Here is a 56,804-nt window from a genome sequence, read left to right on the forward strand (position 1 = left end):
GATTATTTTCAGAAGTTTTTGAAGATTTCTTCAACAACTTCAACCACTTGCGCTTCCGATCTCTCGTTAGCGGGAGGCGAATTCTACAGCGTTACACGCCGCTGTCAACACCTCTTTTTCTTCGCTTTCGACCGAGAAGATCGAATCGCTGAAAGCGCCCAACAAACCGGCATTTCCAACGCCTTCCAGGCTTCGACGAACTGAAGCGGCCCGCCTTCGAAACTTACTTAACTCATTGAATATCAAGGAGTTTTCCGTTTCGACTGCGCCGGAAGTGGGGCGAATTATAGAGACTCAGAATCTGCCGTCAACACTTAATTTCGCTTTTCCTGAAAAACCTGCTTTTTACCCATCAAACGAGGGATCCGGCGAGTCAAAGGAGGAATACGCAGTGCCAAAAGGAAAACACCTATCAGGGCATAGATTGCCCACTCCTTAAGGTCAGCACGCACAATCCACAGCATATGCAGCAATCCCAATCCGAGAATCACGTACACCAACCGGTGCAACTTCTTCCAGCGGACACCTAAGCGGCGCTGACTATATCGATTGGAGGTAACAGCCAATACGAGCAACCCCAGAAACCCCAGAGCACCCACAATGATGTAGGGACGCTTACGCAGCTCGACACCCAGTTGCGACCAGTCGAAACCGAGAATGAACGCCATATAGCTGAAGAGATGCAGAACCACATAGGCAAAACACCAGAGCCCCAACTGCCGACGCACAGCAATCCATCCGGCCCACCCCGTCAGTTTCTGCAGCGGCGTCATACTCAGCGCGATCAACAGCAATATCAATGTCCCAAGCCCCAATCGATCAACCAGGACTTTTCCCGGATCCGGCCCAAGCAGATCCGCAAAAGCCTGATAGAACCAGAACAGCGGCCAGATCGCCGCAGCCAGGAAAACGCCTACGCGCCAGATCGGATATCGCATCAGTAGTTCTTCCGCAGATCGAGCCCTGTATATAAAGAAGCGACCTCATCCGCGTAGCCGTTAAACATCTGCGTATCACGCACATTCGGCTTGAACAGGCTGTTGGGCAGTCGCCGCTCCCGGGCCTGAGTCCAACGTGGATGGTCGACTGTAGGGTTCACATTCGCATAGAACCCGTACTCATCAGACGCAATGCTCTGCCAGGTTGTCTTCGGCTGCTCACTGACCAGACTGATCCGCACGATGGATTTGACGCTCTTGAAGCCGTACTTCCATGGCACTACCAGACGCAGCGGTGCACCGTTCTGATTCGGCAATTCACGGCCATACATACCCACCGCCAGAATCGCCAAGGGATTCATCGCCTCATCCAGACGCAAGCCTTCCACATAAGGCCAGTCGATCAGGGCAAATCCCGAACGCTGTCCGGGCATGGACTTGGGATCCTGCAGGGTTTCGAAGCGAATGTACTTGGCATTGGAGGTAGGCTCTACCTGCTTCAACAGTGCCGAAACAGGGAAACCGATCCAGGGAATCACCATCGACCATGCCTCGACACAACGAAGGCGATAGATGCGCTCCTCCAGCTGGTAAGGCTTCATGAAATCTTCCAGAGCATAACGCCCCGGCTTACCCACCTCCCCGTCCACCACAACACTCCAGGGTTCGGTTTTCAACGAACCGGCATTGGCCGCAGGATCCCCCTTGTCGGTGCCGAACTCATAGAAGTTGTTGTAATGGGTCGCGTCTTTGAAAGGCGTAATCGCCTCATCCTTGACGTTCACCGCCCCCCATTTGACAGAGGGCAGCTTCTCGGCAAACCAGGCGGGCGCCTTTCCGGCTTCGACATCGGCATAGCGGGCAGCCTCTTCGGCACTGGCCCAGCGCGGCAAAGTGCTCATGGCCAAGCCGGCCGCAGTCGCTCCGAGCAATTGTCGACGAGAGAGATAAATGGATTCAGGCGTGACGTCCGACTCATGGCAATCGGACGCTTTAGGGACTTTGATCAGCATGGCAACTCCGCAGCTTTGGAGGACAGATGCACCATAGACTGCGGAGTATGAGGGAAATTACATCACTCGGCGTGTTTGTGACGACGAAGATGCAACAAGTACTGCACCGGGCCCGAAGCGGCGTAGGCGAGGAACACCAGCAGCAGAATGCGAGGCGGATCGCTGAACACCACGGCAAACACCAGCACCACTGCAAGGATAGCCACGAAAGGCACACGCCCCTTCAGATCCAGCTCCTTGAAGCTGTTGTATTTGATATTGCTGACCATCAGCATGCCGGCGGCCGCTACCATCAACGCGACCAGGAATGACATCTTCGAACCCTGGATCCCGTAATCGCTGAACGCCCAGACAATCCCGGCAACCACACCGGCAGCAGCCGGGCTGGCCAGACCGATGAAGTAGCGTTTGTCGGCGGTCCCCACCTGAGTGTTGAAGCGCGCCAGACGCAATGCCGCACCCGCCACGTAAATGAAGGCAACCATCCAGCCGACCTTGCCCATGTCACCCAGCGCCCAGCCAAAAGCCAGCAAGGCCGGGGCGACGCCGAAGGCAACCATGTCCGACAACGAGTCGTACTCGGCACCAAACGCACTTTGGGTATTGGTCATGCGCGCCACGCGACCATCGAGACCATCGAGCACCATGGCGACGAAAATCGCGATGGCGGCAAAGGCAAAGTATTTGCTCGCATTCGCGGCATCCCCGGCGCTCAATGCAGCCTGGGCACTCATCGAGTTGATGATGGAATAGAACCCTGCGAACAAGTTCGCAGTGGTGAACAGATTCGGCAGAAGATAGATACCACGATGCCGGACTTTACGGCCTTCTGCGTCATGCCCTTCTTCGATGTGCTCATCGATGGGCAGCAGGCTTTCGGCGTCGGAAGCCTGGTTCGGCTCTTCGGGACGTTCGCTCATGGACAGTACCTTGCAACAGATTGGACATTTTCGACAGGCGCCTGGGACGACGGTTCGGCCACAAACGATGCAGCTTTATACCAGAACCGCTCGCCCATACGAAAAAACGCGGCCTAGGCCGCGTTTTTTCATGCAAGGATCTACGACTTAGTTTTTGGCTTTGTCGACGATCTTGTTGGCACCGATCCACGGCATCATGGAGCGCAGTTGCTCGCCGATGATCTCGATACCGTGAGCGGCGTTGTTACGACGCTTGGCGGTCATCGAAGGGTAGCCGGTTGCGCCTTCGCTGATGAACATTTTGGCGTATTCGCCGTCCTGAATACGTTTCAGGGCGTTGCGCATGGCCTGACGGGATTCGGCGTTGATCACTTCCGGACCTGTCACGTACTCGCCGTATTCAGCGTTGTTGGAGATCGAGTAGTTCATGTTGGCGATACCGCCTTCATACATGAGGTCAACGATCAGTTTCAGTTCGTGCAGGCACTCGAAATAGGCCATTTCCGGCGCGTAGCCAGCTTCAACCAGGGTTTCGAAACCGGCTTTTACCAGCTCAACGGTGCCGCCGCACAGAACGGCTTGTTCGCCGAACAGGTCGGTTTCGGTCTCGTCCTTGAAAGTAGTTTCGATGATGCCGGTACGACCGCCACCAACACCGGCGGCGTAGGACAGTGCAACGTTCTTGGCGTTGCCGGAGGCGTCTTGGTAGATCGCGATCAGGTCAGGGATACCGCCGCCTTTCACGAACTCGGAACGTACGGTGTGGCCCGGGGCTTTCGGCGCGATCATGATCACGTCGAGGTCGGCACGCGGAACAACCTGGTTGTAGTGGATCGCGAAGCCGTGGGAGAAGGCCAGGGTGGCGCCTTTCTTGATGTTCGGCTCGATTTCGTTCTTGTAAAGCTGGGACTGGAACTCGTCCGGGGTCAGGATCATGACCAGGTCGGCACCGGCAACAGCGGCCGCCACGTCGGTCACTTTCAGGCCGTGGGCTTCAGCCTTGGCAACGGTAGCCGAACCTTTACGCAGACCAACAGTAACGTCGACACCGGAGTCTTTCAGGTTGCACGCTTGAGCGTGACCCTGCGAACCGTAACCGATGATGGCAACTTTCTTGCCCTGGATGATCGACAGGTCGCAGTCTTTATCGTAGAAAACTTTCATGAATTTCCCCTTTATATCCAGGCCGCTCAGGCCATTCGCTAATTTGGTTTAGATGCTGAGTACTTTGTCGCCGCGGGCAATACCGGTGACGCCACTGCGGACAGTCTCCAGAATCGATGCGGTGCCGATGGACTGAATGAAGCTGTCGAGCTTGTCGCTGGTACCGGTCAGTTGAACGGTATAAACGCTGGCGCTGACGTCGACGATCTGTCCACGGTAAATATCGGTGGTGCGTTTGATCTCGGCGCGCTGGGCGCCAGTGGCCTTGACCTTGACCAGCATCAGTTCGCGTTCGATGTGAGCGCTTTCCGACAGGTCCACCAGCTTGACCACTTCGATCAGCTTGTTCAGGTTTTTGGTGATCTGCTCGATGATTTCATCGTGGCCGACGGTGGTCAGTGTCAGACGCGACAGGGTCGGGTCTTCGGTTGGCGCCACGGTCAGGCTTTCAATGTTGTAGTTGCGCTGCGAGAACAGGCCGACTACGCGAGACAAAGCACCAGGTTCGTTTTCCAGAAGCAAGGAAATAATGTGCCGCATGATTAGGTACGCTCCGTCTTGCTCAGCCACATATCGCGCATGGAGCCGTCTTTGATCTGCATCGGATAGACGTGCTCGCTGGTGTCGACCGAAATGTCGATCACCACCAGGCGATCTTTCATGGCGAACGCCTCTTCCATCTTCGACTTCAAATCTTTCGATTCGGTGATGCGCACGCCGACGTGGCCATAGGCTTCAGCCAGCTTGACGAAGTCAGGCAAGGATTCCATGTAGGAGTGTGAGTGACGGCTGCCGTAACTCATGTCCTGCCACTGACGAACCATGCCCAGAACACCGTTGTTCAGGATCACGATTTTGACCGGCAAACCGTATTGCAGGCAGGTCGACAGTTCCTGGATGTTCATCTGGATACTGCCTTCACCGGTGACGCACGCAACATCGGTGTCAGGAAAGCTCAGAGCGATACCCATCGCCGCCGGCAGGCCGAAGCCCATCGTGCCCAGGCCACCGGAGTTGATCCAGCGGTTCGGCTTGTTGAACTTGTAGTACTGCGCAGCAAACATCTGGTGCTGGCCCACGTCGGAGGTCACAAAAGCGTCGCCCTTGGTCACTTCGCACAGGGTTTCAATCACGGTCTGTGGCTTGATCTTGCTGCCGTCGCCCTTGTCGTAAGGGAACAGGCCACGATCACCACGCCACTCGTCAACCTGTTTCCACCAGCTGGCGACCGCTTCCTTGTTCGGGGTTTCGCCGATTTCCTTGAGGATCGAGACCATTTCGGTCAGGACACTCTCCACCGGACCAACGATCGGCACGTCGGCCTTGATGGTCTTGGAAATCGAAGCCGGGTCGATGTCGATGTGAATGATCTTGGCGTTCGGGCAGAACTTCGGCGCGCCGTTGATCACGCGATCATCGAAACGCGCACCGACCGCCAGGATCACGTCGGCATGGTGCATCGCCAGGTTGGCGGTGTAGCTACCGTGCATGCCGAGCATGCCGATGAACTGACGATCAGTGCCAGGGTAGGCACCCAGCCCCATCAAGGTGTTGGTAACCGGCAGGTTAAGCATTTTTGCCAGTTCGGTCAGCGGCGCGGAGCCGTTGCCGAGGATCACGCCACCGCCGGAGTACAGCACGGGACGTTTGGCCGCCAGGAGCATTTCTGCCGCCTTGCGGATTTGCCCGGAATGACCGCGAACGGCCGGACTGTAGGAGCGCAGTTTGGCTTTCTTCGGGAAGACGTATTCGAACTTCTCGGCCGGGTTGGTCATGTCTTTCGGAATATCGACCACGACCGGGCCCGGACGACCGGATTGCGCCAGATAGAAGGCTTTCTTCATGACTTCCGGGATTTCCGAAGCGTGCTTGATCATGAAGCTGTGCTTCACGATCGGCCGGGAGATACCGATCATGTCGGTTTCCTGGAACGCATCGGTGCCGACCATGGTGCTTGGCACCTGACCGGAAATGATCACCATTGGAATCGAGTCCATATAGGCGGTGGCGATACCGGTGATGGCGTTCGTGGCGCCTGGACCGGAAGTCACCAATACCACGCCGGCTTTACCGGTGGCACGGGCGTAACCGTCAGCCATATGGGTAGCCGCTTGTTCGTGACGAACCAGGATGTGGGTCACTTCCGGTTCTTTGAACAGGGCATCGTAAACATGAAGAAGAGCACCACCCGGGTACCCGTAGATATATTTGACGCCTTCGTCACGCAAAAAGCGGACGAGCATCTCACCGCCAGATAAAAGCTCCACGTTGTTCACCTCTAAAACGCCAGAATACCGTCCACAAAAAAGCGAACGGGTCTTAATAGGTTTACTTCTCGGCAGAGCATGAGCGACGGTGGTCGCCGACTACGTCAGCACTGACTGAGCAAGTATTGGGATCGTCCCAAGTGTTGCGGGCCTTTCCCACCCAGCGCGAGGTAACGCGTTGCGGGTGTAACAGGTCGACGCGGATATGCGCCTCATGATCTGCCGAGAGGGTCTGCTTCTGGCAGTCCCTGTACAGCGGACTTTGGATTCTTCTGTTTCGCCCTCTCCAAGTCAAGTCGTGAATGTGCTTAATTGTGGGTAAGCACATGAGAACGCAAGAAAAAACCTGGAAACAGCTACTCTGTTAGCTTCAATTGCGCAGTTTTGCCAAGGAATCAGCATGCGAACGCTTCTCCTGACTCTACTAATCAGCGCCAGCCCGTGGTGCATGGCCGCTCAAATCTACAAATGGGTCGACGCCCAAGGCATTACCCATTTCGATCAGCAGCCACCACAGGGGCAACCATCCACGGCCCTGGAGACACCCTCCTCACCTCCACCAAAACCGGCGGCGTTATCCGGCAGCGGCGCGGTGGGCGATCAGAAAGCCATCGATGACAAGGTCAAGCAGCAAGTGGCCGAGCAACAAAACCAACTCAGGGCATTTTGCGAACAGGCGCGCACGAACCTCGCGCAACTGCAGAACAATCCGCGCTTGAGGGAGGAAGTGGAGGGGGAATTGCGGCGACTGAGCGACGACCAGCGCCAGCAACGTATTGCGGAGGCACAAAAACAGATTGCGGAAAACTGCCAGTAACCACTGGCAGCTCCCGGTTCAGCGCGAAGCAGTAATCAACAGGTCGAACTCTTTGAGCAACACCTGAAGCTGCCGATCCTTGCCTTGCACGCTGCGCTGAGCAAAAACCATCTCGGCCATTTCCTGAATTCCCGAGGCATTGGGCAATGGCAGATTCTGCTCGAGGATCATCTTCATCCGCGGCAGGAAGATCCATTGCAGCCACTGCTCGAACTCGAGAGTATCGACCGAAAACGGCTCGATGCTGCTCAGGGCTTCGACCGAGGGCTGGACGTCATCCCACCAGCCCTGGGCGCGCAGTTCACGTTCGATCAACAGCAATTGATCGGCGACCTTGGAGAAGCGACTGTCCATCACAGCGACACCTTGGCCTTCTGACGGGCCAGAGTGGCGCCGGCGGAATCACCTTGCTTCTCACGGGCCTGAGCGATCAATTCCCACAGGCTGGCCTGCAAGTCCGGACGACCATTGGCCATGGTCAGTGCACGACGTGCGGTCTGCTCGGCTTGCGGTGCATCGCCCTGGGCCATGCGCACCTGCGCCAGACGGTACAGCACTTGCGGCTCGCGCGGCGCTACACGCTGGGCGCGCTCCAGGCTGGAGGACGCTCCGTTGAGGTCGCCACCGGCCTGCTGCTGTTGCGCAGTGGTCAAAAGTGCGAGTACCGGGCCGTCCAGCTGTTCATCGGCAGACAGACCGCCGCCGCTGCTGGCTGAAGGAATGCCGCTCGGCGTCGAAGGCATGCTGTAGCTGCCGGAGTTGATCGGCGCCGACTCGACCGGTGAAGGGTTATATGGCCCCGGCGTGATACCGCCAGACGCCGGGCCCGGAACGATCGGCGAGGTGCTGATCGGTGTCGACGTCGCTGCGCCGCCCGGCACCATTACCACCACACCGGTATCGCCTTGCGGAATTGCCTGGGTCTGGGCCTGTGCAGGACGTTTCACCGTCGTTTGACGGAAACCGCCATTGGCCGAAATGCGCTCGCTGTTGGACACGGCGGTACCGGCATCCACGACCGGAATCGAACCACGCTGTACGGTGGAACAGCCGCTGAGCAAAGCCACGGCGGTCACCGCTGGAATCAACCACTTGTTCACTTGAAACCCTCTTCGCTTAATTCATCCAGCCCTTGACCCAATCCATCACCGACTCGCCCGATGCCGGGCTTTCGCTCGCGCAGGAGGCGCCGGGTGGCGGTTCGCTGCCGCGAATATACGGCATCTGCACGGCGCCCGGACAGTTGGCATCGGAGCCTTGACCGGTGCGCGAATCAACCCAGGCCTGCACCACGTTATCCGGCTGCGGCATGTCCAACGGCAGCGGATCGGCCTTGCGCATGAAGCTGGTCCAGACCTGCAACGCACCGGTGGCTCCGGTGAACGGGGTCTTGCCGTTGTCGTCGCGGCCGAGCCAGACCACCGCCAGCAGATCCTGGCTGAAACCGGCGAACCAGCTGTCGCGCGAATCGTTACTGGTGCCGGTCTTGCCCGCCAGTGTCAGGGTTCTTGGCAACACGTTATAAACCGAACTGCCGGTACCTTCACGCATGACCCGCTGCATGGCGTTCTGGATCAGGTAGATCGAGGCCGGATCGAAACGCTGCTCGATCTGGAACGGATAACGCTTGAGCGGCTCGCCCTCGGCAGTCAGCACGCTGCGGATCCCGCGCATCGGCGTATTGAAGCCACCGTTGGCCAGGGTCTGGTACATCGTCGCCACTTCGATCGGGGTCATGCCCCCAGCGCCAAGCAGCATCGACGGGAACGCCGGAAACTCGCGGGTCACGCCCAGTCGCGCGAGCGTTTTGAGGACATTCGGAACGCCGACCGCCAGACCCAGACGCGAGGTCGACAGGTTGTAGGAATGCGCCAGCCCCTGGTACAGGAATACCGTACCGTGGGAGCGACGGTCATAGTTCTGCGGTTTCCAGACCTGACCGTCCGCACCTTTGATTGAAAGCGGGTCGTCCGACAGCCAACTGGTGAGCGTGTACTGGCTCGGTTTCTCCAGCGCCGTCAGATAAACCGCCGGCTTGATCAGCGAGCCGATCGGCCGCACCGCATCCAGTGCCCGGTTGAACCCGGCAAAACTCGCCTGACGGCTGCCGATCATGGCCTGGACTTCACCGGTTTCCGGATTGGTCACGACCATCGCCGCTTCCACGTCGTCGGAACCCTTGCGACCGGACAGACGCTTGAAGGTGTCGTTGACCGACGCTTCAGCTTTCATCTGCAGGATCGGATCGAAACTGGTGAAGATCCGCAGGCCTTCTTCGGTCAAGTCTTCGTCGCGATAGTCTTCACGCAACTGGCGCTTGACCAGATCGATGAAGCCCGGGAAAGAACTGTCCGCCAGTTTGCCGCGCGTGGTCACGCCAAGCGGCATTTTCTTCGCAGCGGCGACCTGTTCGGCGGAAGCGACGCCCTGTTGCTCAAGCACGTCGAGCACCAGATTGCGTCGTTCCAGCGCCCGTTCCGGGTTGCGACGCGGGTTGTAATAGGACGGGCCTTTGACCATGCCAACCAACAGCGCGACCTGGTGCAGCTTCAACTCGGACAAGGGCTGGGCGAAGAAAAACTGGCTGGCCAGACCGAAACCGTGCACCGCACGCTGACCGTCCTGACCGACAAAGACTTCGTTGAGGTAAGCCTCAAGGATTTCCTTTTTGTCGTAATGCAGCTCGAGCAGCATCGCCATCATCGCTTCGGTGAGCTTGCGGGTGAGGCTGCGTTCATTGGTGAGGTAGAAGTTCTTGACCAGTTGCTGGGTCAGCGTACTGCCGCCCTGAGTCATCTTGCCGCCCGAGGTGTTGACCCAAACGGCGCGGGCAATCGATTTCGGCGACACGCCCCAGTGGCTGTAGAAATCCCGGTCTTCGACGGCGACCAGGGTTTCCAGCAGATACGGCGGCACCTGATCGAGCTTGATCAGAATCCGGTCTTCCAGGTTTTTCGGGTAGATGCCGCCGATCATCAGCGGCTCCAGGCGCACCACGGAGAGCTTCGAACCGTTGGTCGCCGAGAGTTCGGCCACGTAATCGCCGGAGAAACGCACGCGCACCGACTGCGGTTTCTCGAGGCCTTCATAGAACTGGAAGCCGCGGGTATTCAGATCAACCGTGTTGCCATTGACCGATGCCGCGCCAGGACCGTTGCTGACGGCTTCGCGGCGATAGCCCAAGGCATCGAGCTCGGTCAGGAAATCGTCCTTGCTCAGCTTCTGTCCGACGAACAGCTCGAGCGGACGCGCGTACACCTTGGCCGGGATGGTCCAGCGCTTGCCGGAGAACTTCTCCTGCACCACGGCATCGAGGTAAACGGCGAAGCCAGCCAGCACAACAAGGCCGACCAGACTGAGTTTAAGGGCCCAGCCCAACCATGGGCGCAGGCCCCGGGAAGCTGGTTTTTTTGGGGTACGGGAGGATCGAGTACGAGTCATGGCGGCGGATTATACGCACTTTATTCATACTCAACAGGAGCGCGCCGAGGTTTGCGTCGGGCTGGCGAGCGGCCATAATGAGCGCCTTGAATTTCCCCCAGTCTCTGAAGGATCGTCCGTGAGCCAGTCCCTGATCGCTGCCCTGCAAAACCCGGCCCTCTACCCGCATCCCGTCGAAGGGTTCCAGGTCATCGAAACCCATATCTCGTGGGTGCTGCTCACCGGTCCCTACGCTTATAAAGTGAAGAAACCGGTGAATTTCGGTTTCCTCGACTTCACCAGCCTCGACTCCCGTGAGCACTTCTGCAGCGAAGAGCTGCGCCTGAACCAGCGCCTGACCGACGACTTGTATCTGGAAGTGATTCCAGTGACCGGCAGCGCCGATGCCCCGCAACTGGGCGGCGAAGGTCCGGCCATCGAATACGTGCTGAAAATGCGCCAGTTCCCGCAAACCGGCCTGCTCAGCACCCTGCAAGCCAACGGCGAGTTGACCACCGCGCACATCGACGCGATGGCCGAGCAGATCGCCCGCTTCCACCTCAACGCGCCGAAAGTCCCGGCCGAGCACGATGCCGGCACGCCTGACAGCGTGATGGCGCCAGTGCGCCAGAACTTCGAACAGATCCTGCCGTTCCTCAGCGACAAGAACGATCTGCTGCAACTCGACGCCCTGCAAGCGTGGGCTGAAAGCAGTTTCGATCGTCTGAAACCGCTGTTCGCCCAACGCAAGGCCGACGGTTTCACTCGCGAGTGCCACGGTGACATTCACTTGGGCAACGCCACGCTGATCGACGGCAAGGTCGTGATCTTCGACTGCATCGAATTCAACGAACCGTTCCGCTTCACCGACGTGTGGGCCGACACCGGCTTCCTGGCGATGGATCTGGAAGACCGTGGCCTGAAATCCTTGGCCCGTCGCTTCGTCAGCCAGTACCTGGAACTGACCGGCGACTACCAAGGCCTGGAAGTGCTGAACTTCTACAAGGCTTACCGCGCCCTGGTGCGAGCGAAAGTCGCACTGTTCAGCATGCCGGCCGATGCGACTCCGGTGCAGCGCGCCACAACCCTTCGCCAATACCGCAACTATGCCAACCTGGCGGAAAGCTACAGCACCATTCCTTCGCGCTTCATGGCAATCACCCATGGCGTTTCCGCTGTCGGCAAAAGCCATGTGGCCATGCGTCTGGTCGAAGCGCTGGGCGCGATCCGTCTGCGTTCCGATGTCGAGCGCAAACGTCTGTTCGGCGAGCAAACGGTTGCAAATGATGTTCAGGCCGGGATCTACAGCGCCGATGCCAGCGCTGCGACTTATGCTCGGCTGCATGAAATCGCCGAAGTGATCCTGCACGCCGGTTTCCCGGTGGTGATCGACGCCACTTACCTCAAGCGCGAACAACGCGACAACGCCGCCAAGGTCGCTGAAGCCACTGGCGCGCCGTTCCTGATCCTCGACTGCAACGCTCCACAGGCAGTGATCGAGAGCTGGTTGGCGATTCGCCAGGCGGACAAGAAAGATCCGTCCGACGCCACCCTCGCCGTGATCGAAGCACAACAGGCGAACCGCGAAGCCCTGACACCGGAAGAAATCCTGCGCAGCAAACGCGTGCAGACCAATGAATCCGGCACTCTGGACACCGTCGTGGCGCAAATCCGCCAGCGCCTGCCAGGTCTGTAAGAAACTATTTCGGCCGTGAAGCCCTCGCTCGCTTCACGGCCGTCAAATAGTGGCACTATACTGGCGTCATAAAACCAACAGGTGATTTGACATGAGCCAGCCGAAACTTCTCGACACCCCGCTTTATGCCTTGCTGCACAAAGACGACATCACAGGTTTCAACAATGAACGCCCGAAAGACGGCCCGATCGACATGGTTGGCGGTGATTTTCGTGGCCTCGACCTGCGTGAACTGAACGCCGATGGCGTGGATTTCCGGGACGCCTACTTCCGTTCCGCCGACCTGCGCGGCATCGACTTTCGCAATGCTTCGCTGGAAGGTGCGAGCCTGGCTCATGCGCAGATCTCCGGTGCTTACTTCCCGCCGGAGCTGAGTGCCGACGAAATCCTGATGTCGATGAATTTCGGTACGCGCCTGCGTTATCGCACTCGCTGAGTCTCGGAACTTCCAAACTCGTCCAGCGCCCCCGCCTTGCGCTGGACTGCGTGCTATTCGTAACTCTCGCTCGTCCTCCCCATCCTGACTCATCAGCAGAAACTGACGTTTCTTAGAAGCGTTTGCGTTGAATCCGACCAAACAACCACGCTTTTCCTACTGATGGCTACACTCCTGAGAAGCTCGCCCACGCACCATTCGGCCGTCGCAAGGAGGCTTGATGAATGATGAACTGCAACACCTGAAGAATCTTGGCAAGACGTCGGCGCAATGGCTGCATGCCGTGGGCATCCACAGCGCCTCGGATCTGCGCCGCCTCGGCGCGGTAGATGCCTACCGGGCCGTGCGCACTCGCGGGTTTCGGGCGTCGAAGGTGTTGTTGTACGCGATCGAAGGGGCGTTGATGGATGTGCACTGGAATGACATCCCCGCCGAACGCAAGGATGCGCTGAACCGGCAGCTGGAAGCCATTTCCTCTCGCCACAAGAACTAACCGGTATCGACCGTCATGTACTTGCTCGGGGAACAATCGGCACAGACCGACGCATTGATCAACCGCTTGCAGAGCCTGCCTGCGCAATTGCTGGAAGGCCTTGCATCGTGTGGGCCGGCCCTGGAAGTGGAAGCCACGGATGACCTATTGGCGCGCTTGCCGGACGACCAGTTGTTTTTGCTGACGGAGGGTGTCATCACCGGCCGACTCAGTGGTCGCGGCTTGTTCTACTGGCACGAAGGAGATTTGATCGGCCTGCAACAGGGGCCGGAATGGGCGGATTGCAGCTTGTGCGCGGAAAACCCGCTGACATTAATGCCTTTTCGCCGAGGCGATTTGTTTCAGCATGTGTACAGCGACTCGTCGCGCTCGGAGCAGTTTCTGCATTACCTGCTCGGGCAAATGGCACTGTTGGCTCACGCCGTTGCCGAGTTCAAGCCACGTGAGTTTCGCAGCACCAATGGTTTCAAGCGAGTCGAGGCCGGGGACGTCCTGATTCGCCAGGGCGACACCGCCGATCATGTGTTCGTAATCATCGAAGGACACGCCGAAGCGTTTGTGAACGGGCACAAGGTAGGTGACGTGCTCAAGGATGAAATATTCGGCGCAATGGCGGTGTTCACTGGCGAGCCGCGCAACGCGACGGTCATTGCCCGGGAGGCGAGCACTGTAATGCTGATTCCCGGCGATCAGTTTCTGAGCATGACCCGCACCAATCCGAAAATTGCCCACAGCCTGATCGAAAGCATGGCGCGGCGTATCGACCAGCTCAACAAACAGCTCACAGCCCAGACCTGCCCCCCATATTCAGAGAGCGTCAACGCCATTGCCGGGACAAAACGACAGAAATGAAAAAACAGCAGTTGACTTGGTAATGAGAATCGCTATGATTATCACAACTGGTCGCGAGATCAGTCGATATTCTGAAAAGCCCTTGGTTCGGACTCTCAGATTATCTCCTCATCAGGCTAATCACGGTTATTTGACCCGGTTTTTACCGGGTCTTTTTTTGCCTGTGGAAAAGTCACTGCTTACTGAACTGCTTACGCATTTCGGCGCAATAATCCGGTTTCGGTCTGGCCGGTGTGTACCAGACATAATCAGCCATCGCCGCCGTAACCTGACTGCCCTGCTCCGCCAGCATCAACACCGTGGGCGCTTCGGGCGCGCCCAGATCCAGCACATGCAGCGGCACGCCCACATCCTTGCGCGCGTGAAACGCACCCGCCAATAACAAGGCAGGCGCGGGCGCCGCCAACAAACGCGAGGCCATGCGCCGATCCCGTTGTTGCTGAACGGCCAGCATCGCCGGCATTTGTGATGACGGCAGCAAGCCGCAGTGAGAATCGCCAATCTGCTCCAATAGCGCCTCTTTCACCGACTCGGCGTTGCTGCGTTCACCGCTCAAAACCGGAGGATCACGATAGAGCGCGCGAATTTCGATGTTATCGAGATTGGCCGCCAGCAACGGCCAGGATTGCGTCAGGGCGAATCGCACAATCGGTCCGTAGAGATTCCAGTCCCAACCGTCCTGCCAGGCCAATGCAGCAGGAAGATCGGCCGGCGGCGTTGCGGCATGCCGCACTTCATCAACCCGCGACTGTTGATCGGGCGTCAACATTTCCAGCAGGAGACTGCCTTGGGGGCGCGTTTCTTGAAGATTGCGCAGCAACCACAATTGAAGGGCATGGTGATCGGCGCTGTCATGCTGTTCGCCGATAATCATCCGCGCCGGCCTGCTGAGTTGCTTAAGTAATTGCTGCGCCGTGAGACTCTCGCCACTGCGCAAATCACGGATCTCGCCCACGACCGGCGGCGCCGCAACATGCTGGCAACCCGCAAGCCACAACACCGCCAATAGCAAAATCCCGCGCATACCCTCACCTCGATGACGAAATCAACGGGCGATGATCAGCGGATGCCCGCGCTCCGGGTGCGGCTGCACCAATACTTCCAGACCGAAAACCGCCTTCAGCGATTCCGGACGCAACACCTGTTGCGGCGTATCCAGCGCCACCGGGCGCCCGCCCTCCAGCAGCAGGATGCGATCACAATAGCGCGCCGCCAGATTCAGATCATGCAGGATCACCAGCACCGCTGCGCTACGATCGGCAAATTCGCGCACCGCCTGCAGCGTCGTGTGTTGATGTAACGGATCAAGCATCGACGTCGGCTCGTCGAGCAGCAACGTCTGCCCCGTCTGCCCCGGCCACAGTTGCGCCAGCACCCGCGCCAGATGCACCCGCTGACGCTCGCCGCCAGACAGCGCCAGATAACTGCGGCCGCTCAGATGCCCCGCATCGGCCGCCCGCAAAGCGTCAGCGACGATCTCCGCATCGCGCAAACGTCCGCTCTGATAAGGCAGCCGCCCCATGCCGACCACTTCTTCGACACGAAAAGCGAAATCCAGGGTCGATACCTGCGGCAACACGGCCAGCCGCTGGGCGCGCTGAGTGCCGCTCCAATGGCTCAATGCCTCACCGTCCAGCAGCACTTCCCCGTCGTGTGCACTCAGCTCACCGCATAACGCGCCGAGCAAGGTACTTTTGCCGGCGCCATTGGGGCCCAGCACACCAAGCACCTCGCCCGGTTCGAGTTGCAGGCTGACGTCGACCAGAACGGTCTTGCGGCCACGGCGGATGTGCAGATTGTGCGCACGCAGCATCAGGCACGCCCTCGCAGCAACAAATAAAGGAAGAACGGCGCACCGATGAACGCGGTGACAATGCCGATCGGCAGCTCCGCCGGCGCCAGCGCCAGCCGCGCCACCAGATCCGCCAGCAGCAACAGGCTCGCCCCGGCCAGCACCGATGCCGGCAGCAACACCCGATGATCCGGCCCCGCGAGCAAGCGCACCAGATGCGGCACCACCAATCCGACAAAACCGATCATGCCCGCCGCCGCCACGGCTGCACCGACGCCCAGCGCCGTGCAGAACACCAGTTCGCGCTTGAGCCGCTCGACATCGATCCCCAGATGCCCGGCTTCCGATTCGCCGAGCAGCAACGCATTGAGCGCCTTCGCCCGACGTGGAAGCCAAAGTGCAACACCGGCAGTGATGATCAGCAGCGGCCACAACCGCGCATAGCTCGCGCCGTTAAGGCTGCCCAGGTTCCAGAACGTCAACGTGCGCAATGTCGCGTCGTCGGCCAGATAGGTAAACAGCCCCACCGCCGAACTGGCCAAAGCCGTCAGGGCAATCCCCGCCAGCAACATGGCTGCGACATTGGTCTGCCCGTTGCGGCGGCCGAGTCTATAAACCAGCGCCGTTACCCCGAGCCCGCCAAGAAACGCGCAAACCGACAGCAGATAAGGCCCGAACCATTCGGGCAACCCACCAAAAAACGATCCACCGACAATTGCCACCGCAGCGCCTAGAGCAGCACCACTGGACACGCCAACCAAGCCGGGATCAGCCAGCGGATTGCGAAACAGCCCCTGCATCGCCACCCCGGACAGCGCCAGGACTCCACCAACGGCCAATCCGAGCAATGTACGCGGCAGACGAATCTGCCCGAGAATCAGTTCAGCCTGTTCCAGACCGTCCGGCGCCAGCGGCACCCCGATCAGGCGCAGTGCAGCGCGCAAGGTATCGAACAACGGCAGACTGACCGGCCCCAACGCCAGCGACAGCCAGATCGCCAACAGACACAACAGGATCAGGCCAATGAACAAACCACGGGGTTTGACCAGCGTGGTCATTGGCCGCTCTGGGTCGGGTAGAAACCGTCAGACAGGGTCTTCAGTGCAGCCGGCAAACGCGGCCCGAGCCCGCCTACCAGTAGCGTCGGGTCCAGCTCCAGCACCCGTCCGGTCCTGGCCGCACGGCTGGAATCGAGGATCGGGTTTTCCTTGAACAGCGCCGCTTTTGCCGCCTCGCCGGTCAGCGCACGGTCGGCGAACACCAGCACTTCAGGATCGAGACTGGCAAGGGACTCGACGGAAAACGGCTTGTAACCGGTGTGGGTCGCAAGGTTATGCCCGCCCGCCTGTTGCAGCAGCCAGTCGGCGGCGGTGTCCTTGCCGGCGATCAGCGGTTTGCCGCCGGCATGGCCGAGCACCAACAGCACGCCCGGCGCTTTCTGCTTGGTCTGGGCTTCAGCTACACGAGTCTTTTGCGCATCGAGTTGCTGTTGATAACCTTGCAACAACTGGGCGGCCTGGCTTTCGGCGCCCAACAACTGCCCCAGATGGGTAACGTTTTTCTCCAGCGTCGGCAGATCCGGCTGAGCCGAGAACAACTCCACCTGCACCTTGGCACTGCGAACCTGCGAGATCACTGGCGGCGGGCCCATTTCCTCGGTGCCGATCAGGATGTCCGGGCGCAGGCTGAGAATGCCTTCGGCCGACAGACTGCGCTGGTAACCAATACTCGGCAGCGACTTGAGAGATTGCGGATGCTGGCTGGTGGTGTCGACGCCCACTAACCTGGACTCACCACCCAGCGCACTCACCCACTCCGACAACGCGCCGCCGGCGCTGACCCAACGTTGCGGCAACTCGGCCGCTGCAGCCTGGTGGCTGACCAAAAGTCCGACACACAGCACGGCAACGCGGGTAGTCAGGCGCATAAACAGCTTCCTTGAAAGGTTTTCCCGGGCATCGTAACGGCAGGCCAAGTATCCTCGGCAGCGGCCACCTCGCGACGGGCGAAGGCGGCCATTTGATAATTGTTTGCATTTGAACGTCAAGCTTGGACATATCCGGACACGAGCCGACACTTGAGGATAGTCATGAAGTTTCTCTGCGCGGGCGCCGATCTGGTTGAGGGCGGCAGCCGCGGTTTCGACATCGACGGGAAAAAACTGTTTGCCGTGCGCCGCGCGGGGCAGGCGTATGTCTACCTCAATCGGTGCCCGCATCGGGGCGTTGGCCTGGAATGGCACCCCGACCAGTTTCTGGATCCGAGCAACAGCCTGATCCAGTGCGCCACCCACGGCGCACTGTTTCTGATCGAGGACGGAGAATGTGTCGCCGGACCGTGCGCCGGGCAATCGCTGACGGCCATCTCCTGCCGTGAAGACGCACAAGGGCTGTGGATCGATGTTTAACCGCCAAGCAGCACGTCCAGGCGCCGGTCGACCACCATTTCTTCATGGCTCAAACGCACGCCGTACGCCAGGACTTCGACCCCGCACGCCACAGCCTCGCGCAGCGCAGCGGCGTAGGCCGAGTCGATTTCCTCGGCCGGTCGCACTGCTTCGATACCGGTGAGATTGACGCAGTACAACTGCACCGCACGAATCCCGTCCCGGGCCAGATGCGCCAGTTCACGCAAATGCTTGGCGCCGCGCTCTGTCACCGCATCGGGAAACGCCGCTACTGCCGTACCGTCGAACCCGAGGGTGACGCTTTTCACTTCCACATACGCCGGGCCCGTCGGGTAGTCGAGGCGAAAGTCGATCCGGCTCTTTTCCTGTCCGTACGCCACTTCGCGCTTGAGCCCGGTGAACCCGTTCAATTCACTGATGACGCCGGCCTGCAAGGCCTCTTCGATCAGTGCATTGGCGCGTCCGGTATTCACGCAAAACAGCCGGCCTTGCGGGGTTTCACCGACTTCCCAGGTGCCGGGCAGCTTGCGCTTCGGATCACTGGAACGGCTGAACCAGACCTGCCCGCCCTCAACCTGACAATTGAGCATCGAGCCGGTGTTCGGGCAATGAATGGTCAGCAACTCGCCGCCAACGGTTTCGATATCGGCGAGAAAACGCTTGTAACGACGGATCAACCGGCCTTCTTCGAGAGGAGGATGAAAACGCATCAGCCTTGCCAGCTCTTCAAGCCACGGGCGATGCGTTCCACCGCTTCCTGTAAGCGAGGGAGGTTTTGCGTGTAGGCAAAGCGCACATGATGACCGGCCTGATAGCGACCGAAGTCCAGCCCCGGCGTAAACGCTACATGTTCGGTTTCAAGAAAATGTCGGCAGAAAGCGAAGGCATCGCCGCCGAACTGGCTGATATCGGCATACAAATAGAACGCGCCTTCCGGCTCTACGGCAATGTTGAAACCCAGTTCACGCAATGCCGGCAGCAGGAAGTCGCGACGACGGCCGAATTCGGCGCGGCGCTCTTCAAGAATCGCGATGGTGTCCGGCTCGAAACAGGCCAGCGCCGCATGCTGGGCCATGCTTGGCGCGCTGATGTAGAGGTTCTGCGCGAGCTTTTCCAGCTCACTGACCGCCGCATCCGGCGCCACCAGCCAGCCAAGACGCCATCCGGTCATGCCGAAATACTTGGAGAAACTGTTGAGGACAAATGCACTGTCGTCCACTTCCAGCACACTGGCTGCGTCGGTGCCATAAGTCAGGCCGTGGTAGATCTCGTCCACCACCAGATGCCCGTGACGCGCCTTGATGGCTGTGGATAACCCGGCCAGTTCATCGCGGGTCAGAATCGTACCGGTCGGGTTGGCTGGCGAGGCGACCAGCGCACCGACGCTGTCGTGATCCCAGTGGCGCGCTACCAGATCCGGCGTCAGTTGATAGCGAACGTCCGGGCCCACCGGTACAAGCTGCGCCGCGCCCTCGACCAGTCGCAGAAAGTGCCGGTTGCAAGGATAGCCTGGGTCGGCCAACAGCCAGTGTTTGCCCGGATCCACCAGCAACGCGCTGGCCAGCAGCAGCGCGCCGGAACCGCCGGGCGTGATGAGAATCCGGCGAGGATCGATGCTCAGGCCGTAGCGCGTTTGATAGAAGCCGGAAATCGCCTCGCGCAGCTCGGGAATGCCACGGGCCGCGGTGTAGCGGGTTTTGCCCGCCGTCAGGGCTTGTTGCCCGGCGCGGATGATCGGCTCGGCGGTGGTGAAGTCCGGTTCGCCGATTTCCAGGTGGATCACGTCGTGGCCGGCGGCCTGCAATTCATTGGCCCGCGCCAGCAGCGCCATCACATGGAACGGTTCGATCGCACGACTGCGCGCACTGTAGGGCTGAGCCATTGGCCTTCCTTCAACGAGGGAAAAGAAACGATTCTACCCATCTGCCGGAACGAGCGAGAACCCGCAGCGGTCACAGCCTCAAGAACACTGGACTGTAACGACCCGAGCGTACATTCCAGGATTGACTAAAATCAGTGATTGAGCAGGTCTGCAACATTGCCCGACATGGCTTGGCAAACATTTGCAAGCCCCACCGGCCGCGCGCTCGACATCCGGGAGTAGCGCGGGCCGAATTGATCTGGTAAGTTCGCCCGCTTGCAGCCGCAGGGCCGGCAGGTGTCGGTGATGGAGCAATCCTGCGCAATGGATTACAAGAGTAGAGGCGGTCCATTTCATGCCCACCCAAGCAAAGCAACAGGCAAGTCAGACACTCAGCGGTTTCGAACCCTACGTCCCGGAAGCGGGCGAAGAGTACATGGGCGCTCCAATGCGCGCGCACTTCACCAAGATCCTGACCAAGTGGAAACTGGACTTGATGCAGGAAGTCGACCGCACTGTTGATCACATGAAAGACGAAGCGGCCAACTTTCCTGATCCGGCCGACCGTGCCAGCCAGGAAGAAGAGTTCGCCCTCGAGCTGCGCGCCCGTGATCGCGAGCGCAAACTGATCAAGAAGATCGACAAGACCCTGCAACTGATCGAAGACGAAGAGTACGGCTGGTGCGACTCTTGCGGCATCGAGATCGGGGTCAAGCGCCTTGAGGCCCGTCCGACTGCCGACATGTGCGTCGACTGCAAGAATCTGGCGGAAATCAAGGAAAAGCAGGTCGGCAAATAATCCCGGCCTGAACGAAAAACGGAGCGTGCGAACGCTCCGTTTTTGTTTCTGCTGTTTTTGGACTCTCAAGTAACATCGCCCTCATGACTGCCAACACCTCCCCCGCCTACATTGGCCGCTTTGCCCCGACCCCCAGCGGGCACCTGCATTTCGGTTCGCTGGTTGCCGCCCTGGCCTCTTATCTGGACGCACGCTCGGTGGGCGGCCGCTGGCTGGTGCGCATGGAAGACCTCGATCCGCCCCGCGAAGAGCCGGGCGCGCAAGCGGCGATTCTCAAGGCACTGGAAAGCTATGGCTTCGAATGGGACGGCGAAATGGTCCGCCAGAGCGATCGGCACGAGGCCTACGCTCAAGTGCTCGACAGCCTGTTCAATCACGGCCTGGCCTACGCCTGCACCTGTTCGCGCAAGCAACTGGAGCCGTACCACGGCATTTACCCGGGACTGTGCCGCAACGCCGGCCATGGTCAGGAAGACGCGGCGATTCGCCTGCGCGTGCCGGAGCTGGAATATCACTTCATCGACCGGGTGCAGGGCGAATACCGTCAGCATCTGGGCCGCGACGTGGGGGATTTCGTGATCCGCCGCCGCGACGGTCTTTACGCCTATCAACTGGCGGTGGTACTGGACGACGCCTGGCAGGGCATCACCGACATCGTGCGCGGTGCCGATCTGCTCGACTCCACACCGCGCCAGCTCTATCTGCAGGAATTGCTGGGCCTGCGCCAACCGCGCTATCTGCATCTGCCACTGATTACTCAGCCGGACGGCCACAAGCTCGGCAAGTCCTATCGCTCGCCACCGCTGGAAGCCGATCAGGCCACACCGCTGTTGCTGCGGGCCCTGCGTGCACTGGGGCAAAACCCTGGGCCCGAACTGGCCCACGCCTCGCCGCAGGAACTGTTGAACTGGGGCAGCGCCCACTGGGATGCCTTGAAAATCCCGCGCACACTGACCCTGCCCGAAGCGCAACTGCTGTGACGACACTTGCAGTGGCGCGCCCATCCGTTACCATCGCCGCACGTTTTCGGGCACGCGCATAAAAAAGAGAGGCCGGGATGTACATCTATCGCTTGGTCCTGCTTCTGGTCGTGGGGATCTACCTGTTTTCTCCCGCCATCATGGACTGGTGGATCGACGCTACGGGCGCCTGGTATCGCCCTTATCTGCTCTGGCTGATCCTGATTGTCGTGACCTTCATCCTGCAGAGCCAAAAAGATGCCGATGAGCTTTAGCCTGACCCAGATGCTGCTGATCAGCGCCGCCTACCTGGCCGCACTGTTCGGCGTGGCGTGGATCAGTGAACGAGGCATGATCCCGCGGGCGATCATTCGCCATCCGTTGACCTACACCCTGTCGCTGGGGGTCTACGCCAGTGCGTGGGCGTTTTATGGCACGGTGGGGCTGGCCTATCAGTACGGCTACGGCTTCCTGTCCAGTTATCTCGGGGTATCCGGCGCGTTTTTGCTGGCGCCGGTGCTGCTGTATCCGATCCTCAAGATCACCCGCACTTATCAACTGTCGTCGCTGGCGGACCTGTTCGCCTTCCGTTTCCGCAGCACCTGGGCCGGTGCGCTGACCACGATTTTCATGCTGATCGGTGTTTTGCCGTTGCTGGCGTTGCAGATCCAGGCCGTGGCCGACTCGATCGGCATCCTCACCGGCGAGCCGGTGCAGAATCGCGTGGCCCTGGCGTTTTGTGCGCTGATCATTCTGTTCACGATTTTCTTCGGCTCCCGGCACATCGCCACCCGTGAAAAGCACGAAGGACTCGTGTTCGCGATTGCTTTCGAATCGGTGATCAAACTGGTGGCCCTTGGCGGCGTCGGCCTCTACGCGCTGTACGGCGTATTCGACGGCCCGCAACAGCTTGAACTGTGGCTGTTGCAGAACCAGACCGCACTCGCCGCCCTGCACACGCCATTGCAGGAAGGCCCGTGGCGCACGTTGCTGTTGGTGTTTTTCGCCTCGGCGATCGTGATGCCGCACATGTATCACATGACCTTCACCGAAAACCTCAACCCGCGCTCGCTGGTCAGCGCGAGCTGGGGCCTGCCGCTGTTCCTGCTGTTGATGAGCCTGGCGGTGCCGCTGATTCTCTGGGCCGGCCTGAAACTCGGCGCCACCACCAATCCGGAATACTTCACCCTCGGCATCGGCATCGCCGCCAACAGCAAATCGCTGGCATTGCTGGCGTATGTCGGCGGCCTGTCGGCGGCCAGCGGCCTGATCATCGTCACCACGCTGGCCCTGTCGGGCATGGCCCTGAACCATCTGGTGCTGCCGCTCTACCAGCCGCCGGCCGAAGGCAATATCTATCGCTGGCTGAAATGGACCCGCCGGGCGCTGATCGTCGCGATCATCATGGCCGGCTTCTGCTTCTACCTGATGCTCGGCGCCGAGCAGGACCTGGCCAACCTCGGCATCGTCGCCTTCGTAGCGACCCTGCAATTCCTGCCGGGTGTACTGTCGGTGCTGTACTGGCCGACCGCCAATCGCCGCGGCTTTATCGCCGGTCTCCTGGCGGGAATTGTGGTGTGGGTCGTGACCATGCTGTTGCCGCTGGTCGGTAATCTGCAGGGTTTCTATATTCCGCTGCTGAACATGATCTACGTGCTGGACGATACGAGCTGGCACATGGCGGCCATCGCCTCGCTGGCGGCCAACGTCCTGATGTTCACGCTGATTTCGCTGTTCACCAATGCCAGCCCGGAAGAGGCCAGCGCTGCCGAAGCCTGTGCTGTGGATAACGTGCGCCGTCCGCAGCGCCGCGAATTGCACGCCGCCTCTCCGCAGGAATTCGCCACGCAACTGGCCAAGCCGCTGGGCGCCAAGGCTGCGCAGAAAGAAGTCGAACAGGCCCTGCGCGACCTTTATCTGCCGTTCGACGAGCGCCGCCCTTACGCCCTGCGCCGCCTGCGCGACCGGATCGAAGCCAACCTCTCCGGCCTGATGGGACCGAGCGTCGCCCAGGACATGGTGGAAACCTTCCTGCCGTACAAGGCCGGCGGAGAAAACTACGTCACCGAAGACATCCACTTCATTGAAAGCCGCCTGGAGGACTACCACTCGCGCCTGACCGGTCTGGCCGCCGAACTCGATGCACTGCGCCGCTACCACCGCCAGACCCTGCAGGAATTGCCAATGGGCGTCTGCTCGCTGGCCAAGGATCAGGAGATCCTGATGTGGAACAAGGCCATGGAAGAATTGACCGGGATTGCTGCGCAACGGGTGGTCGGCTCGCGCCTGAGCACCATCGCCAATCCGTGGAAAGACCTGCTGCAAGGCTTCATCCACCTGCCCGACGAGCACTTGCACAAACAGCATCTGGCCCTCGACGGCCAGACCCGTTGGCTGAACCTGCACAAAGCCGCGATCGACGAACCGCTGGCACCGGGCAACAGCGGCCTGGTGCTGCTGGTGGAAGACCTGACCGAAACCCAGATGCTCGAAGACAAGCTGGTGCACTCCGAGCGTCTGGCCAGCATTGGCCGGCTCGCGGCCGGTGTGGCCCACGAAATCGGCAACCCGATCACCGGCATCGCCTGCCTCGCACAAAACCTGCGGGAAGAGCGCGAAGAAGATGGTGAGCTGACGGAAATCAGCGGTCAGATCCTCGAACAGACCAAACGCGTGTCACGCATCGTCCAGTCGCTGATGAGTTTTGCCCATGCCGGCAGTCATCAGCACAGTGACGAGCCCGTCTGTCTGGCGGAAGTGGCTCAGGACGCCATCGGCCTGCTGGCCCTGAACCGGCGCAATTTCGAAGTCCAGTTCTACAACCTGTGCGATCCCGATCACTGGGTCGAAGGCGACCCCCAGCGGCTCGCCCAGGTGCTGATCAATCTGCTCTCCAACGCCCGTGACGCCTCGCCTGCCGGCAGTGCAGTGCGGGTCAAGAGCGAAGCCGGCGAACACACGGTCGATCTGATCGTCGAAGACGAAGGCAGCGGTATTCCGTCGAGCATCATGGACCGATTGTTCGAACCCTTCTTCACCACCAAGGATCCTGGCGAAGGCACCGGTCTGGGCCTTGCACTGGTCTATTCCATCGTTGAAGAGCATTATGGACAAATCACCATCGACAGCCCGGCTGATGTTCAGAGCCAGCGCGGCACCCGTATCCGGGTGACATTGCCGCGCCATGTCGAAGCGACGTCCGCTGTGAACTGAGACCGTCGAGAGTATCGAATCAATGCCGCACATTTTGATCGTCGAAGACGAAACCATTATCCGCTCCGCCTTGCGCCGCCTGCTGGAACGTAACCAGTACCAGGTCAGCGAAGCCGGTTCAGTGCAGGAAGCACAAGAACGCTTCAGTATTCCCACGTTCGATCTGATCGTCAGCGACCTGCGACTGCCGGGCGCCCCGGGCACCGAGCTGATCAAGCTCGGCGAGGGCACGCCGGTGTTGATCATGACCAGCTACGCCAGCCTGCGCTCGGCGGTCGACTCGATGAAAATGGGCGCGGTGGATTACATCGCCAAGCCTTTCGACCACGACGAAATGCTTCAGGCTGTCGCGCGCATCCTGCGTGATCGCCAGTCGGCGCCTGCCGCCGGCGAAGCAGCTCCCGCCAAATCGGCCAATGGCAGCGGTAAATCCGCCATTGACAACAGCAACGGCGAGATCGGCATCATCGGCTCATGTCCGCCGATGCAGGACCTTTACGGCAAGATCCGTAAAGTCGCGCCAACCGATTCCAACGTGCTGATCCAGGGCGAGTCCGGTACCGGTAAAGAACTGGTGGCCCGCGCTCTGCACAACCTGTCGAAACGCGCCAAAGCACCGATGATCTCGGTGAACTGCGCAGCCATTCCGGAAAGCCTGATCGAGTCCGAACTGTTCGGTCACGAAAAAGGCGCGTTCACCGGCGCCAGCGCGGGTCGCGCCGGTCTGGTGGAAGCGGCGGACGGCGGCACGCTGTTCCTCGACGAGATCGGCGAATTGCCACTGGAAGCCCAGGCCCGGTTGCTGCGCGTACTGCAGGAAGGCGAGATTCGCCGGGTGGGCTCGGTTCAGTCGCAGAAAGTCGATGTCCGGTTGATCGCCGCGACCCACCGGGATCTCAAGAGTCTGGCGAAAATCGGCCAGTTCCGCGAAGACTTGTACTACCGCCTCCACGTGATCGCGCTGAAACTGCCCGCCCTGCGCGAGCGCGGCGCCGACGTCAACGAAATCGCCAATGCGTTCCTCGCTCGTCAAAGCGCCCGCATCAACCGCACCGACCTGAAATTTGCCGCCGATGCCGAACAGGCAATCCGGCACTATTCCTGGCCGGGTAACGTGCGGGAGCTGGAAAACGCCGTTGAGCGCGCGGTGATTCTGAGCGAAAGCCCGGAAATCTCTGCCGACCTGCTGGGCATCGACATCGAACTGGGCGATCTGGAGGACGACGAATTCATCGGCCTGCCGGCGCAAACGCCCGGTAACGCCAGCAGCAGCCACGAGCCGACCGAAGACCTGTCGCTGGAAGACTACTTCCAGCACTTCGTGCTCGAACATCAGGACCACATGACCGAGACCGAACTGGCGCGCAAACTGGGCGTCAGCCGCAAATGCCTGTGGGAACGCCGTCAGCGTCTGGGCATTCCACGGCGCAAGACCGGGGTCGCCAGCGAGAGCTGAACGTGACCTGTCGAGTGTGCGGGTTACCGTTGAAGATGTGAAAAAACTGTTACCTCAGTCTTTTCACGTAACAGAAGCCGGGGTTATCGGTAACGAAACCCCGGCTTTTTTTCGCCCTGCGAAAACGGTTATATCGACCTAACCCCTTGTTTTATTGGGGTTCACAAAAGTTGGCACGGCACCTGCTATATGTTTGGTACAAGAACAATAACAAGCAATGCACAAGACAATAAAAATAAGACGAATCGACTCACGCACAATAAAAACAAGACGGCGAGAGGCGCAGCTAACTGATTCTTTTGGAGAGGCGTTGTATTTGGGGCCAGCCCCACGACCAGGCCGAGAACAACAAAAACTGTCTTAAGACAGAGCCTGTACTGGTTGGATCGCAAGATCACTGCAACACAGCGACCAAAGCAATCCGTTTGCTCTTGGCTCCCGATTGGGAGGGTCATGAAGAAAAAGCTTCATGGCGAGGGCACTCAACAAAAACAAAAAGCCCGAATCAATAATAAAAAGAGCACGCAACTACTTCTTGGGGAGCTTCGGCTCCCCTTGTAGTTTCTCCTTCACGGAAAATCTTCCTTCCGATACATCTTCCCCCCCTCTAGCCTGAGGCTTGCAGCGCAAATCGGCAGCGTCCTACACCATCCCTCGACTAAATGCTAGAATCCCGGCCCATCATGCGGTCATTCTCTGGTATGGCCGAACATTCCTTCAAACAGTGCATCCCATGCTGAAGAAGCTGTTCCAGTCATTCCGAACTCCCCTGCGTCGTACGCAACACATCCGTAGCACGCCTGAAGTCCTCAACAGCGGCCAACATTCGCTGCAGAAGGCGCAATTCAGCCGTTATGCGGTCAACATCGTCGAACGTCTGCAGGGCGCCGGCTACCAGGCCTACCTGGTTGGCGGTTGCGTGCGAGACATGCTGCTGGGCATCACGCCCAAAGACTTCGACGTCGCCACCAGCGCCACCCCCGAGCAGGTGCGTGCCGAATTCCGCAATGCGCGAATCATCGGTCGCCGCTTCAAGTTGGTACACATCCATTTCGGTCGCGAAATCATTGAAGTCGCGACCTTCCGCGCCAATCACCCGCAAAACGAAGACGACGAAGACAGCAACCAGTCTTCGCGCAACGAGAGCGGGCGCATTCTGCGTGACAACGTTTACGGCACCCTGGAAGAGGACGCGCAACGCCGCGACTTCACCATCAATGCCCTGTATTACGATCCGGTCAGCGAGCGCATCCTCGACTACGCCAACGGCGTGCACGACATCCGTAACCAGTTGATCCGTCTGATCGGCGATCCGACGCAGCGTTATCAGGAAGACCCGGTGCGGATGCTGCGGGCCGTGCGTTTCGCCGCCAAGCTCAATTTCGGCATCGAGAAGCACACCGTCCAGCCGATCCGCGAACTGGCGCCGATGCTGCGCGAGATCCCGTCGGCCCGCCTGTTCGAGGAAGTACTCAAGCTGTTCCTCTCCGGTCATGGCGCCATCACCTTCGAGATGTTGGTCGACCTGCAACTGTTCGCGCCGCTGTTCCCGGCCAGTGCCGATGCGCTGGAACACAACCCGGAATACACCCACACGCTGATCAGCGAAGCGCTGACCAACACCGACCTGCGGATCAAGCAGAACAAACCGGTGACCCCGGCGTTCCTGTTCGCCGCCCTGTTGTGGCCAGCCCTTCCCGCTCGCGTGTTGCGTCTGCAGGAACGTGGCATGCCGCCGATTCCGGCCATGCAGGAAGCCGCTCACGAACTGATCGCCGAACAGTGCCAGCGCATCGCGATTCCAAAACGTTTCACCATGCCGATCCGCGAGATCTGGGACATGCAGGAACGCCTGCCACGCCGCAGCGGCAAACGCGCCGACCTGCTGCTGGACAATCCGCGCTTTCGCGCCGGCTACGATTTCCTGCTGCTGCGTGAGAGCGCCGGTGAACAGACTGATGGCCTGGGCGACTGGTGGACCGATTATCAGGACGCCAACGACAGCGAACGCCGCGACATGATCCGTGACCTCAGCGGTAAGGGTGATGACGCCAGTGGTGCACCGCGCAAGCGTCGCCGCAGCAGCGGTTCCAAGCGCAAACGCGCCGGCGCACCGAGTGCTACGGGCGAATAAGCGATGGAACGCATCTACATCGGCATGGGCAGCAACCTGGCTGACCCGGCCGAACAACTGCGCAACGCGGTCGACGCGCTGGGGCAATTGCCCGACACCAAACTGGTCGGCGTGTCTGCCTTCTACCAAAGCGACTCGTTGCTGCCGGGCCAACCGCGTTACACCAACGCGGTCGCCGCACTCGACAGCGCGCTCGCCCCGCTGGATCTGCTCGATGCCTTGCAGGCGATCGAAAACGATCAAGGCCGCGAACGCCTGGAACGCTGGGGCCCGCGCACACTGGATCTGGACATTCTGCTGTTCGGTGATCGACTGATCGACGAGCCGCGCCTGAAAGTCCCGCATTACCACATGCAGGAGCGCGCGTTCGTTCTCTATCCCTTGGCCGAACTGGCTGCCGAGGATCTGCGCCTGGCCGATGGCCGCACCCTTGCCGATCTTCTCGCATCATGCCCGTTCGTCGGCCTGGAACGCATTACCTCAAACTGATACCACACCCTGTGGGAGCGAGCTTGCTCGCGAAGGCAATCTAACCGTCAATGTCTGCATTGGCTGACTGACCGCTTTCGCGAGCAAGCTCGTTCCCACAAGTGTTTTTGTAGGACAAAAAAGCGCGAATCTCCCGGCCCGGCCCGCTGAATCGCATCAGTAACGCAGGTAACACTCCCCTCGTAACAATGCGGTAACACACGCAATTGACTTCCTGAGGCCTCATCACGACTATAGGCGTCCCGCTGCCGCCAACCCGGCATACAAGGGCGCAATCCAGGCCTTATAAGCACGACAAAAGAGCGTGCGCCTGAATAGATGACGAATCACGCGCGTTACTCGCAGTAGTTTCCAGAGCGCCTGAACGAGGATTTCTTACATGCCAGCCATCACCCTGACCACGCTCCAGAGCCTCAAGCAGAAAGGTGAAAAGATCACCATGCTGACCTGCTATGACGCGACCTTCGCCCACGCCTGCAACGAGGCCGGTGTCGAAGTGCTGCTGGTGGGCGACTCCCTCGGCATGGTCCTGCAGGGTCATGACAGCACCCTGCCGGTGACCACCGCAGAAATGGCCTACCACGTTGCCAGCGTCAAACGCGGCAACTCTGATGCACTGATCCTGGCGGACCTGCCGTTCATGGCCAACGCCACCCTCGAGCAAACCATGGCCAACAGCGCTCTGCTGATGCAGGCCGGCGCGCACATGGTCAAGGTCGAAGGCGCCTTGTGGCTGGCGGATTCGATCCGCCTGCTGGCCGAGCGCGGTGTGCCGGTCTGCGCCCACATGGGTCTGACCCCGCAAGCCGTGAACATTCTTGGTGGCTATAAAGTGCAAGGTCGCAACGAAAACCAAGCACGCCAGATGCGCGCCGACGCGATCTCCCTGGAGCAGGCCGGTGCAGCCATGCTGTTGCTCGAATGCGTGCCGAGCGAACTGGCGGCTGAAATCAGCCAGGCGGTGAAGATTCCGGTGATCGGCATTGGTGCCGGCAACGCCACCGACGGTCAGGTGCTGGTACTGCACGACATGCTCGGCCTGTCGATCAGCGGCCGTGTGCCGAAGTTCGTGAAGAACTTCATGCAGGGTCAGGACAGCATCCAGTCCGCGCTGAAGGCTTACGTCAGTGAAGTCAAAGCCACCACTTTCCCCGGAATCGAACACGGATTCTCTGCATGAACACCGTCAAAACCGTACGTGAACTGCGCGCCGCCGTAGCGCGCGCCCGCAGCGAAGGCAAACGCATCGGCTTCGTGCCGACCATGGGCAACCTGCACAGCGGCCATATTGCCCTGATCACCAAGGCCACCCAGCGCGTGGACTTCGTGGTCGCAAGCATTTTCGTCAACCCGCTGCAGTTCGGTGCCGGCGAAGACCTCGACAAGTACCCGCGCACCCTGGCGGCGGATCAGGAAAAACTGCTGGAAGCCGGATGCGATCTGCTGTTCGCCCCGACCGTCGAAGAGATGTACCCCGACGGCATGGCCGGTCAGACCCGAGTCAGCGTGCCGCAACTTTCCGAAGGCCTTTGCGGCGCCAGCCGTCCGGGGCACTTCGAAGGCGTGGCGACGGTGGTCAGCAAGCTGTTCAACATGGTCCAGCCGGACCTGGCGATCTTCGGCCAGAAAGACTTCCAGCAACTGGCGGTAATCCGCGCACTCGTGCATGACCTGAACATGCCGATCCAGATCATCGGCGAGCCGACCGTACGCGCCGCCGACGGCCTGGCGCTGTCCTCGCGCAACGGCTTCCTCAGTGAAGAGCAACGCGCCGTGGCGCCGGTGGTCTATCGCACCCTGAGCAGCATTGCCGAGTCTATCAAGCAGGGTGAACGCGACTTCCCTGCCCTGATTCAGGCGCAACGCCAGCAACTGGAAGCCGCCGGCCTGCGTCCGGATTACCTGGAAATCCGCCACGCCCTGACCCTGCGTCCGGCCACGGCGGAAGATCGTGATCTGGTGATTCTGGTTGCAGCATTCCTCGGCACCACCCGGTTGATCGACAACCTGCACCTGAACCTCGATACCCCCGCCTGAACACTGCAACAGCAGCATGTGGGAGCGCGCCTGTTCGCTCCCACATTCGTGCCAACTCCCCTTCCTGATCGCATTGCTGAGCACCTGACCATCGGGCAAACTGCCCGCCGGTCCACTGCGCGCGAACGCAGGAACTTGCTCGCATGACTTGCCGTCCGTCGGCCCCCGTCTGTTATCAATGTTAAAAAAGTACCGAAAACAGGTCAGACAAAGCCAAGACAGATCGCGGCGCTGGGTTTACTGTATTCGCCCTGCGCCAAAGTAATCGTGTCGACGCAGTTGCCCCCTCGCCCAAACCTGGCGGGGAGGTCTTTTCAGTGTTCAAAAGGCCGTTCAAGTAAAAAGGAAAACCGCAGCGATGGCGTACTACCGCACTCCTCATGACGTTACCGCTCTGCCTGCCTGGCAAGCGTTGAAAGATCACCGCCAAGCCATGCAGGATTTCAGCATGCGCGAAGCCTTCAACGCCGATCCGCAGCGCTTCAATCAGTTCACTCTCAGCAGCTGCGGACTGTTTCTCGACTATTCGAAGAATCTGATCAACGCCGAGACCCGCAACCTGCTGGTGGGTCTGGCCAATGAAGTCGATCTCAAGGGCGCGATCAAGGCGCTGTTCGACGGCGAAATCGTCAATTCCTCCGAAGGCCGCCCGGCGCTGCACACCGCCCTGCGTCGCCCGGTCGGCGACAAGCTGTCGGTCAACGGCGTCAACGTGATGCCTGAAGTACACAAGGTGCTGAACCAGATCACCGATCTGGTGGGCCGCATCCACGACGGTCTGTGGCGTGGTTACACCGAGAAGCCGATCACTGACGTTGTGAATATCGGCATCGGTGGCTCGTTCCTCGGCCCCGAGCTGGTCTCCGAAGCCCTGCTGTCCTACGCCCAGAAAGGCGTGCGTTGCCACTATCTGGCGAACATCGACGGCAGCGAGTTCCACGAGCTGACGCAGAAACTGCGCGCCGAGACCACGCTGTTCATCGTGTCGTCGAAGTCGTTCAACACCCTCGAAACCCTGAAAAACGCCCAGGCCGCCCGTGCCTGGTACCTGGCCCAGGGTGGTTCGGAAGCCGAGCTGTATCGCCACTTCATCGCCGTATCGAGCAACAACGCGGCAGCCGTGGCCTTCGGTATCCGCGAAGAAAACATCTTCCCGATGTGGGACTGGGTCGGCGGTCGTTACTCGCTGTGGTCGGCCATCGGTCTGCCAATTGCGCTGGCCATCGGCATGTCCAACTTCAAGGAACTGCTGTCCGGTGCGTACACCATGGACCAGCATTTCCAGAGCGCGCCGTTCGAACAGAACATGCCGGTGCTGCTGGCCCTGCTCGGCGTGTGGTACGGCAACTTCTGGGGCGCGCAAAGCCACGCGATCCTGCCGTACGACCACTACCTGCGTAACATCACCAAGCACTTGCAACAGCTGGACATGGAATCCAACGGCAAGAGCGTGCGTCAGGACGGCACCGCCGTGTCGACCGACACTGGCCCGGTGATCTGGGGTGGCGTCGGCTGCAACGGTCAGCACGCTTACCACCAGTTGCTGCACCAGGGCACCCAACTGATTCCGGCCGACTTCATCGTGCCGATCGTCAGCTTCAACCCGGTCTCCGACCACCATCAGTGGCTGTACGCCAACTGCCTGTCGCAGAGCCAGGCACTGATGCTCGGCAAGACCCTGCCGGAAGCCGAAGCGGAACTGCGCGACAAGGGCATGAGCGAAGACCAGGTGCAGAAACTCGCGCCGCACAAGGTGATCCCGGGCAACCGTCCGAGCAACACCCTGGTGGTCGAGCGCATCAGCCCGCGTCGTCTCGGCGCACTGGTGGCGATGTACGAACACAAAGTCTTCGTGCAAAGCGTGGTCTGGGGCATCAACGCCTTCGACCAGTGGGGCGTGGAGCTGGGCAAGGAACTGGGCAAAGGCGTCTACAACCGCCTGGTCGGCAGCGAGGAAACCGCCGCCGAAGATGCATCCACCCAAGGCCTGATCAACTACTTCCGCGGCCGTCACCGCGGCTGATTTGATCGCTCTGCAGTCACCCTGTGGGAGCGAGCTTGCTCGCGATTGCGGTTATTCACTCAACATCCACGTTGACTGACATTCCGCCTTCGCGAGCAAGCTCGTTCCCACAGTCGTTTGTGGATGACTTGAACCTGTTGGACTCTCGGCGCATCTTTATCCTTGTCGCACAACAAGAATAAGGAACCGTCATGTTCGATATCAGCACGTTCCCCAAAGCCGATGCCGTCCGCCGGGCTGCACAGTTGAGTCAGGACGACTACCAGCGCCTGTACCGCGAATCCATTGAACACCCCGGCACCTTCTGGGCCGAACAGGCCACCCGCTTCCTCGACTGGAGCACACCGTGGCAGACCGTCCAGCGCTATGACCTGAAGACCGGTGAAGCCGCCTGGTTTGCCGGCGGCAAGCTGAACGTCAGCTACAACTGCATCGACCGCCATCTGGAAACGCGCGGCGATCAGACCGCCATCCTCTGGGAAGGCGACGACCCTGCCGAATCGACGCAAATCACCTACAGCAAACTCCATCACCACGTCTGCCGCCTGGCCAACGTGCTGAAAAGCCGTGGCGTGAAGAAAGGCGACCGAGTGTGCATCTACATGCCGATGATCCCCGAAGCGGCCTACGCCATGCTCGCCTGCGCGCGGATCGGCGCGATTCATTCGGTGGTGTTTGGTGGTTTCTCCCCGGACTCCCTGCGCGACCGTATTCTCGATGCCGACTGCCGCACCGTGATCACCGCCGACGAAGGCGTGCGCGGTGGCAAGTTCGTGCCGCTGAAACAGAACGTCGACAAGGCCCTGCAGAGCTGCCCGAATGTCAGCACCGTCGTGGTGGTCGAGCGCACTCAGAACAAAGTTGACTGGGTCGAAGGCCGCGACCTCTGGTATCACCAGGCCGTGCGTGATGTCAGCGACGATTGCCCGCCGGAACCGATGGACGCCGAAGACCCGCTGTTCATCCTCTACACCTCCGGCAGCACCGGCAAACCCAAGGGCGTGCTCCACACCACCGGCGGTTACCTGTTGCAAGCGGCGATGACCTTCAAGTACGTGCTCGACTACCGCGACGGCGAAGTGTTCTGGTGCACCGCCGACGTCGGCTGGGTCACCGGCCACAGTTACATCGTCTACGGCCCGCTGGCCAACGGCGCAACCACGCTGATCTTCGAAGGCGTACCGAGTTACCCGAGCACTTCGCGATTCTGGCAGGTGATCGACAAACACAAGGTCAACATCTTCTACACCGCGCCGACAGCATTGCGGGCGTTGATGCGTGAAGGCGCCGGCCCCTTGCAGGAAACGTCACGCGAAAGCCTCAGATTGCTCGGCAGCGTCGGTGAGCCGATCAACCCGGAAGCGTGGGAATGGTATTTCAACGTGGTCGGCGAACAGCGCTGCCCGATCGTCGATACGTGGTGGCAGACCGAAACCGGCGGCATCATGCTCAGCCCGCTGGTCAGCGCCCAGCGAATCAAACCGGGCTGCGCCACCCAACCGATGTTCGGCGTGCAACCGGTGCTGCTCGATGAACACGGCAAGGAAATCAAGGGCGCCGGCAGCGGCGTATTGGCGATCAAGTCGAGCTGGCCGGCGCAGATCCGCAGCGTCTACGGCGATCCGCAGCGCATGGTCGACACCTACTTCAAGCCCTACCCCGGTTACTACTTCACCGGCGACGGCGCCCGCCGCGACGAGGATGGCGATTACTGGATCACCGGGCGCATCGATGACGTAATCAACGTTTCCGGCCATCGCATCGGCACCGCCGAGGTGGAAAGTGCGCTGGTGCTGCACGACAGCATCGCCGAGGCCGCCGTGGTCGGTTATCCCCACGACGTCAAAGGCCAGGGGATCTACGCGTTCGTTACACCGATGAACGGCACCGAGCCCACCGATGAACTGAAGAAAGAACTGCTGGCCCACGTCAGCAAGGAAATCGGCAGCTTCGCCAAACCGGACCTGATCCAGTGGGCCCCGGCCCTGCCGAAGACCCGCTCGGGCAAAATCATGCGGCGGATCCTGCGCAAGATCGCCTGCAACGAACTCGACAGCCTCGGCGACACCTCGACGCTGGCGGATCCGAGCGTGGTGCAGGGCTTGATCGATAAACGCTTGAACCGGTAACGGCGCAAAAGCATCGCGAGCAAGCTTGCTCCCACCAGGACTTTTGATCGTCTGCGGGAGCGAGTCTGCTCGCGATGGCTACCCTCGACTGCCTGCCAAACTGCTAAACTCCCGCGCCCCGATTCCCTCCAGCAAGGCGCCCGCATGTCTTCCTTGAACCTGGCGCTGCGCGCCGCACTCGATCAACGCCAGGATCTGCTCGCCGAGCTGCACCGCCAGGGCACCGACTGCTATCGGCTGTTCCACGGCAGCCAGGAAGGCGCCGGCGGCCTGACCATCGATCGCTACGGCCCGCAACTGATGGTGCAAAGTTTCCACCAGACGCTGGCGCGCGAAGACCTGCTGCAACTGCACGCCATGGTCAACCAGACCCTGGGACTGGAAACGCTGCTGGTCTACAACGACCGCTCCCGTGGCAACTCGCGGATCGACCGTGAAGACAGCGTCTACCGCGCCGAAGACGCGGCGCTGGTCGATCTGGTCGGCCACGAATGGGGCCTGAACTATCGTGTGCGCGGACGCCATGCCGGGCAGGATCCGCTGCTGTTCCTCGACCTGCGCAACACCCGCGGCTGGGTCAAGGATCACGCCAAGGGCAAAAGCGTGCTCAACCTGTTCGCCTACACCTGCGGCGTCGGTCTCAGCGCAGCGGCCGGCGGTGCGCGCGAGGTCTGCAACCTGGATTTCGCCGAGGGCAATCTGGCGGTCGGCCGCGAGAACGGTCAGCTCAACCCGCACCTGCCGACCATGGAATTCATCCAGTCCGACTACTTCCCGGCGATCCGCCAACTGGCCGGCCTGTCGATCAGCCAGCGTCGCGGGCAGAAACTGCCGAGCTATCAACGCCTGGAACAGCGCCAGTACGATCTGGTGCTCCTCGACCCGCCCGCGTGGGCCAAGAGTGCGTTCGGCACCGTCGACCTGCTGCGTGATTATCAAAGCCTGCTCAAGCCCGCCCTGCTGACCACCGCCGAGCATGGCGTGCTGATCTGCTGCAACAATCTGGCGAAAGTCAGCATGGACGACTGGCGCGAACAAGTGCTGCGCTGCGCTGAAAAAACCGGGCGGCCGGTGCGTGAATGGAGCGTGATGACCCCGGGCCGGGACTTCCCGTCGATGGATCAGCAGCCACCGCTGAAGACCCTGATTCTTCAGCTCTGATTGCTGCGAAGGAAATTTCCCACGGAAAAATCTGAACAATCCTGAGCATGGGCATTTGCTTCGGAACCGGAATCGCGTGCCATACTCCAAGGCACTCCGATTCAGACAGATGAAGCCGCACATGCCCAAAGGATTGATTCGCGCGATTGGCGCCCTGTTGACTGCTCTGGCCCTCTACAGCCTGCTGGGGTTCCTGATTTTGCCGGGCATTGCGCTCAGGGTGGTGAATCAGCAACTGGCCAACTACGCCACGGTGCCCGCGCATCTGCAGCGCATCGAGCTCAACCCGTTCAGTCTTGAGCTCACGCTATGGGGCCTGGTGATCGGCGAGCCGGGCAAGGAACAGGTCGGATTCGAACGTCTGTACGCCAACCTGCAACTCGACAGCCTGTGGACCAAAGCCCTGCATCTGTCGGACATCGAACTGGAAAAATCCAAGACCGAGATCCTGTTCGCCAAGGACGGCCAGCTCAATCTGCTGGGCCTGTTCAAGCTCCCGGCCAGCGAACCCGCCCCGGCCGATCCGGACGCCAAACCATTTCCGCTGCGCATCGACCGGATCCAGTTGGCCGGTGGCAACCTGCATTTCGTGGATGCACGCCCCAGCGAGCCGATCGAATTTCTATACGACAAACTCGATTTCGAACTGAAAAACCTCAGCACCCTGCCCGAAGACAACGCCGACATGACCCTCGTCGCGATCGGACCGGCCGGTGGACAGATCGACTGGAAAGGCAACTTCAGCCTGGTTCCGATCGCCTCTGAAGGCACTCTCAAGATCACCGACGGCCAGATGAAAGCGTTCTGGCCTTACGTGCGCGACGCCGTGCCACTGGTGCTGGAAAACGGGGTGGTCAGCCTGAGCACCGATTACAAGCTCAACCTGTCCAAGGAAACCGAACTGCTGCTGAGCAACGTGGCGGTCAACATCGCGCCGTTCGCCATCAAGGCGCCGGACGGGCGTCAACTGGCGAAACTCGAGCGCCTCGACGTCAGCGACACCACCGTGGATCTGGCCAAACAGCAAGTGGTGGTCGGCAAGATCCGCAGTCAGAAACTGGAGACCTGGGCAGCGCTGGAAGCGGACGGACAGCTGGACTGGCAAAAACTGTTCGCCAGCCAGCCATCGAAACCCGCCGCCAAAGCTGCGGCAGAACCGAAAAGCGCTCCAGCGGCCGCCGACTCGCCGAAACCCGAGCCGACCGCGCCGAGCAAACCGTGGCAAGTGCTGCTCAAGGACGTGCAACTGCGTGACTATAAGGTGCATCTGGCCGATCGCTCGGCGAAGCCGGAAGTGACTCTGGATGTCACCCCGCTGAACGTCGATCTGCAGAATTTCGACAGCCTCAATGGCTCGCCCTTCAACCTCAGGCTCGACACCGGGCTGGGCAAGCAAGGCAAGATCAGCGCCGACGGCGTGGTCAATCTGGCCCCGGTCACCGCGCAGCTCAACGTGAAAACCCAGGACATCGACCTGCGGGTCGCGCAGTCCTACATCAACCCGTTCATTCGCCTCGAACTGCGCAGCGGCATGCTCGGCAGCGACCTGAAAGTGAACCTGAAAAGCACCGACCCGCTGGCCCTCAGCGTTACCGGTCGTGCTCAGGTCGATCAGTTGCACACCCTCGACACCCTGAAAACCCGCGACTTCCTCAAGTGGCAGCAAGTGGTGGTCGAAGGTCTCAACTATCAGCACGGCGACAGCCTGTCGATCGACAGGATCAACCTGTTCCAGCCGTACGCACGGTTCATGATCAACGATGACCGCACCACCAACATCGACGACCTGCTGATCCCGCAGCCAGCCGATTCCGGGGCGAAGACCGCTGCGGCGAAACCGGCGAGCAATGACAAACCTCTGGGCATTCACATTGGTGGCATCGCGATCAATGACGGCTCGGCCAACTTCGCCGACTTCAGCCTGACCCCGAACTTTGCCACCGCAATCCAGCAGCTCAACGGCCAGATCGGCACCATCGACAGCCGTCAGGCGAAACCGGCCAGCGTCGACGTCAAGGGCAAGGTCGACCGCTATGCGCCGGTAACCATCAAGGGCGCGGTCAATCCGTTCGACCCGATGGCCAGCCTCGACATCGCCACCAGTTTCAAACGCGTCGAACTGACCACCCTGACCCCCTACTCCGGCAAGTTCGCCGGCTACCGTATCCGCAAAGGCCGGCTCAACCTCGACCTGCATTACCTGATCACCAAAGGCCAGCTCAAGGCCGAGAACAAAGTGGTGGTCGAGCAACTGCAACTGGGTGAGAAGGTCGACAGCCCGGATGCCGTGAGCCTGCCGCTGAAACTGGCGATCGCGCTGCTCAAGGATGTCGACGGCAAGATTTCCATCGAGCTGCCGGTGACCGGCGACCTGAACAATCCGCAATTCAGCGTGATGCCGATTGTCTGGCAGACCCTGCGCAACCTGATCGTCAAAGCCGCCGCCGCACCGTTCAAGCTGATCGGTGGGCTGGTCAGCGGTGGCGGCTCGGAAGACCTCGGCACCGTGTCCTTCGCACCGGGTTCCAGTGACCTGAGCAAAGACGCCGAAGCGGCGCTGGTGAAACTGTCGCAAGCGCTGAAAGAGCGTCCGGCCCTGCGTCTGGAAATCGAAGGCACCGCTGCGAAAAGCAGTGACGGCCCGTTACTCGCCGAACAGCGTCTGGAACGTGAATACCAGTACAACTACTACAAGATGCTCCAGCGCCGTGGCGACAAGGTGCCGGCTCAGGCTTCGCTGATCCAGGTACCGGAGAACGAAAAAGGCCCGCTGCTCGAGGGCATCTACCGTACCCGTCTGAAAACCCAGCCACCGGCCGAATGGAAGGATCTTGGCAAGGAAGAACGCACGGCGAAAATGCGCGCCGACGTGATCAAGTTCTGGAGTTCCAGCGACGTGCTGTTGCGCCAGCTCGGTCAGGACCGGGCCAGCAGCATCAAGGATTACCTGGTGGACAAGGGCCAACTGGCCGACGACCGCGTGTACTTCATCGACGCCAATCTCGGCGAAGCGGAGAGCGACGGCCGCGTGGTGACACAAATGCATCTGGATGCCGAGTGATGAACGGCAAATGGTTGACGGCACTGGGGCTGGCGTTGATCGCCAGCCAGGCTGCGGCGTCCGATACCTTGCGCTGCGGCAGCCAGCTTGTAAGCCTCGGCGACCGCGCCAGCGAGGTGCTGCAAAAATGTGGAGAGCCGGTCAGTCGCGATCTGCTCGGCTACAAGCGCAGCGCCAACCGCCGGGAAGAGTTTCAGGTCGAGGAATGGACCTATGGCCCGAGCAACGGCATGTATCAGTACCTGCGCTTTGAAGGCAATCGCCTGAAACAGATCAACAGCAAACGCGGCAACTGACCTTCCACTTTTTCTGCCCCTGAAATAGAACAGGCCCCGACATGAATGCCGGGGCCTGTAATGGCCACAATCCGTGTGGCCGTTCGCATGAACTCTAAAGTGCGGCAGACGTATTGCTCGGCCCGCCTGTCGCGTCTTCTCCCGGTCCAGGCGAGAAGTCTTGCCTTACTCGGCTTTCAGGCCGTCAGCGGAGACCGCTTTAACGCCTTTGATTTTCTTGGCGATGGCAACGGCCATTTCTTTTTGCGAGTCGGTCACGGCAACCGTGGAGGACAGCGACACGACGCCTTTGTTGGTTTCAACTTTGATATCAGTGCCTGGAATACCTTTTTCGGTGACCAGATCCGCTTTTACTTTCGTCGTGATCCAGGTATCGGAAGTAGCTTCTTTCGCTTTGGTGACTTCACCGGCAGCCAGGGTCATCGGCGCCTGAGTGGTTTGAGTCGATTGAGCAAATGCACCGGAAGCCATGGTCAGGGTCAGCGCGGTAGCAGCAGCGGCAGTGATAGCGAACTTCTTCATACGAGTAACTCCTGTTTTTTCTGGAAAGTCTGCTGGTTGTCTTGTCAGCAGGGTTACTGGAGATATTGCGAACGCTGTGCCAACTTTGAAAATCCGAATAAATCCTTACAAATCAACAAGTTAAAAACAAAGAATTTTTTCGAAATCATGCAAATTGCATGACCGGTGAAATATCTGCATGCAAGTTGCGGCTTTTCAGAAAGTTCCTAACACCCTGAAATTATTGAAGCTTTTGCCGAATGGTCGAGGAAACGAAAATGCCCCGCAGAGCGGGGCATCGTTCGGACTACAAAGCGGATCAGGTGCCGCTCGCAGTGCAGCCTTTAGGTGAATAGTCCGGAGCGACGGTCGTTGCACATGACCAGCCGTTGGCAGCAGTACGGGTGAGCGTGATGGTTTTGCCAACTACGGGTGCCGGGGCATTGGCAAGTGTACAAACGATAGTGCCCGCTCCATCAGCAGCCGTCCCCGAGGCAGTCAGTGCACAGTTGGAGGTGGTAGTGCTTGCATCACCTTTGACTGCGGCCAGCGTGGGGTTCGTTCCTTGATTAATGATGTCTTCGAACGGCACTTTCATTGCCGAGATCTCGGCCAGCCCCGCCGTTACCTTCGACCGCGCCTGATATTTGGAGTACTGCGGCAAGGCAATCGTCGCCAGAATCCCGATGATCGCCACAACGATCAGCAGCTCGATCAGAGTGAAACCTTGTTGTTTCTTCATAGACACGCTCCATGCATGAGTCGGAATCTCATGATCTGAACAGGACTCAGCACAGCCCGTGCCAAGCGCTCGCAGCCCCCGCCCACGGGGCGCCATGCGGCTGACGTGCCGATTCCTACAACCCGAAACCGCACTATCTGACACTTTTTGTCACCTGCACCCCGCGTGTTTGGCGCTGTCACTTGACTAGGCTATAAGTCATGAACGGCAAGCACGTGGAAACCCCATGAATGACATCGCTCTGAGCGGTCTGGCCAAACAGCTGGTCAAGGCCGAATTGCTCACGGAAAAGAGTGCCCAGCAAGCCTGGCAACAGGCGCAGCGCAATCGGCTGTCGCTGGTCAGTTACCTGGTGCAGAACAAACTGGTGAAGAGCTGGCAGGTCGCCGAGATTGCCTCGGAGCATTTCGGCATGGCATTTCTCGACCTCAATTGCCTCGACAAGGAAACCCAGCCCAAGGGCCTGGTCAGTGAAAAACTGGTGCGCCAGCACCACGCCCTGCCCCTCTGGCGGCGCGGCAACAAACTGTTCGTGGGGATTTCCGACCCGAGCAATCATCAGGCGATCAATGACATTCAGTTCAGCACCGGGCTGAGCACCGAAGCCATTCTGGTCGAGGACGACAAGCTCACCGACGCTATCGAAAAGTTCTTCGACACCCACGCCACCGGCCTGGAGGAGATGGCCGATGTCGATCTCGACGGGCTGGACATCGAGTCGGTCGACGACAGCAAGCAGGACACGCTCGGCGGAATCGACGCGGACGATGCCCCGGTGGTGCGCTTCGTTCACAAGATGCTGCTCGATGCGATCAAGAGCGGCTCTTCCGACCTGCACTTCGAGCCTTACGAAAAGAACTACCGCGTGCGGGTGCGCACCGACGGCATTCTGCGGGAGGTGGCCAAGCCGCCGATTCAACTGGCCGGGCGCATTGCCGCACGCCTGAAAGTCATGGCCAGCCTGGACATTTCGGAACGGCGCAAACCCCAGGACGGGCGGATCAAGATGCGTCTGTCGAAGAGCAAATCGATCGATTTCCGGGTCAACACCCTGCCCACCCTCTGGGGCGAGAAAGTGGTGATGCGGATCCTCGACCCGTCCAGCGCCCAGATCGGCATCGATGCCCTCGGCTACGAGCCGGAGCAGAAAGACCTGTACATGGCCGCCCTCAAGCAGCCGCAAGGCATGATTCTGGTGACCGGCCCCACGGGTTCGGGCAAGACCGTTTCGCTGTACACCGGGCTGAATATCCTCAATACCGTCGACATCAACATCTCCACCGCTGAAGACCCGGTGGAGATCAACATGGAAGGCATCAACCAGGTCAACGTCAATCCACGTCAGGGGATGGACTTTGCCCAAGCCCTGCGCTCGTTCCTGCGCCAGGACCCGGACGTGATCATGGTCGGCGAGATCCGCGACCTCGAGACCGCCGAAATTGCGATCAAGGCTGCCCAGACCGGGCACCTCGTGTTGTCCACCCTGCACACCAACAGCGCGGCGGAAACGCTGACCCGCCTGCACAACATGGGCATTCCCGGCTTCAACATTGCAACGTCGGTGAGCCTGATCATTGCCCAGCGGCTGGCGCGAAAACTCTGCAGCCATTGCAAGAAACCCATCGAGATCCCCCGCGAGACACTGATCAAGGAAGGCTTCCCCGAGGAACGCGTCGGCCATTTCACGATCTATGAGCCCTCCGGTTGCGATCACTGCAACGGCGGGTACAAGGGTCGCGTGGGGATTTATGAAGTGGTGAAGAACACTCCCGAGCTGCAACGGCTGATCATGGCCGAAGGCAACTCACTGGAAATCGATACCCAGATGCGCCGGGACGGCTTCAACGACCTGCGCACCTCGGGCCTGATCAAGGCCATGCAAGGCATTACCAGCCTTGAAGAAATCAACCGGGTCACCAAGGACTGAACATGGCGGTCAAGGCAGCGAAAATCAGCGTCTACGCCTGGGAAGGCACGGACCGCAAAGGCAGCAAGGTGACCGGCGAGTTGAGCGGCCAGAACCCCGCACTGGTCAAGGCCCAATTGCGCAAGCAGGGCATCAACCCCGGCAAGGTGCGCAAGAAATCCGCCTCGCTGCTGAGCTTCGGCAAACGCATCAAGGCCCAGGACATTGCCCTGTTCACCCGGCAGATGGCGACCATGATGAAGGCCGGCGTACCACTGTTGCAGTCGTTCGACATCATTGGCGAAGGCTTCGAAAACCCGGCCATGCGCAAACTGGTGGACGAGGTGAAACAGGAGGTCGCCGCCGGTAACAGTTTTGCCGCCGCACTGCGCAGGAAGCCGCAACATTTCGACGAGTTGTACTGCAACCTGGTGGATGCCGGCGAGCAGTCCGGCGCCCTCGACACCCTGCTGGAACGGGTTGCGACCTACAAGGAAAAGAGCGAAAGCCTCAAGGCCAAGATCAAGAAGGCCATGACCTACCCCACGGCCGTAGTGCTGGTGGCGGCGGTGGTCACCGGGATTCTGCTGATCAAGGTGGTGCCTCAGTTTCAGTCGGTGTTCTCCGGCTTCGGTGCCGAACTGCCGGCGTTCACGCTGATGGTCATCAGCCTGTCCGAATTCATGCAGCAATGGTGGTGGGCGATTCTCGGTTTGCTGGTGGCCGGTTTTTTCGGCACCCGCCATGCCCTGAAAAAATCCCAGGCCTTGCGCGACCGGCGCGACGCCTGGTTTCTCAAGCTGCCGCTGGTGGGCACCCTGATGTACAAGTCCGCCGTGGCGCGGTTCGCCCGGACCCTGTCGACCACCTTCGCTGCCGGCGTGCCGTTGGTGGAAGCGCTGGATTCGGTGGCCGGGGCCACCGGCAACGTGGTGTTCAAGCGCGCCGTGCTGCGCATCCGCCAGGACGTTTCCACCGGCATGCAACTGAATTTCTCGATGCGCGCCACCGGCATCTTTCCGAACATGGCGGTGCAGATGACCGCCATCGGCGAGGAATCCGGCGCACTGGACGAGATGCTCGACAAGGTCGCGGGTTTCTATGAGGACGAAGTGGACAATATGGTCGACAACCTCACCAGCCTGATGGAGCCCTTCATCATGGTGGTGCTGGGGGTGATCGTCGGCGGTCTGGTGGTGGCGATGTACCTGCCGATCTTCCAACTCGGCTCAGCGATCTGACATGCCTATCGACGAACTCTTCAGTCTGTATCCGCTGGCCTTTGTTTTCACCGCCTTGCTGCTCGGGCTGGTGGTCGGCAGTTTTCTCAACGTGTTGGTCTGGCGCCTGCCAAAAATGCTTGAACGCGAATGGCGCCAGCAGGCTCACGATGTTCTGGGACTGCCCGGTGAAACGTCGTTGCCCACCTACAATCTGATGCTGCCGCACTCGCAATGCCCCCATTGCGGCCACCGGATCCGCGCATGGGAAAACATTCCTGTATTGAGTTACGTGTTCCTGCGCGGGCGCTGCGCGAGTTGCAGCACACCGATCAGCAAGCGTTACCCGCTGACCGAACTGGCCTGCGGCCTGCTCTCGGCATTCATCGCCTGGCACCTGGATTTCGGCTGGCCGGCGTGCCTGCTGATCGTGCTGACCTGGGGCCTGTTGGCCATGAGCCTGATCGATATCGAGCACCAGTTGCTGCCTGACGTACTGGTGCTGCCACTGCTGTGGCTGGGGCTGATCGTCAACAGCTTCGAGCTGTTCGTATCGCTGCACGACGCACTCTGGGGGGCGGTGCTGGGCTATATGGCGCTGTGGTCGGTGTTCTGGCTGTTCAAGCTGATTACCGGCAAGGACGGCATCGGCCACGGCGATTTCAAGTTGCTGGCACTGCTCGGAGCGTGGGGCGGCTGGCAGATTCTGCCGCTGACCATCCTCCTGTCCTCACTGGTGGGCGCCGTGCTCGGGGTGATTTTGCTCAAACTGCGCGACCAGAAAACCTCGACCCCGATCCCCTTCGGCCCGTATCTGGCAATTGCCGGCTGGATTGCCTTGCTCTGGGGTGGTCAAATAACCGGCTTCTATTGGCAGTTTGTCGGTTTGAAATGAATAGCCCTGTGGAAAAACCCTGGATTCTCGGCCTGACCGGTGGCATCGGCAGCGGCAAAAGCGCCGCCGCCCAGCACTTCATCGATCTTGGTGTTCACGTGGTGGACGCCGATCACGCGGCGCGCTGGGTGGTCGAACCGGGCCGCCCGGCGTTGGCGAAGATCGCCGAGCACTTCGGCCCGGAGGTGTTGCAGGCCGACGGCACGCTGGATCGTGCGGCCCTGCGCAAATTGATTTTTGAAGTGCCGGAGCAACGACGCTGGCTCGAAGCCCTGCTGCATCCGCTGATCGCCGAAGAAATCGCCCATCATCTGGCGCAGGCACAATCGCCTTACGCGATTCTGGTCTCGCCGCTGCTGATCGAATCCGGGCAATACGCGATGACCCAGCGAATCCTGGTCATCGACGCCCCGCAACAATTGCAGATCGAACGGACCTTGCAGCGTGACCAGACCAGCGAACAGCAGGTCCAGGCGATCCTCAAGGCCCAATTGAGCCGCGAAGACCGCGTCAGCCGTGCCGATGACGTGGTGGTCAACGACCGCGACCTCGCCTGGCTGCACAGCGAGGTCGAGCGCCTGCATCACTTTTACCTGACTTTATCCGGAGGCCAATCATGAGCCAGATCCCAACCGTCAACTGCCCGACTTGCGGCGCGCCCGTGGAATTCACCCCGCAAAACCAATACCGTCCGTTCTGCTCGGACCGCTGCAAGCTGATCGACCTCGGCGCCTGGGCGTCGGAAGAACACAAGATTCCGGTGGCCCCGGATGCCGAGGACGAACTGTTTTCCGGCGATTTCGACCCGCGTCACTGATCCCGTTCAGGGCCGCATGAAGCCATAGTCCTGATCGTCGTCGAGGTTTTCCGCCAGAAAACGCAACTCGTCGGCCAGGTCTTCGGCGTTACGCACCGCCTTGCTCTGCTGCACCACCGCACTGAGCAAGGCGCGCAGGCTCAGGCCCGGATCGAACCCCACCTCCTGCGCCATCTCCAGACTCTGCCGGGTTTCCTGCCTCGCCCACTCGTACACGCTCATGCCGCTGCTCCTGAAGGAATTTGGCCGAGCATGAAATGCCGCGCACCGGGTGGATTTGATGTGGATCAAGACTTGGGATCGCCGTCCTTCCAGGGCGCCGAAAGGTAGCGGGTGCGGTTGAAGGTCTCCAGCCATTCCGGGCAGAACACCACCAGCGCGCTGACCACCATGCCGTTGATGAAGGCTTCGGGAAAAATCAGCAACCACAGGTAACCGATGAAGTCTTCCAGCCATTCGGGCATCGCAAACAGGCCGTCGTACCAGAGCAGCGTCAGGCTCAGCGACAGACAGAACAACGCCGACAGCGCGGCGGCGAAAAAGCCGGAACAAAAGATGTACACGAACGGATTGCGCGGCTGGGCGCGCTCGACCAGGATCGCCACGCATTCGGTAATCAACACCGGGAGCAGGATCAGCAAGGCACCGTTGACCCCGACGGCCACCAGATCCTGACGCCCCAACAGCACCAGCCCCAGCTGCGCCACCAGTGCCCCGACGATTGCCAGCGGCCAGTCCAGCAGCAGCGTCACTGCCGTCATGCCAATGAAGTGGTAAGACACGCCGGTATCGAAATCCCTGCGCACCAGCCACAGCAGAAACAACGCGAACACCGTACCGAACAGCAAATGCTGACGTCGGTTGTCACTGAACAACTCGACCCACGGTGCGCGTGCAATCGCCCAGAGCAGCACCGGCAGGTAAATCAGCCATCCCAGCAGTAGGCTCGCAGACGACAGCAGCTCCGCGCCGATCATGGGCGAGCCTGCTCCAGTGCCTCACGCAGTTCAGCCGCCTGGGTGTATTCATGCCGGGCCAGCAAGCGTCCGTCCTTGAGTTGCAACCAGAGCACCGCGCCTTCAGCCCCGGGGTAGCGCGAGGCCACGCGACTTTCGCGATCAAGCAACACTCGATAGCTGTAGTCACGCATGGCCGGAACGGCGAACATCTTCGCGATCAGCGCCGGCATGCGCTGGATATCGGCGACAAACACCGCATGCCGCGCTTCCAGATAGCCCTTGGGCTGATCGGCCATGGCTTGCTTGAGCAGTTTCGCGCCGTCCATGTCCCGCGCCACCAACAGCGTCGTAGTGCGGTTATCGAGGGTAAACGGCTGATCGTACTGATCCAGCAACGTCCAGGGTGCCAGTCGCTCGCCGATTTCCAGCGCATGGGCCCACAACGGAACGACAGCGAACAACAACAGCCAGCGAAATTTCACATTCAGCCCCTTTCATTCGACGTTGATAAACGGAGCCATCAGTCTACACCGCCCCTACCGACTGCCCACTGATGCACTTTGCTGCGCGAACGCTTTCTGCTTGTCGCAATTGAACGCTAAGCTTGGGCCTATGGATGACTCAGATTATTTACGCCTGCTGACCATCGCGGCCGAGCAAGCCAACGCTTTCCTGTCCAATGCCCGCAAATGGGAGCGTGAGCGTTGGGTCTGCCAGCGCCTGCTGCAAGGCTTGAACATTCCCTATCGCGCCGACGAGTTCGCGCCTGCCGGGGAACCGCCGGACGTTTTGTTTCGCGACGCCAACTTCGAGGTATTTTTCGTCCTCGATGAGGGCCGTCGGCTCAACGACGAATGGCGCGATGAGCTGCAACGTCGGCGCAGTGCGTTTTCCCTCAGCCAACTGGTGCGGCGTGAAGCCAAGCCGCGGCGGATTCCGGCCAATGAATTTCTGCTGAGACTGGCGCCGACCTTGCGCAAGAAAGCGCACAACTACAAGGAACGCGGCATGGACCTGGGCGAGCTGGACATCATTGCCTTCGCCAGCCTCAAACGCGAAGTGCTCGACCTGAACAGCCACTTTCCGCCGCCCACCGAATATTTGCGTCAGGGCTGGCGCTCGCTGTCGCTGGTCGGGCCGACGTTTGCCCGGGTGCTGTTCGCCCACCCCGATGCCCCGGATTTTCTGCGCGGTAACCTGGGGCGCAGCATCGTGTTCGATGTCGGGATCAGCCTGTGACGCCACTTCAACAATTGATTGCCGATGTCCCGCAGACCGGTTGCGTGCGCTGGATTGGCGTGCGCCCCGAGTCACGGGGGCCGATGCTCGCACTCGATGCGGTGGAGGCGCGGCTTGAGGCCGGGCTCACCGGCGACCACGCTCGGCCCGGGGTGCGAAATGCGCGGCAGGTGACGCTGATTCAGTGGGAACACCTGGCCGTGATCAGTGCCTTGATGGGGCGGTCGGCCGAACAGCCGGTCATGCCTGAAGATCTGCGGCGCAATCTCGTTATAAGCGGGATCAACCTGTTCAGCCTCAAGGGGCGGCGCTTTCGCATCGGTCAGGCGATTTTCGAAACCACGGGCTGGTGCCAGCCGTGCGCGCGCCTGCAGAACAACCTCGGCCCGGGAACGTTCCAGGCCGTGCGCGGGCATGGCGGAATCACCGCGCGAGTGTTACAAAGCGGGATCATTCGCCTCGGGGACGGTGTGTCTGTCGAACCGGTTCCGGACAGTGGCTATGCTGCGTTCAATCCCGGTTGAAAACCGCTGTAGCGTGTTCTCATTCAGTAACGTCTACCTGACGAGGCCTTTATGACCAGCCGCCTGAACCCCGAAGACCAGAAGCATGTCGAAGAGTACCTGCAGTTGTCCCAACACCGTGTCGAGCGCCGGCCATTCCGGCCATGGATGCTCCTGGTGCTGGTGCTGGCAGTGACCATTGGTCTGGGCCTGTTGAGCCGATTTATCAGTTACCTGACGCTATGAGCAGCATCGCGCTCGCTCGGGTAACCGCACCGATTTCCTTTAAAAACCTTGCGAGCTATCCCCATGTCCCATCGTATTGTCATTGTCGGCGGCGGCGCCGGCGGTCTGGAGTTGGCTACCCGTCTGGGTAAGACTCTGGGCAAACGCGGCACTGCCAGCATCATGCTGGTCGACGCGAACCTCACGCACATCTGGAAACCGCTGCTGCACGAAGTGGCCGCCGGATCGCTGAACTCTTCCGAAGACGAACTCAACTATGTCGCCCAGGCCAAATGGAACCACTTCGAGTTCCAGCTGGGGCGCATGAGCGGGCTTGACCGTGAGCTGAAGAAGATCCAGCTCGCTGCCACGTACGACGAAAACGGCGTGGAACTGGTACCGGCGCGGGAAGTGCCGTATGACTCGCTGGTGATTTCGGTCGGCAGCACCACCAACGATTTCGGCACCCAGGGCGCTGCGCAGCACTGCCTGTTCCTCGACACCCGCAAACAGGCCGAGCGTTTCCATCAGCAACTGCTCAATCACTATCTGCGTGCCCACGCCGGGCAGACCGATACGGTCCAGCAGATCAGCGTGGCCATCGTCGGCGCGGGCGCCACGGGCGTCGAACTGGCGGCCGAACTGCACAACGCTGCCCATGAACTGGCGGCTTACGGTCTGGACCGAATCAAACCGGAAAACATGCACATCACCCTGATCGAAGCCGGGCCACGGGTGCTGCCAGCCCTGCCTGAGCGCATCAGCGGGCCGGTACACAAGACTCTGGAGAAACTCGGGGTCAACGTGATGACCAACGCGTCGGTCAGTCAGGTCACCGCCGACAGCCTGATCACCGCCGATGGCAACGAGATCAAGGCCAGTCTGAAAGTCTGGGCCGCCGGGATCCGCGCACCGGGTTTCCTCAAGGACATCGACGGCCTGGAAACCAACCGCATCAATCAGCTGCAAGTGCTGCCGACACTGCAAACCACCCGTGACGAAAACATTTTCGCCTTCGGTGACTGCGCCGCCTGTCCGCAACCAGGCTCGGATCGCAACGTTCCGCCACGGGCCCAGGCTGCGCATCAACAGGCGTCGCTGTTGGCCAAATCGCTGAAACTGCGCATCGAAGGCAAGACCCTGCCGGAGTATAAGTACACCGACTACGGCTCGCTGATTTCACTGTCGCGTTTTTCGGCTGTGGGTAACTTGATGGGCAACCTGACCGGCAGCGTAATGCTCGAAGGCTGGCTGGCGCGGATGTTTTACGTGTCGCTGTACCGCATGCACCAGATGGCGCTGTACGGGCCGTTCCGCACGGCGATGCTGATGCTGGGCAGCAAGATCGGACGCGGCACCGAGCCGCGCCTGAAGCTGCACTGATGTAAAAACACCGCGGGGGCTGACTCGCTCCCGCGGTGTTTTGTCTTTTACTGTATCTGCCCCCGCTTTCCCCACCTTCGCTTACAAACGCCCCGCTCCTCGACACAGACGCGATACACCGCCATCGCCTAATGGCCACACCCGAGCACACCTGCTCCGGCTTGATCGCCCTTAACGTGTGGTTGCGCTGTGCAACCGAAGGAGAATGCAATGTCCCGTACTTCGAAAATCGGCAAAAACTCCCTTGGCCTGGTCGGTGCCGTACTGGCCGGCGGCCTGATGCTGTCCGGCTCGGTGTTCGCTGCGCAACCGCTGGCTCAGGGCTACATGGTCGCCTCGGCCGAGACCTCGGTGAAAACCCCGGAAGGCAAATGCGGTGAAGGCAAATGCGGCGATGCGTCGATGGCCAAGACCGACACCGATGGCGACGGCAAGGTTTCGCGCGCCGAGTTCCTGAAAGTCGCGCCGAAGTCCGACTTCGACAAGATCGACACCAACCACGACGGCTTCATCGACGAGCAAGAGGCGTACAACAACGTCAAAGCCAACTTCGAAGCCAATGGCAAGAAAATGCCGAAAGGTCTGTTCGAACATCTGAAAGACCAGGACGGCGCCTGATTTTTCAAGCGCCCGACAAATCAAAGCCGCGCTTTCTCTGACGAGAAGCGCGGCTTTTTCACACCTGCATGATTACAACTGGAAGCGTCGCACCATGCCCTGCAACGCATTGGCCAGTTGCGACAGCTCATGGCTCGACGCGTTGGTTTGATCGGCGCCAGCCGCCGAACGCACCGACAGATCGCGAATGTTCACCAGATTGCGGTCCACTTCCCGCGCCACCTGCGCCTGTTCTTCAGCGGCGCTGGCGATCACCAGATTGCGCTCGTGGATTTCGTGTACCGACGCGGTGATCGTCTGCAACGCTTGACCGGCCCGCTCGGCCAGCACCAGCGTGGTGGCAGCGCGCGAGGCACTGGCCTGCATTGACTCCAGCGCCAGGCTCGAGCCATTGCGCATGCCCTGCACCATCTGCTCGATTTCCTGGGTCGATTGCTGAGTGCGATAAGCCAGCGCCCGGACTTCGTCGGCGACCACCGCAAACCCGCGCCCGCTCTCCCCGGCCCGCGCTGCTTCGATGGCGGCGTTGAGCGCCAGCAGGTTGGTCTGTTCGGCGATCGCCCGGATCACGTCCAGCACTTTGCCGATGTCCTGAGACTGATTGGCCAGTGATTGCACCAGCTCGCCAGTGTGTTCGACTTCGCTGGCCAAGGCGTTGATGGCGCCAGCAGTTTCACTGACCCGCTCCTGACCCAACTGCGCCGATTCGCTGGACTGACGGGTGGCGTCGGAGGTCGACACCGCATTGCGGGCAACTTCCTCGACCGCCGTGGTCATCTCGTTGACGGCGGTGGCGGCCTGTTCGATTTCGTTGTTCTGCTGTTGCAACCCTTGCGTGCTGTCATGGGTGACCGCGCTCAGTTCGTCGGAAGCTGTCGCCAATTGCGTGGCCGAACCGCTGATGCCCTGCAGGGTTTCGCGCAGGTTCTGCTGCATGGTCGCCAACGCCTTGAGCAGACGGCTGACTTCATCGTTACCGTGGGTTTCGATCGGACGGGTCAGATCGCCTCTGGCGACGTGTTCAGCAGCGTCGACAGCGGAGCTCAGGGGGCGAACGATACTGCGGGTGAGCAACATGGCCAGGGCGACGGTGGCCAATGCCGCCAGAGCGATGAATAAGCTCACGATGGTGCGCGAGGTTTCGTAGTGGGCGGCAGAATTCTGGCTTTCGGCAGCGACCTGCCGGGTGAACAGGTCTGCCAGGTCATTAAGTTGTTTGCCGGAGCCGTCGACCACGGTTTTCATGTCGACCAGCAGCAACTTGGTCAGCTCATCGCGCTTGCCTTGCTCGGCCAGCGTGAACGACTGGGCGATCCCGGTGCGGTAAGCGGCGAAGGTTTTCTTGAACTGATCGTATAACTGCTGGCCTTCCGGAGTAGTCACCAGTCGGTCGTAAGCGGCGATTTTCTCGCTCAGTTCCTTGTCGCGGGTATCCATCTGGCTGCGGTACGTGGCGATGTTGGCCGGATCCTGATCCAGCGCCATGCGCAGGGAAATGGTGCGAATGCGCAACATGATCTCGCGAATCTCGTCGCCCCCACGAATGCTCGGCAGCCACTGCGTCTCCACTGCCACTTCGCTGTCGCGGATGCTCGACATCTGCCCCAGCGCAAACACCCCGAGCAACGCCACCAGCACCGCGATCAGGGCAAAGCCCAGGGCGGCACGGGGAGCAATATTCAACTGACGAAGCAACATGACGAACGCCCTTTTTCTTGTATTGGCCGGATTCAAGGGACGATCAATGGCAGCCCCCTTCAGTTAGCGGGCTATCGGCAAGTTGTACGATGACTTGAATGAAACATTTCCGGAGGCCAAAAAAAATCCCCGTATCTTTCGATACGAGGATTTTCAATATGGTCGGGGTAGGGGGATTCGAACTCCCGACATCCTGCTCCCAAAGCAGGCGCGCTACCGGACTGCGCTATACCCCGGTAAAAAAAAGGCGACCTTTCAAAGATCGCCTTCTTCGATCAGCGCTTTTGGCCTCTGATCTTAAGATTCGATCCCAGCGCAAACTGGTTTCAAAAATGGTGGGTCGTGTGGGATTCGAACCTACGACCAATTGGTTAAAAGCCAACTGCTCTACCAACTGAGCTAACGACCCAAAAATGGTCGGGGTAAGGGGATTCGAACTCCTGACATCCTGCTCCCAAAGCAGGCGCGCTACCGGACTGCGCTATACCCCGGTTTGAAATTGGCTCCGTGACCAGGACTCGAACCTGGGACCCAATGATTAACAGTCATTTGCTCTACCGACTGAGCTATCACGGAACTACATATTTCAATTTACAACGATGAAACTTGCAGCTTCTCGACATCGTTTTCGCATCGCTGCGTTCGTGTGTCTGAGGCGCGCTATTCTACAACCTAGAACACCTCTGTCAACCCCCTAAATTGCTTTCAAGTTAATGATTTGCAACTTATTTCAGATTTCTGCCCAGTGAGCTGAAACCGTGTTGGTGACTGACTGCGGGGCGCACTTTACAAGCCTTTTCCTTTGAGTTCAACAGCCTGGCGAAAAAAAAGGCCTCGCAGTGCGAGGCCTTACTTACTTCACCACCGGCAGGTGTCAGTTGAACGTGATCTCGTCGTTCTCCACGACGCCGGTCGCGGTCTCCCCTGGCATGAAGCGTCCCGACAGAATCAACTGCGCCAACGGGTTCTCGATCCAGCGCTGGATCGCCCGCTTCAGCGGCCGTGCGCCATAGACCGGGTCGTAACCGACCGCAATCAGCTTGTCCATCGCTTCCGGGCTCAGCTCCAGCTTCAGCTCGCGCTCGGCCAAACGACTGCGCAGACGGCCCAGCTGAATCTCGGTAATGCCCGCGATCTGATCCCGCGCCAATGGCTCGAAGATCACCACTTCGTCGACCCGGTTGATGAACTCCGGACGGAAGTGGGTGGAAATCGCATCCATCACTGCTGCCCGTTGTGCTTCACGATCGCCGACCAGTTCCTGAATCTGCATCGAACCGAGGTTGGAGGTCATGACGATCACGGTATTGCGGAAATCCACCGTACGACCGTGACTGTCGGTCAGACGACCATCCTCCAGCACTTGCAGCAGGATGTTGAACACATCCGGGTGCGCCTTCTCGACTTCGTCCAGCAGGATCACCGAGTAAGGCTTGCGCCGTACCGCTTCGGTCAGATAACCGCCCTCTTCGTAACCGACGTAGCCCGGTGGTGCACCGATCAGCCGCGCCACGGAATGTTTCTCCATGAACTCGGACATGTCGATCCGTACCATCGCCTCTTCAGTGTCGAAGAGGAATTCGGCCAGCGCCTTGCACAGCTCGGTTTTACCGACACCGGTCGGGCCGAGGAACATGAACGAGCCGCTCGGGCGGTTCGGGTCGGACAACCCGGCACGGGAACGCCGCACCGCGTTGGCCACCGCGACCACCGCTTCGTCCTGGCCGATCACGCGTTGGTGCAACAGGCTTTCCATCTTCATCAGCTTGTCGCGCTCGCCTTCAAGCATTTTCGACACGGGAATACCGGTCCACTTCGAAACGACTTCGGCGATTTCCTCTTCGGTCACCTTGCTGCGCAGCAACTGGTTCTCGCTCTTGCCGTGCTGGTCGACCATCTGCAGGCTGCGTTCCAGATCCGGGATCACCCCGTACTGCAACTCCGCCATGCGGTTCAGGTCGCCTTTGCGGCGCGCGGCTTCCAGTTCCTGACGGGCCTGTTCGATCTTCTGCTGAATCTGTGCAGAACCTTGTACCTCGGCTTTTTCCGAGTTCCAGATTTCTTCCAGATCCGAGTACTCACGCTCGTGGCGATCGATTTCTTCCTGAAGTTTCTCCAGACGTTTCTTCGCCGCGTCGTCGCTTTCTTTCTTCAGGGCCTGGGATTCCACCTTCAGCTGAATCAGGCGCCGCTCCAGACGATCCAGCACTTCCGGCTTGGAGTCGATCTCCATGCGGATGCGGCTGGCCGCTTCGTCGATCAGGTCGATCGCCTTGTCCGGCAACTGCCGGTCAGTGATGTAGCGATGGCTGAGCCTGGCTGCAGCAATGATCGCACCGTCGGTGATCGCCACTTTGTGGTGAACCTCGTAACGCTCCTTAAGGCCACGCAGGATCGCGATGGTGTCTTCTTCGCTCGGCTCGTCCACCAGCACTTTCTGGAAGCGTCGTTCGAGGGCTGCGTCCTTCTCTATATATTGGCGGTACTCGTTGAGCGTGGTCGCGCCGACGCAATGCAGCTCGCCACGGGCCAGGGCCGGTTTGAGCATATTGCCGGCATCCATCGAGCCTTCGCCCTTGCCGGCGCCGACCATGGTGTGCAGTTCGTCGATGAACAGAATGATCTGCCCTTCCTGCTTCGACAGCTCGTTGAGCAGCGCTTTCAGGCGTTCTTCAAACTCGCCGCGATACTTGGCACCGGCAATCAGCGCACCCATATCCAGGGACAGCAGACGCTTGCCGCGCAGACCATCCGGCACTTCGCCGTTGATGATGCGCTGGGCCAGACCTTCGGCAATCGCGGTTTTACCCACGCCAGGTTCGCCGATCAGCACCGGGTTGTTCTTGGTGCGGCGTTGCAGAACCTGAATGGTGCGGCGGATCTCGTCGTCACGGCCGATCACCGGGTCAAGCTTGCCTTCCTCGGCGCGCTTGGTCAGGTCGACGGTGTACTTGTCCAGCGCCTGACGCGACTCTTCGTGGTTGGCGTCATTGACCGCTTCGCCACCGCGCAGGTTGTTGATTGCATTCTCCAGCGCTTTTTTGCTCACGCCCTGGCCGAGCAGCAACTTGCCGAGCTTGCTGTTCTCGTCCATCGCGGCGAGCAGCACCAGCTCGCTGGAAATGAACTGGTCGCCCTTCTGCTGAGCCAGGCGATCGGCCTGGTTGAGCAGGCGCGCCAAGTCTTGCGACATGTTGACGTCGCCGGTCGGATTCTGGATTTTCGGTAATTGATCAAGCTCTTTGGTCAGCTCTTTACGCAAGCTGTTGACGTCGAAGCCCACCTGCATCAACAGGGGTTTGATCGAACCACCCTGCTGTTCCAGCATTGCTTGCATCAAATGTGTCGGCTCAATGGCCGGATGATCGTGGCCGACAGCCAGGGATTGGGCATCGGACAACGCCAACTGTAACTTGCTGGTTAAACGGTCTATACGCATGGGTCACCTTCCTTTTGAGCAGGCCGGACCTAAAAAACCATCCTGAATAAAGAAACCTGCCAGATACCGCTATAGATGCGGTCGATTCTGGAAGATTCAAGCGCCAGGGAGTTGATGCAGATCAGACAAGCTTAGCGGGCGTCGGGCGACTCGAGCCAAACGAGGGAGGCGAAGCGACCAGTGCGCGATGCACGGCGATAAGAGAAGAAGCGCGGATCGGTCACGGTACAGAAACCGCCGCCATAAACAGCAGTGACACCGCGAACCGCCAGACGCAGCCGCGCCAGCTTATAGATGTCAGCCATGAACTTGCCGGCGTTGTGGCTCGGGACAAAGGCTGTTTCGGCTTCAGGCAATTGATTGATGAAGACTTCCCGGACTTCCGGGCCGACTTCGAAGGCTTGCGGGCCGATGGCCGGGCCGAGCCAGACCAGAATGTCCTCAGCGGCAACATCCAGACTGTCCAGTGTGGCTTCCAGCACGCCAGCCGCCAAACCACGCCAGCCCGCGTGCGCCGCCGCCACGCGAGTACCGGCACGATTGCAGAAAAGCGCCGGCAGGCAATCGGCAGTCATCGCTGCACAAGCGATGCCGGGTGTTGCGGTCCAGCTGGCATCCGCCGTTGCCACCACGGACGGATCCGCATGCGCCACGGCAATCCCGTGCACTTGCTGCAACCAGGCAGGCTTTATGGAGAAGTGTTCGGTCAGGCGCCGACGGTTTTCGGCGACGGCCTCCGGGCGGTCATCGACGTGATCGCCCAGGTTGAGGCTGTCGAACGGCGCCTCGCTGACGCCGCCCTCGCGGGTGGTGACACAGGCCTTGA

The 56,804-nt window shown here is 60.1% G+C and carries 53 protein-coding genes, 4 tRNA genes and 1 pseudogene (1 of these 58 running past the window's edge); 31 read left to right on the forward strand and 27 right to left on the reverse strand.

Features of this window, described 5'->3' with window-relative positions; genetic code table 11:
* Positions 1-204, forward strand: a pseudogene (locus CAF79_RS29315) (hypothetical protein); the annotation flags it as partial.
* 110 nt (positions 205-314) lie between these two features.
* Here the strand turns inward: CAF79_RS29315 and msrQ are convergent.
* The 6 genes from msrQ to CAF79_RS08715 all read right to left on the reverse strand — a co-directional run bounded on the left by msrQ (position 315) and on the right by CAF79_RS08715 (position 6,302).
* Positions 315-938: a protein-methionine-sulfoxide reductase heme-binding subunit MsrQ gene (gene msrQ / locus CAF79_RS08690; RefSeq protein WP_085697479.1), complete on the reverse strand. Its 624-nt coding sequence runs from the start codon at positions 936-938 to the stop codon at positions 315-317.
* The gene (gene msrP / locus CAF79_RS08695; RefSeq protein ID WP_085697480.1) at positions 938-1,951 is read right to left on the reverse strand and encodes a protein-methionine-sulfoxide reductase catalytic subunit MsrP; all 1,014 of its coding nucleotides are present in this window, start codon (positions 1,949-1,951) and stop codon (positions 938-940) included. The genes msrQ and msrP overlap by 1 nt, the downstream gene beginning before the upstream one ends.
* A 62-nt stretch (positions 1,952-2,013) precedes the next feature.
* The gene (pssA, locus tag CAF79_RS08700) at positions 2,014-2,871 is read right to left on the reverse strand and encodes a CDP-diacylglycerol--serine O-phosphatidyltransferase (protein ID WP_039771608.1); all 858 of its coding nucleotides are present in this window, start codon (positions 2,869-2,871) and stop codon (positions 2,014-2,016) included.
* 147 nt (positions 2,872-3,018) lie between these two features.
* Positions 3,019-4,035 (reverse strand): ketol-acid reductoisomerase, encoded by a 1,017-nt coding sequence (gene ilvC / locus CAF79_RS08705; RefSeq protein WP_007959661.1) that lies wholly within the window; start codon positions 4,033-4,035, stop codon positions 3,019-3,021.
* Positions 4,036-4,083: 48 nt separating this feature from the next.
* Positions 4,084-4,575 carry an acetolactate synthase small subunit gene (gene ilvN, locus CAF79_RS08710; protein ID WP_003205610.1) on the reverse strand — a complete coding sequence of 164 codons (492 nt, stop codon included), beginning with the start codon at positions 4,573-4,575 and terminating at the stop codon, positions 4,084-4,086.
* A gap of 2 nt (positions 4,576-4,577) precedes the next feature.
* Positions 4,578-6,302, reverse strand: coding sequence for an acetolactate synthase 3 large subunit (locus tag CAF79_RS08715; protein WP_085697686.1), 1,725 nt, complete (start codon positions 6,300-6,302; stop codon positions 4,578-4,580).
* A 400-nt stretch (positions 6,303-6,702) separates the two neighbouring features.
* Between CAF79_RS08715 and CAF79_RS08720 the strand changes: the two genes are divergently transcribed.
* A complete protein-coding gene (locus CAF79_RS08720; RefSeq protein WP_085697481.1) occupies positions 6,703-7,119 on the forward strand; it encodes a DUF4124 domain-containing protein in 417 nt (138 codons plus the stop codon).
* A gap of 18 nt (positions 7,120-7,137) precedes the next feature.
* Here the strand turns inward: CAF79_RS08720 and CAF79_RS08725 are convergent, their stop codons facing one another.
* From CAF79_RS08725 to mrcB, 3 genes are read right to left on the reverse strand one after another with little or no spacing between them, the layout of a single operon-like run.
* On the reverse strand, positions 7,138-7,473 hold the full coding sequence (locus CAF79_RS08725; RefSeq protein ID WP_085697482.1) for a YqcC family protein: 336 nt from the start codon (positions 7,471-7,473) through the stop codon (positions 7,138-7,140).
* On the reverse strand, positions 7,473-8,219 hold the full coding sequence (locus CAF79_RS08730; RefSeq protein ID WP_085697483.1) for a M48 family metallopeptidase: 747 nt from the start codon (positions 8,217-8,219) through the stop codon (positions 7,473-7,475). The genes CAF79_RS08725 and CAF79_RS08730 overlap by 1 nt, the downstream gene beginning before the upstream one ends.
* A gap of 16 nt (positions 8,220-8,235) precedes the next feature.
* Entirely contained in the window at positions 8,236-10,560 is a 2,325-nt protein-coding gene (gene mrcB / locus CAF79_RS08735) for a penicillin-binding protein 1B (RefSeq protein ID WP_085697484.1), read from the reverse strand.
* A 118-nt stretch (positions 10,561-10,678) separates the two neighbouring features.
* Between mrcB and CAF79_RS08740 the strand changes: the two genes are divergently transcribed.
* From CAF79_RS08740 to CAF79_RS08755, 4 genes are all read left to right on the forward strand, one after another.
* Complete coding sequence (locus CAF79_RS08740; RefSeq protein WP_085697485.1) at positions 10,679-12,235, forward strand: bifunctional aminoglycoside phosphotransferase/ATP-binding protein; 1,557 nt, start codon at positions 10,679-10,681, stop codon at positions 12,233-12,235.
* Positions 12,236-12,326: 91 nt separating this feature from the next.
* Positions 12,327-12,671: a pentapeptide repeat-containing protein gene (locus CAF79_RS08745; protein ID WP_007959639.1), complete on the forward strand. Its 345-nt coding sequence runs from the start codon at positions 12,327-12,329 to the stop codon at positions 12,669-12,671.
* Positions 12,672-12,891: 220 nt separating this feature from the next.
* On the forward strand, positions 12,892-13,164 hold the full coding sequence (locus CAF79_RS08750) for a TfoX/Sxy family protein (protein ID WP_085697486.1): 273 nt from the start codon (positions 12,892-12,894) through the stop codon (positions 13,162-13,164).
* 15 nt (positions 13,165-13,179) lie between these two features.
* Positions 13,180-14,016: a Crp/Fnr family transcriptional regulator gene (locus tag CAF79_RS08755; protein WP_085697487.1), complete on the forward strand. Its 837-nt coding sequence runs from the start codon at positions 13,180-13,182 to the stop codon at positions 14,014-14,016.
* Between the two features lie 172 nt (positions 14,017-14,188).
* Here the strand turns inward: CAF79_RS08755 and CAF79_RS08760 are convergent, their stop codons facing one another.
* Genes CAF79_RS08760 through CAF79_RS08775 form a run of 4 tightly spaced genes read right to left on the reverse strand, consistent with a single transcriptional unit; the run spans position 14,189 to position 17,735 of the window.
* Entirely contained in the window at positions 14,189-15,040 is an 852-nt protein-coding gene (locus CAF79_RS08760) for a ChaN family lipoprotein (protein ID WP_085697488.1), read from the reverse strand.
* A gap of 21 nt (positions 15,041-15,061) precedes the next feature.
* A complete protein-coding gene (locus CAF79_RS08765; RefSeq protein ID WP_085697489.1) occupies positions 15,062-15,829 on the reverse strand; it encodes a heme ABC transporter ATP-binding protein in 768 nt (255 codons plus the stop codon).
* Positions 15,829-16,812 carry an iron ABC transporter permease gene (locus CAF79_RS08770; protein ID WP_170929718.1) on the reverse strand — a complete coding sequence of 328 codons (984 nt, stop codon included), beginning with the start codon at positions 16,810-16,812 and terminating at the stop codon, positions 15,829-15,831. Before CAF79_RS08770 ends, CAF79_RS08765 begins: the two co-directional genes overlap by 1 nt.
* A gap of 50 nt (positions 16,813-16,862) precedes the next feature.
* Entirely contained in the window at positions 16,863-17,735 is an 873-nt protein-coding gene (locus CAF79_RS08775) for a hemin ABC transporter substrate-binding protein (protein ID WP_085697491.1), read from the reverse strand.
* A gap of 162 nt (positions 17,736-17,897) precedes the next feature.
* Here CAF79_RS08775 and CAF79_RS08780 point away from each other — a divergent pair, with 162 nt between their 5' ends.
* Positions 17,898-18,215, forward strand: a complete 318-nt coding sequence (locus tag CAF79_RS08780) for a Rieske (2Fe-2S) protein (protein WP_085697492.1) — start codon at positions 17,898-17,900, stop codon at positions 18,213-18,215.
* On the opposite strand, the gene sfsA is transcribed toward CAF79_RS08780, so the two are convergent.
* Positions 18,212-18,925: a DNA/RNA nuclease SfsA gene (sfsA, locus tag CAF79_RS08785; protein WP_085697493.1), complete on the reverse strand. Its 714-nt coding sequence runs from the start codon at positions 18,923-18,925 to the stop codon at positions 18,212-18,214. The two genes, CAF79_RS08780 and sfsA, sit on opposite strands and share 4 nt — an antisense overlap.
* Complete coding sequence (locus CAF79_RS08790; protein WP_085697494.1) at positions 18,925-20,097, reverse strand: pyridoxal phosphate-dependent aminotransferase; 1,173 nt, start codon at positions 20,095-20,097, stop codon at positions 18,925-18,927. The genes sfsA and CAF79_RS08790 overlap by 1 nt, the downstream gene beginning before the upstream one ends.
* A gap of 334 nt (positions 20,098-20,431) precedes the next feature.
* On the opposite strand from CAF79_RS08790, the gene dksA reads away from it, so the two are divergent.
* The 14 genes from dksA to CAF79_RS08855 all read left to right on the forward strand — a co-directional run bounded on the left by dksA (position 20,432) and on the right by CAF79_RS08855 (position 39,833).
* A complete protein-coding gene (gene dksA / locus CAF79_RS08795) occupies positions 20,432-20,875 on the forward strand; it encodes an RNA polymerase-binding protein DksA (RefSeq protein ID WP_085697495.1) in 444 nt (147 codons plus the stop codon).
* 83 nt (positions 20,876-20,958) lie between these two features.
* Positions 20,959-21,855 (forward strand): tRNA glutamyl-Q(34) synthetase GluQRS, encoded by an 897-nt coding sequence (gluQRS, locus tag CAF79_RS08800; RefSeq protein ID WP_085697496.1) that lies wholly within the window; start codon positions 20,959-20,961, stop codon positions 21,853-21,855.
* Positions 21,856-21,932: 77 nt separating this feature from the next.
* Positions 21,933-22,109, forward strand: a complete 177-nt coding sequence (locus tag CAF79_RS28760; protein WP_003176118.1) for a hypothetical protein — start codon at positions 21,933-21,935, stop codon at positions 22,107-22,109.
* Positions 22,093-25,047 (forward strand): sensor histidine kinase, encoded by a 2,955-nt coding sequence (locus CAF79_RS08805; protein ID WP_166742304.1) that lies wholly within the window; start codon positions 22,093-22,095, stop codon positions 25,045-25,047. The genes CAF79_RS28760 and CAF79_RS08805 overlap by 17 nt, the downstream gene beginning before the upstream one ends.
* A gap of 22 nt (positions 25,048-25,069) precedes the next feature.
* Positions 25,070-26,503 carry a sigma-54 dependent transcriptional regulator gene (locus CAF79_RS08810; protein ID WP_085697497.1) on the forward strand — a complete coding sequence of 478 codons (1,434 nt, stop codon included), beginning with the start codon at positions 25,070-25,072 and terminating at the stop codon, positions 26,501-26,503.
* Positions 26,504-27,236: 733 nt separating this feature from the next.
* Positions 27,237-28,637 carry a polynucleotide adenylyltransferase PcnB gene (locus tag CAF79_RS08815; protein WP_085697498.1) on the forward strand — a complete coding sequence of 467 codons (1,401 nt, stop codon included), beginning with the start codon at positions 27,237-27,239 and terminating at the stop codon, positions 28,635-28,637.
* Between the two features lie 3 nt (positions 28,638-28,640).
* A complete protein-coding gene (folK, locus tag CAF79_RS08820) occupies positions 28,641-29,126 on the forward strand; it encodes a 2-amino-4-hydroxy-6-hydroxymethyldihydropteridine diphosphokinase (protein WP_085697499.1) in 486 nt (161 codons plus the stop codon).
* 379 nt (positions 29,127-29,505) lie between these two features.
* The gene (gene panB, locus CAF79_RS08825) at positions 29,506-30,306 is read left to right on the forward strand and encodes a 3-methyl-2-oxobutanoate hydroxymethyltransferase (RefSeq protein ID WP_085697500.1); all 801 of its coding nucleotides are present in this window, start codon (positions 29,506-29,508) and stop codon (positions 30,304-30,306) included.
* Positions 30,303-31,163 (forward strand): pantoate--beta-alanine ligase, encoded by an 861-nt coding sequence (panC, locus tag CAF79_RS08830; RefSeq protein WP_007959604.1) that lies wholly within the window; start codon positions 30,303-30,305, stop codon positions 31,161-31,163. The genes panB and panC overlap by 4 nt, the downstream gene beginning before the upstream one ends.
* A 358-nt stretch (positions 31,164-31,521) precedes the next feature.
* Positions 31,522-33,186 (forward strand): glucose-6-phosphate isomerase, encoded by a 1,665-nt coding sequence (gene pgi / locus CAF79_RS08835; RefSeq protein WP_085612637.1) that lies wholly within the window; start codon positions 31,522-31,524, stop codon positions 33,184-33,186.
* Positions 33,187-33,377: 191 nt separating this feature from the next.
* Positions 33,378-35,315: an acetate--CoA ligase gene (gene acs, locus CAF79_RS08840; protein WP_085697501.1), complete on the forward strand. Its 1,938-nt coding sequence runs from the start codon at positions 33,378-33,380 to the stop codon at positions 35,313-35,315.
* A gap of 144 nt (positions 35,316-35,459) precedes the next feature.
* On the forward strand, positions 35,460-36,476 hold the full coding sequence (locus CAF79_RS08845) for a class I SAM-dependent rRNA methyltransferase (RefSeq protein WP_085697502.1): 1,017 nt from the start codon (positions 35,460-35,462) through the stop codon (positions 36,474-36,476).
* A gap of 109 nt (positions 36,477-36,585) precedes the next feature.
* Positions 36,586-39,537 carry a DUF748 domain-containing protein gene (locus CAF79_RS08850; protein ID WP_085697503.1) on the forward strand — a complete coding sequence of 984 codons (2,952 nt, stop codon included), beginning with the start codon at positions 36,586-36,588 and terminating at the stop codon, positions 39,535-39,537.
* Positions 39,537-39,833, forward strand: coding sequence for a DUF2845 domain-containing protein (locus CAF79_RS08855; protein ID WP_085697504.1), 297 nt, complete (start codon positions 39,537-39,539; stop codon positions 39,831-39,833). The genes CAF79_RS08850 and CAF79_RS08855 overlap by 1 nt, the downstream gene beginning before the upstream one ends.
* 165 nt (positions 39,834-39,998) lie before the next feature.
* Here CAF79_RS08855 and CAF79_RS08860 read toward each other — a convergent pair whose 3' ends face one another.
* Positions 39,999-40,355 (reverse strand): BON domain-containing protein, encoded by a 357-nt coding sequence (locus CAF79_RS08860; RefSeq protein WP_085697505.1) that lies wholly within the window; start codon positions 40,353-40,355, stop codon positions 39,999-40,001.
* A 298-nt stretch (positions 40,356-40,653) separates the two neighbouring features.
* Positions 40,654-41,076 carry a pilin gene (locus CAF79_RS08865; RefSeq protein WP_085697506.1) on the reverse strand — a complete coding sequence of 141 codons (423 nt, stop codon included), beginning with the start codon at positions 41,074-41,076 and terminating at the stop codon, positions 40,654-40,656.
* Positions 41,077-41,302: 226 nt separating this feature from the next.
* On the opposite strand from CAF79_RS08865, the gene pilB reads away from it, so the two are divergent.
* From pilB to yacG, 5 genes are read left to right on the forward strand one after another with little or no spacing between them, the layout of a single operon-like run.
* Complete coding sequence (pilB, locus tag CAF79_RS08870) at positions 41,303-43,003, forward strand: type IV-A pilus assembly ATPase PilB (RefSeq protein ID WP_085697507.1); 1,701 nt, start codon at positions 41,303-41,305, stop codon at positions 43,001-43,003.
* 2 nt (positions 43,004-43,005) lie between these two features.
* Positions 43,006-44,223, forward strand: a complete 1,218-nt coding sequence (locus tag CAF79_RS08875) for a type II secretion system F family protein (RefSeq protein WP_085697508.1) — start codon at positions 43,006-43,008, stop codon at positions 44,221-44,223.
* Position 44,224: 1 nt separating this feature from the next.
* Entirely contained in the window at positions 44,225-45,097 is an 873-nt protein-coding gene (locus tag CAF79_RS08880) for an A24 family peptidase (protein WP_085697509.1), read from the forward strand.
* Positions 45,094-45,717: a dephospho-CoA kinase gene (gene coaE / locus CAF79_RS08885; RefSeq protein ID WP_085697510.1), complete on the forward strand. Its 624-nt coding sequence runs from the start codon at positions 45,094-45,096 to the stop codon at positions 45,715-45,717. The genes CAF79_RS08880 and coaE overlap by 4 nt, the downstream gene beginning before the upstream one ends.
* Complete coding sequence (gene yacG, locus CAF79_RS08890) at positions 45,714-45,914, forward strand: DNA gyrase inhibitor YacG (protein ID WP_085697511.1); 201 nt, start codon at positions 45,714-45,716, stop codon at positions 45,912-45,914. The genes coaE and yacG overlap by 4 nt, the downstream gene beginning before the upstream one ends.
* A gap of 6 nt (positions 45,915-45,920) precedes the next feature.
* Here yacG and CAF79_RS08895 read toward each other — a convergent pair whose 3' ends face one another.
* The 3 genes from CAF79_RS08895 to CAF79_RS08905 all read right to left on the reverse strand — a co-directional run bounded on the left by CAF79_RS08895 (position 45,921) and on the right by CAF79_RS08905 (position 47,355).
* On the reverse strand, positions 45,921-46,136 hold the full coding sequence (locus tag CAF79_RS08895) for a hypothetical protein (RefSeq protein WP_007959584.1): 216 nt from the start codon (positions 46,134-46,136) through the stop codon (positions 45,921-45,923).
* A gap of 65 nt (positions 46,137-46,201) precedes the next feature.
* Entirely contained in the window at positions 46,202-46,891 is a 690-nt protein-coding gene (locus CAF79_RS08900; RefSeq protein WP_085697512.1) for an energy-coupling factor ABC transporter permease, read from the reverse strand.
* Complete coding sequence (locus CAF79_RS08905) at positions 46,888-47,355, reverse strand: FAD/FMN-containing dehydrogenase (protein WP_085697513.1); 468 nt, start codon at positions 47,353-47,355, stop codon at positions 46,888-46,890. The genes CAF79_RS08900 and CAF79_RS08905 overlap by 4 nt, the downstream gene beginning before the upstream one ends.
* Positions 47,356-47,485: 130 nt before the next feature.
* Between CAF79_RS08905 and CAF79_RS08910 the strand changes: the two genes are divergently transcribed.
* The 5 genes from CAF79_RS08910 (at position 47,486) to CAF79_RS08930 (ending at position 50,841) form a co-directional block, all read left to right on the forward strand.
* Positions 47,486-48,112 carry a DUF1780 domain-containing protein gene (locus tag CAF79_RS08910; RefSeq protein WP_007959580.1) on the forward strand — a complete coding sequence of 209 codons (627 nt, stop codon included), beginning with the start codon at positions 47,486-47,488 and terminating at the stop codon, positions 48,110-48,112.
* Entirely contained in the window at positions 48,109-48,636 is a 528-nt protein-coding gene (locus tag CAF79_RS08915; RefSeq protein WP_085697514.1) for an MOSC domain-containing protein, read from the forward strand. The genes CAF79_RS08910 and CAF79_RS08915 overlap by 4 nt, the downstream gene beginning before the upstream one ends.
* A gap of 51 nt (positions 48,637-48,687) precedes the next feature.
* Entirely contained in the window at positions 48,688-48,861 is a 174-nt protein-coding gene (locus CAF79_RS08920) for a DUF3094 domain-containing protein (protein ID WP_007909875.1), read from the forward strand.
* Between the two features lie 63 nt (positions 48,862-48,924).
* A complete protein-coding gene (locus tag CAF79_RS08925) occupies positions 48,925-50,223 on the forward strand; it encodes an NAD(P)/FAD-dependent oxidoreductase (protein ID WP_085697515.1) in 1,299 nt (432 codons plus the stop codon).
* A gap of 210 nt (positions 50,224-50,433) precedes the next feature.
* Complete coding sequence (locus CAF79_RS08930) at positions 50,434-50,841, forward strand: hypothetical protein (protein WP_007959573.1); 408 nt, start codon at positions 50,434-50,436, stop codon at positions 50,839-50,841.
* Positions 50,842-50,913: 72 nt separating this feature from the next.
* Here the strand turns inward: CAF79_RS08930 and CAF79_RS08935 are convergent, their stop codons facing one another.
* The 7 genes from CAF79_RS08935 to pgeF all read right to left on the reverse strand — a co-directional run.
* A complete protein-coding gene (locus CAF79_RS08935; RefSeq protein WP_085697516.1) occupies positions 50,914-52,539 on the reverse strand; it encodes a methyl-accepting chemotaxis protein in 1,626 nt (541 codons plus the stop codon).
* Between the two features lie 159 nt (positions 52,540-52,698).
* A tRNA-Pro gene (locus CAF79_RS08940) sits at positions 52,699-52,775 on the reverse strand.
* Positions 52,776-52,872: 97 nt separating this feature from the next.
* Positions 52,873-52,948 (reverse strand) — tRNA-Lys (locus tag CAF79_RS08945).
* 5 nt (positions 52,949-52,953) lie between these two features.
* Positions 52,954-53,030, reverse strand: a tRNA-Pro gene (locus CAF79_RS08950).
* A gap of 9 nt (positions 53,031-53,039) precedes the next feature.
* Positions 53,040-53,115 (reverse strand) — tRNA-Asn (locus CAF79_RS08955).
* 298 nt (positions 53,116-53,413) lie between these two features.
* Positions 53,414-55,978: an ATP-dependent chaperone ClpB gene (gene clpB / locus CAF79_RS08960; protein WP_085697517.1), complete on the reverse strand. Its 2,565-nt coding sequence runs from the start codon at positions 55,976-55,978 to the stop codon at positions 53,414-53,416.
* A 131-nt stretch (positions 55,979-56,109) separates the two neighbouring features.
* Positions 56,110-56,804 carry the 3' portion of a peptidoglycan editing factor PgeF gene (gene pgeF / locus CAF79_RS08965; RefSeq protein WP_085697518.1) on the reverse strand. Its footprint extends 40 nt past the window's final position, so 695 of the gene's 735 nt are visible here — the last part of the coding sequence; its start codon lies off the right edge, out of view; its stop codon occupies positions 56,110-56,112.

Origin of the sequence: Pseudomonas sp. B26(2017) (genome assembly GCF_002113045.1) — a bacterium.
Classification (GTDB): domain Bacteria; phylum Pseudomonadota; class Gammaproteobacteria; order Pseudomonadales; family Pseudomonadaceae; genus Aquipseudomonas.

What these genes read in the sequence shown, in the direction of transcription:
- gluQRS (WP_085697496.1), top strand. Translation starts at nt 20,959, where the DNA reads ATGACTGCCAACACCTCCCCCGCCTACATTGGCCGCTTTGCCCCGACC.
- CAF79_RS08810 (WP_085697497.1), top strand. Translation starts at nt 25,070, where the DNA reads ATGCCGCACATTTTGATCGTCGAAGACGAAACCATTATCCGCTCCGCC.
- CAF79_RS08805 (WP_166742304.1), top strand. Translation starts at nt 22,093, where the DNA reads ATGCCGATGAGCTTTAGCCTGACCCAGATGCTGCTGATCAGCGCCGCC.
- pgi (WP_085612637.1), top strand. Translation starts at nt 31,522, where the DNA reads ATGGCGTACTACCGCACTCCTCATGACGTTACCGCTCTGCCTGCCTGG.
- CAF79_RS08845 (WP_085697502.1), top strand. Translation starts at nt 35,460, where the DNA reads ATGTCTTCCTTGAACCTGGCGCTGCGCGCCGCACTCGATCAACGCCAG.
- acs (WP_085697501.1), top strand. Translation starts at nt 33,378, where the DNA reads ATGTTCGATATCAGCACGTTCCCCAAAGCCGATGCCGTCCGCCGGGCT.
- CAF79_RS08880 (WP_085697509.1), top strand. Translation starts at nt 44,225, where the DNA reads ATGCCTATCGACGAACTCTTCAGTCTGTATCCGCTGGCCTTTGTTTTC.
- msrP (WP_085697480.1), bottom strand. Translation starts at nt 1,951, where the DNA reads ATGCTGATCAAAGTCCCTAAAGCGTCCGATTGCCATGAGTCGGACGTC.
- CAF79_RS08780 (WP_085697492.1), top strand. Translation starts at nt 17,898, where the DNA reads ATGAAGTTTCTCTGCGCGGGCGCCGATCTGGTTGAGGGCGGCAGCCGC.
- dksA (WP_085697495.1), top strand. Translation starts at nt 20,432, where the DNA reads ATGCCCACCCAAGCAAAGCAACAGGCAAGTCAGACACTCAGCGGTTTC.
- panB (WP_085697500.1), top strand. Translation starts at nt 29,506, where the DNA reads ATGCCAGCCATCACCCTGACCACGCTCCAGAGCCTCAAGCAGAAAGGT.
- CAF79_RS08895 (WP_007959584.1), bottom strand. Translation starts at nt 46,136, where the DNA reads ATGAGCGTGTACGAGTGGGCGAGGCAGGAAACCCGGCAGAGTCTGGAG.
- yacG (WP_085697511.1), top strand. Translation starts at nt 45,714, where the DNA reads ATGAGCCAGATCCCAACCGTCAACTGCCCGACTTGCGGCGCGCCCGTG.
- CAF79_RS08765 (WP_085697489.1), bottom strand. Translation starts at nt 15,829, where the DNA reads ATGCTGCGTGCGCACAATCTGCACATCCGCCGTGGCCGCAAGACCGTT.
- CAF79_RS08725 (WP_085697482.1), bottom strand. Translation starts at nt 7,473, where the DNA reads ATGGACAGTCGCTTCTCCAAGGTCGCCGATCAATTGCTGTTGATCGAA.
- CAF79_RS08865 (WP_085697506.1), bottom strand. Translation starts at nt 41,076, where the DNA reads ATGAAGAAACAACAAGGTTTCACTCTGATCGAGCTGCTGATCGTTGTG.
- CAF79_RS08855 (WP_085697504.1), top strand. Translation starts at nt 39,537, where the DNA reads ATGAACGGCAAATGGTTGACGGCACTGGGGCTGGCGTTGATCGCCAGC.
- msrQ (WP_085697479.1), bottom strand. Translation starts at nt 938, where the DNA reads ATGCGATATCCGATCTGGCGCGTAGGCGTTTTCCTGGCTGCGGCGATC.
- CAF79_RS08925 (WP_085697515.1), top strand. Translation starts at nt 48,925, where the DNA reads ATGTCCCATCGTATTGTCATTGTCGGCGGCGGCGCCGGCGGTCTGGAG.
- coaE (WP_085697510.1), top strand. Translation starts at nt 45,094, where the DNA reads ATGAATAGCCCTGTGGAAAAACCCTGGATTCTCGGCCTGACCGGTGGC.
- CAF79_RS08790 (WP_085697494.1), bottom strand. Translation starts at nt 20,097, where the DNA reads ATGGCTCAGCCCTACAGTGCGCGCAGTCGTGCGATCGAACCGTTCCAT.
- sfsA (WP_085697493.1), bottom strand. Translation starts at nt 18,925, where the DNA reads ATGCGTTTTCATCCTCCTCTCGAAGAAGGCCGGTTGATCCGTCGTTAC.
- pilB (WP_085697507.1), top strand. Translation starts at nt 41,303, where the DNA reads ATGAATGACATCGCTCTGAGCGGTCTGGCCAAACAGCTGGTCAAGGCC.
- CAF79_RS08900 (WP_085697512.1), bottom strand. Translation starts at nt 46,891, where the DNA reads ATGATCGGCGCGGAGCTGCTGTCGTCTGCGAGCCTACTGCTGGGATGG.
- mrcB (WP_085697484.1), bottom strand. Translation starts at nt 10,560, where the DNA reads ATGACTCGTACTCGATCCTCCCGTACCCCAAAAAAACCAGCTTCCCGG.
- CAF79_RS08935 (WP_085697516.1), bottom strand. Translation starts at nt 52,539, where the DNA reads ATGTTGCTTCGTCAGTTGAATATTGCTCCCCGTGCCGCCCTGGGCTTT.
- CAF79_RS08750 (WP_085697486.1), top strand. Translation starts at nt 12,892, where the DNA reads ATGAATGATGAACTGCAACACCTGAAGAATCTTGGCAAGACGTCGGCG.
- pssA (WP_039771608.1), bottom strand. Translation starts at nt 2,871, where the DNA reads ATGAGCGAACGTCCCGAAGAGCCGAACCAGGCTTCCGACGCCGAAAGC.
- CAF79_RS08930 (WP_007959573.1), top strand. Translation starts at nt 50,434, where the DNA reads ATGTCCCGTACTTCGAAAATCGGCAAAAACTCCCTTGGCCTGGTCGGT.
- CAF79_RS08760 (WP_085697488.1), bottom strand. Translation starts at nt 15,040, where the DNA reads ATGCGCGGGATTTTGCTATTGGCGGTGTTGTGGCTTGCGGGTTGCCAG.
- clpB (WP_085697517.1), bottom strand. Translation starts at nt 55,978, where the DNA reads ATGCGTATAGACCGTTTAACCAGCAAGTTACAGTTGGCGTTGTCCGAT.
- CAF79_RS08755 (WP_085697487.1), top strand. Translation starts at nt 13,180, where the DNA reads ATGTACTTGCTCGGGGAACAATCGGCACAGACCGACGCATTGATCAAC.
- panC (WP_007959604.1), top strand. Translation starts at nt 30,303, where the DNA reads ATGAACACCGTCAAAACCGTACGTGAACTGCGCGCCGCCGTAGCGCGC.
- CAF79_RS08720 (WP_085697481.1), top strand. Translation starts at nt 6,703, where the DNA reads ATGCGAACGCTTCTCCTGACTCTACTAATCAGCGCCAGCCCGTGGTGC.
- CAF79_RS08860 (WP_085697505.1), bottom strand. Translation starts at nt 40,355, where the DNA reads ATGAAGAAGTTCGCTATCACTGCCGCTGCTGCTACCGCGCTGACCCTG.
- CAF79_RS08815 (WP_085697498.1), top strand. Translation starts at nt 27,237, where the DNA reads ATGCTGAAGAAGCTGTTCCAGTCATTCCGAACTCCCCTGCGTCGTACG.
- CAF79_RS28760 (WP_003176118.1), top strand. Translation starts at nt 21,933, where the DNA reads ATGTACATCTATCGCTTGGTCCTGCTTCTGGTCGTGGGGATCTACCTG.
- ilvC (WP_007959661.1), bottom strand. Translation starts at nt 4,035, where the DNA reads ATGAAAGTTTTCTACGATAAAGACTGCGACCTGTCGATCATCCAGGGC.
- CAF79_RS08875 (WP_085697508.1), top strand. Translation starts at nt 43,006, where the DNA reads ATGGCGGTCAAGGCAGCGAAAATCAGCGTCTACGCCTGGGAAGGCACG.
- CAF79_RS08775 (WP_085697491.1), bottom strand. Translation starts at nt 17,735, where the DNA reads ATGCGCCTGACTACCCGCGTTGCCGTGCTGTGTGTCGGACTTTTGGTC.
- CAF79_RS08910 (WP_007959580.1), top strand. Translation starts at nt 47,486, where the DNA reads ATGGATGACTCAGATTATTTACGCCTGCTGACCATCGCGGCCGAGCAA.
- CAF79_RS08745 (WP_007959639.1), top strand. Translation starts at nt 12,327, where the DNA reads ATGAGCCAGCCGAAACTTCTCGACACCCCGCTTTATGCCTTGCTGCAC.
- folK (WP_085697499.1), top strand. Translation starts at nt 28,641, where the DNA reads ATGGAACGCATCTACATCGGCATGGGCAGCAACCTGGCTGACCCGGCC.
- CAF79_RS08920 (WP_007909875.1), top strand. Translation starts at nt 48,688, where the DNA reads ATGACCAGCCGCCTGAACCCCGAAGACCAGAAGCATGTCGAAGAGTAC.
- ilvN (WP_003205610.1), bottom strand. Translation starts at nt 4,575, where the DNA reads ATGCGGCACATTATTTCCTTGCTTCTGGAAAACGAACCTGGTGCTTTG.
- CAF79_RS08850 (WP_085697503.1), top strand. Translation starts at nt 36,586, where the DNA reads ATGAAGCCGCACATGCCCAAAGGATTGATTCGCGCGATTGGCGCCCTG.